The organism is ANME-2 cluster archaeon, assembly GCA_019429385.1.
Classification (GTDB): Archaea; Halobacteriota; Methanosarcinia; order Methanosarcinales; family Methanocomedenaceae; genus Methanocomedens_B.
In genome coordinates, this window is record JAHYIS010000003.1 from 1 (window position 1) to 57671 (window position 57671).

General features: G+C 45.9%; 59 protein-coding genes, 3 tRNA genes and 3 rRNA genes (1 of these 65 running past the window's edge). 39 read left to right on the top strand and 26 right to left on the bottom strand.

All coding sequences use genetic code 11. The features are described from left to right. From K0A89_01715 to K0A89_01730, 4 genes are all read left to right on the top strand, one after another. Positions 1-1208 (top strand): PGF-CTERM sorting domain-containing protein (locus K0A89_01715; protein MBW6517208.1); only part of this gene is annotated, 1208 nt, incomplete at its 5' end. Positions 1209-1308: 100 nt separating this feature from the next. Then, positions 1309-1884 carry a hypothetical protein gene (locus K0A89_01720; protein ID MBW6517209.1) on the top strand — a complete coding sequence of 192 codons (576 nt, stop codon included), beginning with the start codon at positions 1309-1311 and terminating at the stop codon, positions 1882-1884. Positions 1885-2004: 120 nt separating this feature from the next. Next, the gene (locus K0A89_01725; protein ID MBW6517210.1) at positions 2005-3552 is read left to right on the top strand and encodes a hypothetical protein; all 1548 of its coding nucleotides are present in this window, start codon (positions 2005-2007) and stop codon (positions 3550-3552) included. Positions 3553-3565: 13 nt separating this feature from the next. Then, positions 3566-4093, top strand: a complete 528-nt coding sequence (locus K0A89_01730) for a nitroreductase family protein (protein MBW6517211.1) — start codon at positions 3566-3568, stop codon at positions 4091-4093. Here K0A89_01730 and K0A89_01735 read toward each other — a convergent pair. After that, positions 4083-5702 (bottom strand): AarF/ABC1/UbiB kinase family protein, encoded by a 1620-nt coding sequence (locus tag K0A89_01735; GenBank protein ID MBW6517212.1) that lies wholly within the window; start codon positions 5700-5702, stop codon positions 4083-4085. The genes K0A89_01730 and K0A89_01735 overlap by 11 nt on opposite strands. A gap of 187 nt (positions 5703-5889) precedes the next feature. Between K0A89_01735 and K0A89_01740 the strand changes: the two genes are divergently transcribed. Then, the gene (locus K0A89_01740; GenBank protein MBW6517213.1) at positions 5890-6351 is read left to right on the top strand and encodes a universal stress protein; all 462 of its coding nucleotides are present in this window, start codon (positions 5890-5892) and stop codon (positions 6349-6351) included. Here K0A89_01740 and purQ read toward each other — a convergent pair. From purQ to K0A89_01760, 4 genes are all read right to left on the bottom strand, one after another. Next, positions 6322-7014, bottom strand: a complete 693-nt coding sequence (gene purQ, locus K0A89_01745; GenBank protein ID MBW6517214.1) for a phosphoribosylformylglycinamidine synthase I — start codon at positions 7012-7014, stop codon at positions 6322-6324. The two genes, K0A89_01740 and purQ, sit on opposite strands and share 30 nt — an antisense overlap. A gap of 2 nt (positions 7015-7016) precedes the next feature. Next, positions 7017-7262, bottom strand: coding sequence for a phosphoribosylformylglycinamidine synthase subunit PurS (purS, locus tag K0A89_01750; GenBank protein MBW6517215.1), 246 nt, complete (start codon positions 7260-7262; stop codon positions 7017-7019). Positions 7263-7331: 69 nt separating this feature from the next. Further along, entirely contained in the window at positions 7332-9032 is a 1701-nt protein-coding gene (gene argS / locus K0A89_01755; protein MBW6517216.1) for an arginine--tRNA ligase, read from the bottom strand. 72 nt (positions 9033-9104) lie between these two features. Beyond that, the gene (locus tag K0A89_01760) at positions 9105-9629 is read right to left on the bottom strand and encodes a hypothetical protein (protein MBW6517217.1); all 525 of its coding nucleotides are present in this window, start codon (positions 9627-9629) and stop codon (positions 9105-9107) included. Between the two features lie 175 nt (positions 9630-9804). Between K0A89_01760 and arsB the strand changes: the two genes are divergently transcribed. Then, entirely contained in the window at positions 9805-10884 is a 1080-nt protein-coding gene (gene arsB, locus K0A89_01765; protein MBW6517218.1) for an ACR3 family arsenite efflux transporter, read from the top strand. Between the two features lie 540 nt (positions 10885-11424). Further along, complete coding sequence (pscS, locus tag K0A89_01770) at positions 11425-12570, top strand: O-phospho-L-seryl-tRNA:Cys-tRNA synthase (GenBank protein MBW6517219.1); 1146 nt, start codon at positions 11425-11427, stop codon at positions 12568-12570. Positions 12571-12593: 23 nt separating this feature from the next. On the opposite strand, the gene K0A89_01775 is transcribed toward pscS, so the two are convergent. The 5 genes from K0A89_01775 to K0A89_01795 all read right to left on the bottom strand — a co-directional run bounded on the left by K0A89_01775 (position 12594) and on the right by K0A89_01795 (position 16707). Next, complete coding sequence (locus K0A89_01775; GenBank protein ID MBW6517220.1) at positions 12594-13007, bottom strand: rhodanese-like domain-containing protein; 414 nt, start codon at positions 13005-13007, stop codon at positions 12594-12596. Positions 13008-13013: 6 nt separating this feature from the next. Then, positions 13014-14201, bottom strand: coding sequence for a radical SAM protein (locus K0A89_01780; GenBank protein ID MBW6517221.1), 1188 nt, complete (start codon positions 14199-14201; stop codon positions 13014-13016). 30 nt (positions 14202-14231) lie between these two features. Continuing rightward, positions 14232-14606 (bottom strand): cytochrome c maturation protein CcmE, encoded by a 375-nt coding sequence (locus tag K0A89_01785; protein MBW6517222.1) that lies wholly within the window; start codon positions 14604-14606, stop codon positions 14232-14234. A gap of 25 nt (positions 14607-14631) precedes the next feature. Then, positions 14632-14790, bottom strand: a complete 159-nt coding sequence (locus K0A89_01790) for a CcmD family protein (protein ID MBW6517223.1) — start codon at positions 14788-14790, stop codon at positions 14632-14634. Positions 14791-14895: 105 nt separating this feature from the next. Further along, positions 14896-16707, bottom strand: coding sequence for an HD domain-containing protein (locus tag K0A89_01795; protein MBW6517224.1), 1812 nt, complete (start codon positions 16705-16707; stop codon positions 14896-14898). Between the two features lie 122 nt (positions 16708-16829). Here K0A89_01795 and K0A89_01800 point away from each other — a divergent pair. Next, positions 16830-16937: transfer RNA gene (locus K0A89_01800), tRNA-Arg, on the top strand. Between the two features lie 16 nt (positions 16938-16953). Here the strand turns inward: K0A89_01800 and K0A89_01805 are convergent. Beyond that, positions 16954-17349: a DUF1699 family protein gene (locus tag K0A89_01805; protein ID MBW6517225.1), complete on the bottom strand. Its 396-nt coding sequence runs from the start codon at positions 17347-17349 to the stop codon at positions 16954-16956. A gap of 171 nt (positions 17350-17520) precedes the next feature. Between K0A89_01805 and K0A89_01810 the strand changes: the two genes are divergently transcribed. The 11 genes from K0A89_01810 to K0A89_01860 all read left to right on the top strand — a co-directional run bounded on the left by K0A89_01810 (position 17521) and on the right by K0A89_01860 (position 28338). Then, positions 17521-18978 (top strand): aminotransferase class I/II-fold pyridoxal phosphate-dependent enzyme, encoded by a 1458-nt coding sequence (locus K0A89_01810; protein ID MBW6517226.1) that lies wholly within the window; start codon positions 17521-17523, stop codon positions 18976-18978. Between the two features lie 5 nt (positions 18979-18983). Next, on the top strand, positions 18984-19922 hold the full coding sequence (locus tag K0A89_01815; protein MBW6517227.1) for a cobalamin biosynthesis protein: 939 nt from the start codon (positions 18984-18986) through the stop codon (positions 19920-19922). 18 nt (positions 19923-19940) lie between these two features. Continuing rightward, positions 19941-20468, top strand: coding sequence for an alpha-ribazole phosphatase CobZ (gene cobZ / locus K0A89_01820; protein ID MBW6517228.1), 528 nt, complete (start codon positions 19941-19943; stop codon positions 20466-20468). Next, positions 20465-21259 (top strand): adenosylcobinamide-GDP ribazoletransferase, encoded by a 795-nt coding sequence (gene cobS, locus K0A89_01825; protein MBW6517229.1) that lies wholly within the window; start codon positions 20465-20467, stop codon positions 21257-21259. Before cobZ ends, cobS begins: the two co-directional genes overlap by 4 nt. Then, a complete protein-coding gene (locus K0A89_01830; GenBank protein ID MBW6517230.1) occupies positions 21244-21852 on the top strand; it encodes an NTP transferase domain-containing protein in 609 nt (202 codons plus the stop codon). Before cobS ends, K0A89_01830 begins: the two co-directional genes overlap by 16 nt. A gap of 48 nt (positions 21853-21900) precedes the next feature. Beyond that, positions 21901-22194, top strand: coding sequence for a hypothetical protein (locus tag K0A89_01835; protein ID MBW6517231.1), 294 nt, complete (start codon positions 21901-21903; stop codon positions 22192-22194). A 618-nt stretch (positions 22195-22812) separates the two neighbouring features. Continuing rightward, positions 22813-24284, top strand: a 16S ribosomal RNA gene (locus tag K0A89_01840). A gap of 170 nt (positions 24285-24454) precedes the next feature. Next, a tRNA-Ala gene (locus tag K0A89_01845) sits at positions 24455-24558 on the top strand. Positions 24559-24723: 165 nt separating this feature from the next. After that, positions 24724-27657 (top strand): 23S ribosomal RNA (locus K0A89_01850). Between the two features lie 97 nt (positions 27658-27754). Continuing rightward, positions 27755-27876 (top strand): 5S ribosomal RNA (gene rrf, locus K0A89_01855). Together the 16S, 23S and 5S rRNA genes with 1 tRNA gene alongside form the textbook arrangement of a ribosomal RNA operon. A gap of 90 nt (positions 27877-27966) precedes the next feature. Further along, positions 27967-28338 carry a VOC family protein gene (locus K0A89_01860; protein ID MBW6517232.1) on the top strand — a complete coding sequence of 124 codons (372 nt, stop codon included), beginning with the start codon at positions 27967-27969 and terminating at the stop codon, positions 28336-28338. Between the two features lie 143 nt (positions 28339-28481). On the opposite strand, the gene K0A89_01865 is transcribed toward K0A89_01860, so the two are convergent. Continuing rightward, entirely contained in the window at positions 28482-29540 is a 1059-nt protein-coding gene (locus K0A89_01865; GenBank protein ID MBW6517233.1) for a hypothetical protein, read from the bottom strand. Positions 29541-29572: 32 nt separating this feature from the next. Next, the gene (locus K0A89_01870) at positions 29573-30337 is read right to left on the bottom strand and encodes a UPF0280 family protein (protein MBW6517234.1); all 765 of its coding nucleotides are present in this window, start codon (positions 30335-30337) and stop codon (positions 29573-29575) included. Between the two features lie 33 nt (positions 30338-30370). On the opposite strand from K0A89_01870, the gene K0A89_01875 reads away from it, so the two are divergent. Next, positions 30371-31570, top strand: coding sequence for an HD domain-containing protein (locus K0A89_01875; protein MBW6517235.1), 1200 nt, complete (start codon positions 30371-30373; stop codon positions 31568-31570). Positions 31571-31763: 193 nt separating this feature from the next. After that, the gene (locus tag K0A89_01880) at positions 31764-32129 is read left to right on the top strand and encodes a DUF356 domain-containing protein (protein ID MBW6517236.1); all 366 of its coding nucleotides are present in this window, start codon (positions 31764-31766) and stop codon (positions 32127-32129) included. Between the two features lie 80 nt (positions 32130-32209). On the opposite strand, the gene K0A89_01885 is transcribed toward K0A89_01880, so the two are convergent. Continuing rightward, positions 32210-32695 carry a multiprotein bridging factor aMBF1 gene (locus K0A89_01885; GenBank protein ID MBW6517237.1) on the bottom strand — a complete coding sequence of 162 codons (486 nt, stop codon included), beginning with the start codon at positions 32693-32695 and terminating at the stop codon, positions 32210-32212. Between the two features lie 66 nt (positions 32696-32761). On the opposite strand from K0A89_01885, the gene K0A89_01890 reads away from it, so the two are divergent. The 7 genes from K0A89_01890 (at position 32762) to K0A89_01920 (ending at position 38561) form a co-directional block, all read left to right on the top strand. Then, positions 32762-34021: a proteasome-activating nucleotidase gene (locus K0A89_01890; GenBank protein ID MBW6517238.1), complete on the top strand. Its 1260-nt coding sequence runs from the start codon at positions 32762-32764 to the stop codon at positions 34019-34021. Positions 34022-34146: 125 nt separating this feature from the next. After that, positions 34147-34500, top strand: coding sequence for a hypothetical protein (locus K0A89_01895; GenBank protein MBW6517239.1), 354 nt, complete (start codon positions 34147-34149; stop codon positions 34498-34500). A gap of 34 nt (positions 34501-34534) precedes the next feature. Further along, positions 34535-34867 (top strand): roadblock/LC7 domain-containing protein, encoded by a 333-nt coding sequence (locus tag K0A89_01900; protein ID MBW6517240.1) that lies wholly within the window; start codon positions 34535-34537, stop codon positions 34865-34867. A gap of 217 nt (positions 34868-35084) precedes the next feature. Beyond that, entirely contained in the window at positions 35085-36260 is a 1176-nt protein-coding gene (locus K0A89_01905; GenBank protein MBW6517241.1) for an acetylornithine transaminase, read from the top strand. Further along, positions 36257-37354: a histidinol-phosphate transaminase gene (gene hisC / locus K0A89_01910; protein MBW6517242.1), complete on the top strand. Its 1098-nt coding sequence runs from the start codon at positions 36257-36259 to the stop codon at positions 37352-37354. Before K0A89_01905 ends, hisC begins: the two co-directional genes overlap by 4 nt. Further along, positions 37351-37899 (top strand): adenylate kinase family protein, encoded by a 549-nt coding sequence (locus K0A89_01915; GenBank protein MBW6517243.1) that lies wholly within the window; start codon positions 37351-37353, stop codon positions 37897-37899. The genes hisC and K0A89_01915 overlap by 4 nt, the downstream gene beginning before the upstream one ends. After that, positions 37896-38561, top strand: a complete 666-nt coding sequence (locus K0A89_01920) for a CDP-alcohol phosphatidyltransferase family protein (GenBank protein ID MBW6517244.1) — start codon at positions 37896-37898, stop codon at positions 38559-38561. Before K0A89_01915 ends, K0A89_01920 begins: the two co-directional genes overlap by 4 nt. 7 nt (positions 38562-38568) lie before the next feature. Here the strand turns inward: K0A89_01920 and K0A89_01925 are convergent, their stop codons facing one another. Next, positions 38569-39090, bottom strand: coding sequence for a nitroreductase family protein (locus tag K0A89_01925; GenBank protein MBW6517245.1), 522 nt, complete (start codon positions 39088-39090; stop codon positions 38569-38571). A 172-nt stretch (positions 39091-39262) separates the two neighbouring features. Between K0A89_01925 and K0A89_01930 the strand changes: the two genes are divergently transcribed. Beyond that, positions 39263-39814: a TATA-box-binding protein gene (locus K0A89_01930; GenBank protein ID MBW6517246.1), complete on the top strand. Its 552-nt coding sequence runs from the start codon at positions 39263-39265 to the stop codon at positions 39812-39814. Positions 39815-39838: 24 nt separating this feature from the next. After that, on the top strand, positions 39839-40129 hold the full coding sequence (locus tag K0A89_01935; protein ID MBW6517247.1) for a hypothetical protein: 291 nt from the start codon (positions 39839-39841) through the stop codon (positions 40127-40129). 215 nt (positions 40130-40344) lie between these two features. Here the strand turns inward: K0A89_01935 and K0A89_01940 are convergent, their stop codons facing one another. Further along, positions 40345-41031, bottom strand: a complete 687-nt coding sequence (locus K0A89_01940) for a hypothetical protein (protein MBW6517248.1) — start codon at positions 41029-41031, stop codon at positions 40345-40347. Between the two features lie 454 nt (positions 41032-41485). Between K0A89_01940 and K0A89_01945 the strand changes: the two genes are divergently transcribed. From K0A89_01945 to K0A89_01960, 4 genes are all read left to right on the top strand, one after another. Next, a complete protein-coding gene (locus tag K0A89_01945) occupies positions 41486-42589 on the top strand; it encodes an amidohydrolase family protein (GenBank protein MBW6517249.1) in 1104 nt (367 codons plus the stop codon). Between the two features lie 15 nt (positions 42590-42604). Further along, positions 42605-43057 carry a universal stress protein gene (locus K0A89_01950; GenBank protein MBW6517250.1) on the top strand — a complete coding sequence of 151 codons (453 nt, stop codon included), beginning with the start codon at positions 42605-42607 and terminating at the stop codon, positions 43055-43057. 40 nt (positions 43058-43097) lie between these two features. Then, complete coding sequence (locus K0A89_01955; protein MBW6517251.1) at positions 43098-43949, top strand: CBS domain-containing protein; 852 nt, start codon at positions 43098-43100, stop codon at positions 43947-43949. A 61-nt stretch (positions 43950-44010) separates the two neighbouring features. After that, positions 44011-44184, top strand: a complete 174-nt coding sequence (locus K0A89_01960) for a preprotein translocase subunit Sec61beta (protein ID MBW6517252.1) — start codon at positions 44011-44013, stop codon at positions 44182-44184. Between the two features lie 38 nt (positions 44185-44222). Here the strand turns inward: K0A89_01960 and K0A89_01965 are convergent, their stop codons facing one another. Together K0A89_01965 and K0A89_01970 are read right to left on the bottom strand one after the other, a co-directional pair. Then, complete coding sequence (locus K0A89_01965) at positions 44223-44780, bottom strand: XTP/dITP diphosphatase (GenBank protein MBW6517253.1); 558 nt, start codon at positions 44778-44780, stop codon at positions 44223-44225. Beyond that, complete coding sequence (locus K0A89_01970; protein ID MBW6517254.1) at positions 44773-45345, bottom strand: Kae1-associated kinase Bud32; 573 nt, start codon at positions 45343-45345, stop codon at positions 44773-44775. Before K0A89_01970 ends, K0A89_01965 begins: the two co-directional genes overlap by 8 nt. A gap of 103 nt (positions 45346-45448) precedes the next feature. On the opposite strand from K0A89_01970, the gene K0A89_01975 reads away from it, so the two are divergent. Next, on the top strand, positions 45449-45763 hold the full coding sequence (locus tag K0A89_01975; protein ID MBW6517255.1) for a hypothetical protein: 315 nt from the start codon (positions 45449-45451) through the stop codon (positions 45761-45763). Between the two features lie 157 nt (positions 45764-45920). Here K0A89_01975 and ruvB read toward each other — a convergent pair whose 3' ends face one another. The 5 genes from ruvB to K0A89_02000 form a co-directional block, all read right to left on the bottom strand. Further along, entirely contained in the window at positions 45921-46907 is a 987-nt protein-coding gene (gene ruvB, locus K0A89_01980; GenBank protein MBW6517256.1) for a Holliday junction branch migration DNA helicase RuvB, read from the bottom strand. 2 nt (positions 46908-46909) lie between these two features. Further along, a complete protein-coding gene (ruvA, locus tag K0A89_01985) occupies positions 46910-47500 on the bottom strand; it encodes a Holliday junction branch migration protein RuvA (GenBank protein ID MBW6517257.1) in 591 nt (196 codons plus the stop codon). 4 nt (positions 47501-47504) lie between these two features. Continuing rightward, a complete protein-coding gene (gene ruvC, locus K0A89_01990) occupies positions 47505-47975 on the bottom strand; it encodes a crossover junction endodeoxyribonuclease RuvC (GenBank protein MBW6517258.1) in 471 nt (156 codons plus the stop codon). Positions 47976-47995: 20 nt separating this feature from the next. Then, positions 47996-48460 (bottom strand): hypothetical protein, encoded by a 465-nt coding sequence (locus K0A89_01995; protein ID MBW6517259.1) that lies wholly within the window; start codon positions 48458-48460, stop codon positions 47996-47998. A gap of 192 nt (positions 48461-48652) precedes the next feature. Next, the gene (locus K0A89_02000) at positions 48653-49222 is read right to left on the bottom strand and encodes a plasmid pRiA4b ORF-3 family protein (GenBank protein MBW6517260.1); all 570 of its coding nucleotides are present in this window, start codon (positions 49220-49222) and stop codon (positions 48653-48655) included. Between the two features lie 143 nt (positions 49223-49365). Here K0A89_02000 and K0A89_02005 point away from each other — a divergent pair, with 143 nt between their 5' ends. Together K0A89_02005 and K0A89_02010 are read left to right on the top strand one after the other, a co-directional pair. Further along, entirely contained in the window at positions 49366-52479 is a 3114-nt protein-coding gene (locus K0A89_02005; GenBank protein ID MBW6517261.1) for a DEAD/DEAH box helicase, read from the top strand. 23 nt (positions 52480-52502) lie between these two features. After that, positions 52503-53387, top strand: coding sequence for an SWIM zinc finger family protein (locus K0A89_02010; GenBank protein ID MBW6517262.1), 885 nt, complete (start codon positions 52503-52505; stop codon positions 53385-53387). 82 nt (positions 53388-53469) lie between these two features. Here K0A89_02010 and K0A89_02015 read toward each other — a convergent pair whose 3' ends face one another. From K0A89_02015 to K0A89_02025, 3 genes are all read right to left on the bottom strand, one after another. Next, the gene (locus tag K0A89_02015; protein ID MBW6517263.1) at positions 53470-53748 is read right to left on the bottom strand and encodes a hypothetical protein; all 279 of its coding nucleotides are present in this window, start codon (positions 53746-53748) and stop codon (positions 53470-53472) included. Between the two features lie 382 nt (positions 53749-54130). Beyond that, positions 54131-54215, bottom strand: a tRNA-Leu gene (locus tag K0A89_02020). Between the two features lie 16 nt (positions 54216-54231). Then, positions 54232-54522: a DUF211 domain-containing protein gene (locus K0A89_02025; protein MBW6517264.1), complete on the bottom strand. Its 291-nt coding sequence runs from the start codon at positions 54520-54522 to the stop codon at positions 54232-54234. A 137-nt stretch (positions 54523-54659) separates the two neighbouring features. Here K0A89_02025 and K0A89_02030 point away from each other — a divergent pair, with 137 nt between their 5' ends. Next, positions 54660-54866: a hypothetical protein gene (locus K0A89_02030; GenBank protein ID MBW6517265.1), complete on the top strand. Its 207-nt coding sequence runs from the start codon at positions 54660-54662 to the stop codon at positions 54864-54866. A gap of 363 nt (positions 54867-55229) precedes the next feature. Continuing rightward, a protein-coding gene (locus K0A89_02035; protein ID MBW6517266.1) for a DNA-directed DNA polymerase crosses the window boundary here: on the top strand, positions 55230-57671 show its 5' portion. It continues 303 nt past the right edge of the window; only the first 2442 of its 2745 coding nucleotides appear in the window; it begins with the start codon at positions 55230-55232; its stop codon lies beyond the right edge, outside the window.

A 57671-nucleotide genomic window follows, 5' to 3' on the forward strand; every position in this document is an offset into this window, starting at 1 on the left:
CATCCGAGCGGGTGGATATATCCAAAAATGGAGGAAAAGAAATGAATAAGAAAATATCAGCAGTATTAATATCTGCGCTCATGGTGCTGACCATGTTTACAGCTTTGGTGCCTTCTGCATCAGCTGCAAGAACAGTACAGGCACCTTATGAGTTTATGGGTGTTGTAAATCAAACCCCAATAGACTCGGAATATTTCAATGTATCCGCAGAATCACGAACGAGTCCAAGTATTTTATACTATGACCTGGACGATCAAGCAGGTTATGAGACACTATCATTCTATACCTATATAGATGAAGAATTGACGATTAAGGAAGGTCACCTGACTTATACCACCAGTGCCTGGGATGATGAAGATGGCAATACATTTGTTGCCTGGCTTGGCGAGAAATATTATGTCGTCGAGAACTCTTCAAGCAAGTGGATCATCAGCGACCTTATCGTGGATGAAGATGATTCAGATGACCATCTCCTGAGAGTTGGCGAAACCCTTACTCTTGCTGAAGGCTGGTCTATCACCGCTCTTGAAATAGATGTGGATGGTAAGAAAGCATGGATGTCTCTGTCTAAAGACGGCGAAGAAGTTTCCAACAAGGTTGTCAAGGAATTTGGTTCTGATGATGCAGCCGGCACAGGGTACTTTGTTTATGAAGATGACCTTGGTGCAAACGATGATTCAGAAGTCATGAACTTTACTGTTGAGACCGTGTTCGCAGGTATGAATACCAATCTGGTGAAGATCAATGATATCGATTTGATTTCACTTGATGTCCTTGAGATCAAGAGTTCAACAAATGATGTTGTTAAAGACTTTGATGTTAAGAATATGAGCCAATACACGATAACCGTCGATAACGCCGATGATATATCACTGGCAGAAGATGGTGTCGTTGAAATCATGGATGACAGGTTCGCTATCAGAGTCACTGACGGTAAATCCATGGCAGGTCTTGGTAAAATCATTATCATCGAAGGCGATGGTACACACACAGCAACCAGGACAGCCACACCAACTCCAACCGTGACCCAAGTAGGTACAGAACCTGGAACAGGTACTGAACCCGGTACCGCTACAGCAACAGCAACAGCAACCGCAACTGAAGTCGTGCCCACCCCAACTCCCACAAAGGAGCCTGGATTTGAGGCAGTGTTCGCAGTAGCAGGTCTGCTCGCAGTAGCCTATCTGGTACTCAGACAGCGTGATTAAAGAGAACAAATATATTTGAATGAAGGGATTTTTTTATCCCTTCTTCTTTCTTTTTTAGGTCAAATTGATTACAGTATTATTCGTCGTAGGGGAATAGATTATGTTTTTTCACAAGAATATTCTAATCATTGGTTTTTTAATTTCAATCATTGTATTATCAGGTTGTACAGACAATACCGGCAATGAAGATCTGGCAGATATTCCGGAAGATACTTCAAGTTCTGATAACACATCGATAATTCCAGGAAATCTCAGCCTCATGGTCATAGTGGACCCATTACCAGATGGTTATGAGATTCTGGGGACACTCCCGATATCAGATGATTATGCTCAATATTCAGAAAATATTATCGATGCAAGAGAAGGAGCCTACAGGGATACAGAGAATACTGATGTTTTTCTGGATATAATAGAGTTAGATTCAAAGCAAGCAGCACTGGACTTCATTTCACGTTACAAATCACAGTATATACCTCTTGAGACTATAGAAAGATTTACTTCCATTTCATTTAACGGACATGAGGCCACCAGAATCGTCCAGTACAGGAATTCCGGGGGCAGTCAAATACCCAAATACCAGATTATCTGGAATAAAGAAAACCTGGTTTTTTTAGTAAGAAGCAACTCCCACCTTGAAAGTTCTTCACTGGAGCTGGCAAAGGCAACAGGGCAGTAATAATTAACAATACCTTCTTTTTTTTACCAACAACAACAAAGGATATGTAATAGTAGTGCCCACATTGATAGTAAACGAGGTGTTATTATTACCTTAAAAAATGGATTTCAATTAAAATATTTGCTCATAATTGCCCTTGTGATTTCAATTTTTTGCTCAACTGCACAGGCATGGGAAGATGCGGATCTCGAGCATTGGGCCAGTGGAAAATCCGGCAAGTTATACTGGGGAGATACCCTTGAAAATGGTGTCTATAAGGTTGAAGCCTATGACTTTCCAAGAACCGATAGAAAAGGCCAGATAAATACGCCCTATGTCGGAATAAATCTGTACAAGGACGGCGAACTGGTTGCCAGCGACAGTATGCTGATATGGGATTCGTTCATGTATGAAGGTGAAGTAAGAGTAACGGTCAAAAGTATTATGTCAGCCAGTGATATTAACTGGCAGGACGATACCTATAAACCCTGGGCAGAAGTGAGCGTAGAACTGCGCGGACTTCCTGATGTGGCCATCTCTATTGGGACAGACAAGGATACCTACAAAGTTACCGACAAAAAGATATCTGTTACACTTACGGCAAAGAACAGTGGCACTGCTCCTCTGGAGGATGTAAAAATGTACGTGGATTTCGGGAAATTGGAATTTGACCCCACAAGCCCAAATAAAAAGACCGATTTCACGTACAAGGATATCCACCACGCTGCTTCGGTAACCGAAACCTTCATCCTGAAAGTTCCTTCTGATATGAAGGATACTGACTACGAGATAACAGCCAATGTTACCGGCATAGATGAAAAAGATGAAAGTCATGAATTTAATGGTAGCGGTGACCTTACAGTCGAAAATATGATCACTATCATAAAGAACACAAGGGAAGATATCTTCATGACCGATACGGCATTTGTGCAACTAATAATCAGTAACAATGGCGCTTATGCAGTGAAAAGTATCGAACTGGAAGATACCCTTGGAGATTACTTTGAGTTGATCGGCAGTTCTTCCCTTGTGTGGAATTTTGACCTTGGAGCAGGTGAGTTCAAAGACTACAAATATACTATCAAACCCGTAAAACCAAACAAGAATGGATATACCCTTCCTGAAGCAAAAGCCAGCTGGATGGTGAATGGGATCGAGTATAACCAGACATCCGAATCACCTAAGATCATTGTACACGGCTCAAAAATACTTCTTGAGAAAACCGTTAGTCCTACCAAGGCTAATCCTAATACGAACCTGACAGTTACCGTCACTGCAACAAATGTTGGTGACGTTAAGGCCAGTGTAGAGATCTTTGACCAATCGCCATTACCTGAGAATGTAATTTTAGTAAGCGGTGAAATGTACACGAAAAAAGTAATCGGTGAAGAGGACAGTGTCAGTTTGAGCTATGTTATCAAGGCAGAAACGAATGGGTTTTATGAATTGCCCAAAGCAACAGCCAAATTCTTTGACCTCCAGTTATACCGCAGCGAAGAATTATCCAACTCCCCGATATTCACTTCAGGAAATCCACCACCTGCAGGTCAAACCCCTCGTCCTGGTGAGACCTATACACCCAAACCCACACCAGTTCCCACAGCAACCCCGGAAGAACCCGGTTTTGGGATTCTTACAGCCATAATGGGCGTATGTTTGGCCATGTTCATATCCATGCATCGGCATTAACCGGGAGATAACAATGGAGCCGATAATTGATGTGATCAAATCCCGCAGGAGTGTCAGGCAGTTTTTAGACCGGCCTGTTGAAGATGATCTTATCGCAGAGATCCTTGAAGCTGGCCGGTGGGCGCCGTCCGGCCTGAACAACCAGCCCTGGCGTTTTGTAGTGGTCAGAGACAGACGACTTATAGCCGCACTGGCAGAATGTACCCGGTACGGCGCGATTATTCTGGGGACATCCCTTTTGATCGCAGTATTCCTTGATGAAGATGTGATGTATGACCACACCAAGGATACCTTAGCCTGCGGTGCAGCCATACAGAACATGTTACTTGCAACCCACGGTACCGGACTGGGTGCCGTTTGGCTGGGCGAGATATTGAACCGAAAAGCTGAAGTGTGCCGCATTCTTGAAGCACCGGGCTCAATGGAACTGATGGCAGTTATTGCAGTTGGTTATCCCGCTCCGGGTGGCAGCAATCCAGGGGTGCGTCGCGATATTTCGGAGATTGCTTTTGCAGAGCGGTTCAACAAGCCTATTTCTTAAATAGTACCATTGTACCCAGAAAGATGCTTATAACAAACCCGCCAATACCTGCAATCTGAAGTACAATTTCTCCTCGTGCAAATACCAGTAACGCGGCTGATGATGCCAGCAAAACAATAATGTAAAGACGCTGCAAAATATTGTTGATGAAACGTCTTTTTTTAGCAGCAGTTTCCTGTTTGGTGATGTTTAGCGTTTTTATGATCCTCAAAGTTTCAAATATATCATTGATACCAGCAGGTATGCTTTTAAAAGCTTCATAGATATTGTCCCATTCCATCTGGAAGTCTTCAACCATTTTTGTGGGCGAATACTTTTTCCTGGCAATTTCCCTGGACAGGGCTTTCACTTCATCCATAAGATTAAAATCCGGGTCAAGGTCAAGACAGGTACTCTCAACCAGGACAAGAGCCCTCTCAAGCAGCGAAAATGTGCGAGGCAATGACAGGTCATATTTCAATGCAAGCTTGACAAAATCATCACTGTGCCGTTCACCCCTTCCATAATGCTGCCTGGATATAAGTTCGTCAATATCCCATTTGAAAGCATGAATGTCGATCTCATCAACAGGTTTGTGGGCCATTTTTAACATTGAGTTCGCAACCATGTCAACATCTTTTATGTAGACAGCATAGAACACAGAGTACATATCTTTCATGATACCAGAATCAAGCTTTCCGATAGCGCCGAAGTCAAGATATGCAATATTACCGTTCTTCATAACGAATATGTTGCCTGGATGCGGGTCTGCGTGGAAGAATCCGTCTATATAAACCATTTTGAGGAAACTGGTTGAAATGAGCTTTGCGACCCTTTTTTTCTCAGCAGAATTGAATGTCCTGTATTCCCTTAGCGTTACACCGTAAATATGTTCCATTACAATAATATTGTCATTGGTCAACTCCCAGTAGACCTTGGGAATATGTACCTGGTTGAAATCTTTGAAATTCTCCCTGAAGCGTTCCATATTGAAAGCTTCATTGCGGTAATCCAGTTCACGGTTCAACATGGTCTTGAATTCTTCAAGAAAACCGTCAACGTCAATCTTATCATTGATCTTTAGCAATTTCAGGAAAATGAATTTCAGATCATATAATATATCCAGGTCAAGATTGATCACATCCATCATACCCGGCCTTGCAATCTTGACCGCTACATCCTCCCCGTTCAGTACGGCTTCGTATACCTGGGCAATGGAGGCACTGGCAATCGGTTCTGTGTTAAAATCATCAAAGAGTGCAGTAAAATCGCTATGTACTCCGGTGTCATTTGATGTAGTACCACATATAACGCTAAATGCTTCCTGCATCCTTTCAAAATCGTACGGTTGTACTCTTTCCTGAAGTTTTTCCAGTTCTGCGCCATATTCAACAGGAACAATATCAGGCCGTTTACTCATGGCCTGACCAAGTTTGATAAAACTGGGCCCAAGCTCTTCTAAAGCCATACGGAGTTTTACTGAATTGGACCTGCGCTCAAAATCTATCGGACAGGTACACAGGTCTACCGGTTCCGCTCTTTGCCTGGATTCTTTAGATAAGATACTGAATAGTCGGTATTTGTAAAAAACCCGTGTAATTTTCATGTACCGTTTGATCTTGCTGAACATCCTGTTTTATATCAGCGTGTTATATGTTTATAAAGATAACTTTTTTTACCACGCGTATGGTTCACGGTTAAAGGCCGACCTTTTGAGGTTAATTATTTCACTGAAGAAAATCCGAATGTAAAGGAGGATTTTATGGTATTGTGCAACATCAAAAATTTTAAGTAATGAAACAATAATGAGTATCATAATGATAAAACGGATTCTTGTACCAGTTAAATCCACCCGAGGGTCGGATAGGGCAATAGATTTCGCCTGTGAGCTGGCTGGCCAGCTTAATGCATCCATTCATCTAATTACCGTTGATTTTATTGACATGGCAGAAAAGAGCAGGATGAACCATCAATTAATGGAAGAAACGATCCGTAGATGCAAGGGACGTGAAATTGCCGCAACGTATTCAGTAGTATCTGCCGAGACCCTGGAAGACGTTGCCATAGTGATCTCAAGGTTTGCAGAGGACTATGACCTTATTATAATGGGGCATTGCAAGTATAAGAAAATATACAAGTTCCTGCGCGATAGTGTTGCCGAGAATCTCATAAAATTATCTCCCTGCCCGGTAGTGGTGGCTGCGGTTGAATGTGAGGATGACGACCGAAATACTCCTTCATTTAAAAGTTCAGATCGAGGAAATGTAAGCAACCATTGAATCGAATATCTTTTTTCCATCTTCCGAACCCAGGATCAGCTCTGAAGCCCGCTCAGGATGTGGCATCATTCCGAGGACATTACCTTGCTCATTAATGATCCCTGCAATGTTTTCAATGGAGCCGTTAGGGTTTGCTTCATCAGTAGCATTACCTGTTCCGTCCACGTACCTGAATGCCACTTTTTTGCTTGAATCGAGTTCTGATAATGTGTGCTCGTCTGCAAAATAATTCCCTTCCATGTGTGCAATGGGTATCCTGATGACCTCGCCCCTTTTGAAGGAATTGGTGAACGGGGATGTATTATTCTCCACTCTCAGATTGACCCACTCACACCTGAACTTCGGGTAGCGGTTGGTCATAAGCGCACCGGGCAGCAGTCCCGATTCCACCAGTATCTGGAACCCGTTGCAGATGCCCAGTACGGGCAGTCCCTTATCCGCCATCTTCCTGACGGTATTCATAACAGGCGCCCTGGCAGCTATGGCACCCGCACGCAGGTAATCGCCATAGGAGAATCCGCCTGGTATTACTACACCATCATATCCTTCCAGTTCATCCTTATACCATACCAGGTCGGTATCCACACCGAGTACTTCTGAGAGGACGTAGTGCACGTCATGGTCGCAGTTACTGCCGCCGAACTGAAGGACTGCAATTTTCATCCTTATTCCTCGATAACGATATCGTAATTATGGATAACAGGATTTGCCAGCAGGCGCATGCACATATCATTCACCCTGGCTCGGGCCTCATCTATGGACGGTGCATCAAGGTCAATAATGAACCGTTTTTGCATCTGCAGGGAATTGGTGGTAAAACTAAGATGTTCGAGTGCCCTTTTTATTGTGGATGCTTCAGGGTCTAACATTCCGCTTTTAAGTCCAATGGTAACTTCGGCGTGGTATTGCATTTTATATAAACCTCAGAATCTGACAACGTATTTTAGGAGCAGGACAATAATTACCTTTTCGGTATTGCATTACATGCTCTTTGGTGCATATATGCCCAGCGTGTCCAGTACAATAGCAAGTACAATCCTTGCACAGTCTACCAGCACCAGTCTCGAGTCCCTGAGTGGCGCTTCGGCGGTCAGCACAGGAACGTACCTGTAGAACTGGTTGAAGGAGTCGGCCAGTTCCCGGGCATAGGTAGCTAGATGGTGTGGTTTCAGGTCCGTAGCTGCCGAATCAATGACAGCAGAGTACCTGGACAGGTATTTTATCAGTTCGATTTCCTGGTCTTCCACCAGCACTGATATGTCATGTTCAAGGGCAGCCGGGTCTATTCCTGCTTCTTCTGCATTGGCCATGATACTGCACGCCCTGGCATGACTATACTGGATGAACGGAGCGCCCTGTTTTTCAAAATCCAGCGCTTCCCGCCAGTCAAAGACCGTGGATTTTTCAGGTGATACCTTGACTACATCGTACCTGACAGCGCCTATCCCCACGAATTGAGCCACATTCCGCTTGAAATCATCTCCCGTATCCGGTCGCCGCTTCTCCACTTCTATCAATGCCTGTACATCTATCTGGTCAAGCAGTTCGTCGGTACTGATAAACTTGCCCCGCCTGGTACTCATGCTACCTTCGGGCAGGGAGACGAACTCAAATATCACAATCTCAGGTTCTTTCTCGCCCAATGCCCTCAACACGGCTTTCAACTGACCTGATATCAGTTTGTGGTCTGCCCCCAGCACATCTATCATCCTGTCACAGTGTCCGGCTTTCCACAGATGGTATGCCAGGTCCCTTGTAGTGTAAAGGGATGTGCCGTCGCTGCGCTGGATGACCAGTTTCTTCTCAAAGCCATAATCGGTGAGGTCGACCATCAGGGCACCGTTATCAACAACAGCCCTGCCTGTATCCTTAATACGGTCAATTGTGGCACTCACATCATTATTGCGGACATAGGTTGACTCCCAGGCAAAGGAATCATGGTGGACGTTCATGCGCTCCAGGGTATGTTTAATGCCCTTCATGGCAAGGTCTACGGCATGTTTGAACCGCTCTGCCACATCAGGGTCACCCTGCTCGATACGCTGCATCAGTTCATCTATTTCGGCTACTTTCTCAGGTTCATCGTTCAATACCCTGTTCGCCTTGATATAGATGTCAGCAATGGCATGGTCTGATTTCTTTGAAGTGTCAAAATCAAAATGTTCCAGGGCCCACGAAACAATAGCTATCTGCCTGCCCATGTCATTGATATAATACTGCGTCTCCACCTCATATCCTGCTTTTGCAAGAATGCGGGCAAGGGTATCCCCGATAATGGAATTGCGGATATGTCCCACATGCAGGGGACCGTTAGGGTTGGCAGACGTGTGTTCCAGAATAACCTTGCCGCGCCCGGTCAGTCTGCCGTAGTCCAGCCCCTGTATGCGTATTGCAGACACGGTGCGGTCCAGGAACGCGGGGCTGGCAAAGAAATTAAGGTACGGGCCTGCAGTCTCCACCCTGTCAATGAGCCCGTTTTCTGGAAGTTCCATAGAGGATGCCAGCATTTCTGCTATGTCCTTCGGGCTTTTCCTGCATACCGGGGCCAGCCTGAATGCTACCGATGAGGCAATGTCGGCATGGATCGATTCTTCAAAGCTAAGGTCTGTCACTTCGAGACCGTTTGATTCAAGAGCGGATGTAAGGGCTTGTGAAACCTGTGATTTGAATTGTAGGAACATGGTCATCAGCGTATTGGTATTTAAGGAGGTGTAGATAGATGGCTATCTACATAATTGTTTCTTAGCGCTGATTTATTTTTTGTACCTAATAGTCAGGAAGGCAAGGACGAGCAGCATGTATGTAGCCAATATTCCCGGTGCTGGTAATTCACCCATACCGGGGAAGAATTCATCTTTTCCTGATATATCTGTTTTTCCATCCTGTGTTTCCTGAACTTCTGTACTTGTTCCATCACCAATCACTGTTATCTGCAATTTGACTGTGGGTTTATCAAGCAAATAGAAGTTGTAAATCCCTGGTTCATTGAGTTGCATATACGCACGATTTCTATATCTGAGATATTGTGTATTACTGGTCCCGTTATCAAAAATGTTCCTGTCACATACCACAGTGAAATATCGTCTGTTTCTGTCGTCATTGAAAATCGAGATATTTTCGCCCTGCTGGAAGGTGGTGCTGAGATGTTCCGGATTTAAATACAAACCTTTCGTTGGTTCTTCCTCCACAGGAACATTAATTGTTATGAAAGGGTCCAGAGCTGATACAGGATGGATAATTGAAAAAAGTATCAGGAATGCAATGATTTTTTTAAGCATAATAATTCTCGACGATGTATGATACTCATTATGATAAGTTTATATTTGTTATAGCATATAATACTATTCTCTTAAAATTACGCATTGTAGTATGTCCTATCGGGTTTAGAAAAGTATATACCTGAGTATTTCAATTATTATTGAAACTGCCAATCAATAATAGGGAATATTCACCATGGCCGACAAATTATCATTCGTTAGCAGATATTTGACACTCTGGATATTACTGGCAATGGGTGGCGGGATAATGCTGGGAACAATATATCCCGACATAGCCGACATACTGGATACCTACCGTATAGAACAGGTCTCATTGCCACTCGCTATCGGCCTTATCTGGATGATGTACCCGCCCCTTGCAGGAGTGAAATATGAAGAACTCCATAAAATGAGGGAGCAAAAAAAAGCGCTGGGAGTATCTATCATACAGAACTGGGTGATCGGCCCGGTACTCATGTTCTCACTGGCCTGGATATTCCTGCCAGACCTGCCTCATTACCGTATAGGGCTTATCATCATCGGCCTTGCCCGGTGCATTGCCATGGTGCTGGTGTGGAACCAGCTTGCCAGCGGGGATAACGACCTGGCCGCCGTGCTGGTAGCATTGAACTCGCTCTTCCAGGTCGCGTTATATTCAGTGCTGGCGTATGTGTTCGTAACCGTGCTATCCACATGGATCGGCGGGGCGTCGGCAGGTGCGGTGGTGGACATCTCTATCTATGAGGTTGCAAAAGCGGTCTTTATCTACCTGGGAATTCCCTTCATTGGTGGCATGCTGACCCGTTTCATACTGGTCAAAAGGCGGGGCAAAGAATGGTATGATGGTGAGTTCATGCGAAAACTGGGTCCTACTGCACTGGTAGGGTTACTGTTCACTATTATTGTGATGTTCTCGCTGAAGGGTGAGGTTATTGTAACTTTGCCATGGCACGTGTTCAGGATAGCGGTTCCGCTTCTTGTGTATTTTATCCTGATGTTCGGGATATCGTTCATCATGTCGTACAGGCTCGGGTTCACGTATGAAGAGAGCACGACGCTTGCATTCACTGCTGCCAGTAACAACTTCGAACTGGCCATTGCTGTGGCGGTAGCGGTGTTCGGCATCGGCTCTGGTGAGGCGTTTGCGGCTGTGGTTGGTCCACTCATTGAGGTGCCGGTGATGCTGGGGCTGGTGCATGTGGCCAGAAAGCTGGGCACAGTATGGTTTGACAGGGACGGCCGTCCGAAAAGCAGGACGGGTAGTATTGGTTCATAGACAAGTAAATCCTCCCTGCGGTCGGATTAACTTGAGTATAAAAAGTTATACTTTATGTACAATCAGAAAACACAAACTGCACAAACTAACATTGATGAATAAGACATTAGTCGCAATTTTTGTCTTTCATCTGAAAAGTTGATAAATGAAAATGAACAGGCCATCCAGATACGTCCCTGAATTCTCACTACCGACCTGTTCAACATCCAGAATAATATTGACTACTGCCAAGCCAATTTCTCACGATTAATAATACACAATGATGGTATATAACTTTTCCGGGGTTTTGGAGTAAATCTATTCATGTTAGGTCTGTTGGGCATTTCGATTCTATCCCTTCATCCACATTCCTCATACATTGCAACCGTCGTATTTTTATTCTATCCCTAATTTCAGTACTCAGTCCTGGTCGCAACAACAGGGAAACAATTGGCAGATTTTGCGAACGCCGGACTTCTTTTTCGAACAGATCAGCGCTCATAGAAAATAGACATTCATATAAAGCTGGATATCTATTATGCCACCCGGGATGTAATCACTGTGGCTCTTGAACAATATTTACAAAAATTCCAATGCATCGAACGCTCCACCCGGGGCACTATCAACATCGATCCCCTGCAGCGCGGGGGGATACTGACCGATGAGGCCAGGGCGGCCCTGGTGGAATGGGGGGATGGCTATTCGGTTTGCGATTTTTGTCCAGGGGTACTGGACAAGATCAAGACCCCTCCGATTTATGACTTTGTACACAAGGCCCTACCCGAGTTTTTGGGTATCGATGAGGCCAGGGTGACCAACGGTGCCAGGGAGTCCAAGTTCGCTATCATGCATTCCATGGCAAGTGATGGGGATTGGCTCGTTCTGGACCAGAGCGCACATTATACCTCATATGTAGCTGCCCAGCGTGCCAGGCTTAACATTAAGGTAGTGCCAAATTCAGGGTCACCGGATTACCGCATCACTCCTGAAGGATATGCCGATGCCATCCGGGAGGTTATCACAGAGACCGGTAAACCGCCGGCACTGGCACTGGTCACCTATCCTGACGGCAATTATGGCAATCTTCCGGATGCAAAGAAAATAGCTGCCGTATGTCACGAACATGATGTGCCCCTGATCTTGAACGGTGCGTATTCTGTGGGCAGGATGCCCGTGAATGCAAAGGACCTTGGTGCTGATTTCATCGTGGGCAGCGGGCACAAGTCCATGGCATCGTCAGGCCCCATCGGGGTGCTTGGAGTGGTAAAGGAATATAGTGGAAAACTGTTTGAAAAATCACCCTCACATAAGGTCAAGGAAATAGAGTTGCTGGGCTGTACTGCCAGGGGGGCCACTATCATGACCATGCTGGCATCGTTCCCTAAAGTCGTAGAAAGAATAGGTTACTGGGACCGTGAAGTAGAGAACGCCCGCTGGTTCTCAGCACAACTTGAATCCATGGGACTGGTCCAGCTGGGAGACAGACCCCACAACCACGACCTTATGTTCTTTGAGGCGCCTGTCCTGTACGAAAAATCCCAAACTGCCAAAGACGGCCGTTATTTCCTGTATAAAGAATTGAAAGCCCGGAACATTCACGGTATCAAAGCCGGACTGACCAGATTCTTCAAACTCAGCACATTCGGCGTACCCAGGGAAGAATTGAACGTAGTTGTTGATGCATTTAAAGAGATAATCGCTCAATAGCTAAGGAGAACAATAACCTGCCATCAGCTCTCAACAGGATATCCTGCATTCTCCCACGCTACGATACCGCCTGCCATGTTGTAGACTTCAGTATAACCGTTGTCCACAAGAACCTGCGCTGCAATAGCACTACGCCGTGCGGTCCTGCAATATATCAGCACAGGCATATCCGCAGGCACTTCATCCAGCCTGTTCTCCAGTTCATCGTAAGGTATCAGGACAGGACTGTCGATATGCCCTGCATCATATTCTTCCTGGGTGCGTACATCCAGTAAGAAGTATTCACCACCATCGATCATTGCTTTTGCCTGTGCTACAGAAACGTCTGTGTATTTGATATCATCGTTAGAATCAGTGATGCAGCCCAATGCTACAATATTGAGCAATACAATAAAAAAAAGAACAATCGTTCTCATCACGAGAATAGTATTTCCCATACACAACTATACTCTTGCATACATATTAAAAGGCATCGGGGCATCTTTTGGGATGGAACGAATATATTTCTCCCGGAAAGACACATCCCGCATCAGGCATGATGACGCGCTTTTTTTGTATGCGGCTGTTTTGCCCATACGCCTCCATATATCCTGCAATGGCTCTTCCCTGATATTCCCAAACGTAAGCGGCGTATAGGCACAGGGCAGCACATCTCCTGCCGAGGTTATGTGGACCCACCTGCGGCCCGCAAAACAGCCGAACATATCGGGTCCCATGAAATAGGGGAATGCTGTGACCCTTGGACCGTCAGTGAGCTTGTTCTTCTCCTTCTGGAACCTGCCCAGTCTGTCCACATCATTTTGACCGATGGTCTCATCTTCATGGTCCAGCCACCGCCCTACTGCGATGATCTCGTATAAGGACATTTCATGCATACCTTTGGATTCGGCAAGGGTATAGAAATCGTCCAGGTCGTCAATATTATTCGGTGATACCACTACGAACATATCGGTAAGCAGACCAGCATCAATGGCATTTGTGATACCTTTCATGGCATCCTCGTACGAGCCACTCCGGCCACGCACGCGGTCATGTTCGTCTTTGCGGGGACTGTCAATACTTACCCGTAAAGCGTACAATCCTGCCCCTTTCAGTTCCTTTGCTTTCTCAGGGGTAAGGCCGAAACCTGATGTGAATGTAGTTGCAATTGCCTTTGTCTTATCCACATGCCGTATCATATCGGGCAGATCTTTCCTGAGCAGGGGTTCTCCGCCGTCAAAAGAAATGAGGTATGAGCCAAGGTCGATGGATTCGTCCACTGCCCGGTTCACTTCTTCAAGTGAGAGTTCAGGGTCTGCTATGATATCAGCTGCACCGCAGTGGATGCACCTGTTGGGACATCGCATGGTAATACCGATAGATGACTGGTCTGGAACACGTCTTTTGAGTACGGCCGATACCTGTGCCGATATCAAACGATCGAAAGCGGTGCTGGGAACAGGAGGTGCCCATGATGAGAAAATGATCTTTTCATCATCAACCAATATGGGTTTCTCCTCAAGGAACATCTTATTGATACGTTTGATGATGGGTTTTGCCACAGGTGACAGCGTACCCTCAGGCACTATCTGCACCTTGTCATTCTCGGTAATGGCATTTAATTTAATGTATGATCTGTCGTATACTCTCATGGTTCCCCTCGTCCCTTAATTGCACATCGATTATTTCGTCCCGTATTTCGATGGGCAGCCCATCACCAGGAAATTTGCGTCCACTCTATCTGCTGATACTAATGTTCCCCTGACAGAAACCTGTGCACCATTAGCAAGCGCCTGAGGTCTTTCACCACGGTAAAACACCTCAATATCATAAATATCATCCGTAAGGACAAAATATGTTTCTTCGGTATCAATCTTCAGCGTATCCTGTTTGACATTGCCAGTGACCTCAACATCCTGTCCGATGTATTCTGAGGCGTTTAGTTTCACCTGGGATACAGTAAGATATTCTGATTGAAAATCCAGTCCCCACATACCTACTATAGCAACCAGTACGATGGCAATAACTGAAAGTATTATCTTATCCTTTTTTCTCATGGTATTGTACCAATAATATTATTTTTCAATGTTTTTTTAATAATTCCATCTGTGCACGGAGATTTTTTCTTGTTTGCAGGAGTCTTAGCACATAGAGTGAAAATACAACCCATACAATACTAAAAGCAGCCAGTGTAGACCTGGCATCTGTAATATTAGATATTAATAGTCCAAATGATTCCACAATTTCACTACCATGTATTTATTTGATTTAAATGAATTGCATATGCAATAATATTTACATATTAATATTTATTTGTTATGCCTTTATATTACCCCGGATTTTAATTCATCTGTAATACCTGATATTGTGAATGCTCACCATATCCCTCGGGATTCCATGTTTGTGCCTTGTCAGGTATTCGGTGATCTGCTGCATCTCCCTGTGATAATACTTCGCAATATTCTCCCCGTATTCCACACCTTCTGCTGTCAGCACATATTCATACCTTTGGGCCCAATGCCCGTTCTTGTCATAATAGCGCAGATCCTCATCCACCAGGCCCATTGCAACCAGTTTCTGGATATCCTCGAACAAACTGTCTGAATAGGGAAAACCATACCTGTCATGGAATTTGTAATCCAGCAGGTTCTCAAGTCGTTTATTTTTAGTAAATCCTTCAACCAGCTGGTACATGCAACTGATGTTCCTGATGCGTGGTATTAACACTTTCAGACTATCTTTTTGTGAGAACAGGGTGTGAAGACAATAGAATATCAGCATTACACCTTCAATGTTCAGGTATTTCTCGTTCCTGATATAACGTAACAGGTCCGGGGAGAGTTCTTCTATCTTTTTCAATATTTCTGAAACATCCATTTCCAGTTCTGCCTTACCTTTATTTGAGAATATGCACAGTGATATCTGGCGTGAAATAGAACGCACCAGGCCGTTGGCAAGCGCAGATTCATCATACAGGAAATGTTCATCGTTCCCTTTTATGATGCGGATGCTCTTCGGGACCCCTCTTGCCACTGAAAGGTCTATGAGCACCGGTATTTTGTAATGCTGTTCGAGACGCCTGGTAAGTTCCTGTTCGAACATCTTCTTGGCAGCTCCATATCGTGCAATGGTTGATAGTGCCATGCGAATACCAGGTTTTAGTGATTGGTGGTTGAACCGCAGTGCTGTACGGCATATCCTTCCTTCGCGGATGCGCCTGAGAAGGTTGCCGGAAGAAGCAGGACCATGCTGTTTGATGAAATCCAGCAGGTCCCCGTCATTGAAAATGGTAAAGAATTCAGTTATGGCAAGCATCACCTCATGTCTGTCTTCCATGGTATCCAGGGTATCTTCAAGTGCCCTGAGCAGCATGGCACGTACACTCTGGGTAACAGGATTGTGGATGATGGCAGAATAATGGTGCGAGCGGGCAATAAGTATTGATTCTGCTGCAGCCAGTGCCATATCTTCACTATAACTATCGTGGCCGCCAAGAACCACACGTCCATCCTTGAGGGTAAGGCTATCCACTATCTGTTCCACATCTATCAAACCAAGGGATACGCCTGTATGGTATGAATCGCGCACGAGAAAGTCTATGCGGTCCGCATCGATGTCTCCTGATATTATCTGCGCAAGATACGGTTTCTGGCATCCTTCGATATTTCCTGTGGCCATTGCAGATATCTCTAAAAAGAACTCGCTGGCATCTACACCGAAAACAGAAGTGACCTCATTGGCTATAGTATCATATCCGGGAAAATTATTCCTTATGATATAACTGGTAAACATTTCATGGCTGGAAAACCGCTCACCCCCTATCAAGGGCATAAAGCCTGGATTCCGCGCAAGTACCGATTCCACTGAATGGGAAAATGCAGAATGGCCCACATCATGCAGCAGCGCTGCAATTCTGACCTTCCGGATGTCCATTTCCTCCAGCTCCAGGGCATGTCCCATCATATTTGCCACGTGCATGGTGCCAATGCTGTGCTCATACCGGGTGTGGTTGGCTCCCGGAAATGCAATATCGGCCAGTCCTAATTGCTGGACGCGGCGCAAACGTTGCATCTCGCGTGTGGAGATAAGCATTGCTTCCAGCTGGTTGATATGTACGTGTCCGTGTAATGGGTCGTGAACTGTACCACCTGGTTGCATGTATGATTAAAAGTACATATTGCACATAAAAACTTGGATTTATTCAGTAAATACCTTTTTATAGGATTCCTTCGGTAAAGATGAATTACATCCTTTCAGGATGAAAAATGAATGTACATTGCGGACTCGTGGGGTAGCCAGGATATCCTAGCGGGCTTCGGAACTGCGCTGCCAATACAGGCAACCTGTGTAGATACCCGCGGACCCGTGTTCGAATCGCGGCGAGTCCGTCATATTTTGCCAAATCTATGTTTTCAGCATGAATTCCAGAAGGTCAGGACTCAGGCGCGTCTCTTTCATCATCTTTTTAAGAATGTCTTTTTCTGAGGTTCCACCATTCTTCAGTTCGCTTATCCTGTCAATGACGCTCTTTTTAATTTCATAGTATTCATTGATGTCCTTGCGGTGTCCCCACACGTCCCCTTCCAGAAGCTTTACATTTTGCATTTCCAGGAACATCCGGATTGACTTCGAGACCGTTTTCTTATATGAATTTGGTATATGGATCGCTCTTACCCCTGGACATGCTTTTACAAGAGAAAATATATCTTTGTTTGAAGGTCGAAATGCCAGGTGAATAATTTCTTCATCCTGCCCCAGGGACTCAATTTCATCTTTAGAACTTACTACTCGAATTTTCATATTACTCAACTCCGTCATATCTGAATTATGACTCCCATATGCAGATATTGATTTAGCCATATAAATCTCTTTCTAATTCAGTAAAAATAATGTGTATGTATAAATTAAATTGATTATATATCTAACTTGAATGCGAAATAGTTATGAGTGTAGTCCCACAATTGCACACGTGTGAGTAATATCGACCGTTTCATAAGAAAGTCTGTTGTTGATATCAATCCGTGTATACACGGGGGCAGGATAGCGGAAAATAGTGAACTTAGCGGACATGGATTATTGGATTTCAGTGCCAATCTCAACCCCATGGGTCCTTATGAGTTGGATACGACCAGGGAGATTATTGGAATAGCACTGGAAAATATTCATTTTTATCCTGATAACCGATACAAAGGATTTAAAAGTTCTGCAGCCACCTTTGCAGGTGCTGAACCTGAAAACATCATTCCCATGAACGGTTCTTCAGAACTTATCCGGCTTATTGCAGAGACTGTACTGGAGCAGGGAGACACAGTACTGCTCCCCCAGCCTACCTTTGACGAATACGAACTGAGTATCAAACTCATGGGGGCGATTCCTGAACATATTGAGTACAGGAAAGTATACCAGGGCAATGGGGAAATCGACGAGGGACTGCTTTCAAGGTCAAAGGCAGTGTTCATCTGCAACCCGAATAATCCCACAGGTACTCTTATTGCCGGGTCGGACCTGGAAAAACTGGCACGGAAATGCCAGCATAACGAGACATTCCTTGTGGTTGATGAAGCATTTATTGAATTATCAGACCCTGCACAGAGTATAGCATGGCTGGTGAATGAGAATCCATTTGTCATTGTAATGCGGTCGATGACCAAGGTATTTGCCATACCCGGGATGAGGATCGGATACGGAATCGCACACAGGGATTTGGCTGTAAGGATGGAAAATATCCGGATTCCCTGGAACCTGGGAACTATTCAGGATACGGTAGGCTCATGGTTGCTTGATACCCATACAAAGGACCCGTCATATCTTGAGCGAACAAGGAAGTTGATAACAGAGGAGCGTCTCTGGCTTACCGGCCGACTGTCCCTCATCAGAGGATTTTATCCTGTACCCAGCAGCACTAATTTTATATTGATCAACATACGGGAATTCGGAATGGATTCCGGAGAACTCACCGAGCGAATGCGGCATCAGGGTATCCTGGTAAGGGATTGTAATTCGTTCCGGCGGATGGGGCATGATTACATCAGGGTGGCAGTCCGGACCCATGAAGAGAACCAGCGTCTTGTGGATGCCCTTGGTGAATCAGTAGCCCAGTGGGGCAGGGAACTTGCCGAGAAGAATATTGATGAAGCGATACACCAGGGTACGATTGCAAGCAGGACAAATTGTGAATATTATCCATGCCATTTCGAGGGTCAGGATTGCACATTTTGTTTTTGCCCGTTCTATCCGTGCCTGGATGAGCGGACGGGTGGACATATGGTGGAACGGCGGACCGGAGGGGAAGTGTGGAGTTGTGCCGGTTGTGATACGGTTCACCGGCCCGAGGTAGCAAATCCCATACTTGAAGCACTGATGGCATGTGCAGACAGGCCCGGTGACCTCAGGCATATCTGGAAACAAGTGATAGAACCTTTGTTGTGACCATTATGATATCTCTTTTCTCTCCAGGTCTTGAAGTGCTGTTGCTGGCATTTATTATGGATATTTCGTTCGGGGAACCACCCGGTATTGTACATCCTGTGGTCTGGATGGGACGGTTCATAACAGTATTACAGGATCTGCCATTGAAAGATCGCAGGGTCCTGGGAATTCTCATAGTCGTGGTCATAACAGGAACTTCACTGCTTGTGGGAATGCTGGTGGTGCTTATAGCTTCCTCTATTCATGAAACTGCAGCGCTGCTGGTAATGGCATATTTTTTAAAATCTACCTTTTCTATTCGAATGCTGTTGAACACATCCCGCCACATCATGAATCTACTGCGTTCTGGGAATAAGGATGAAGCGCGTAAAGCACTTAAGGCGCTGGTCAGCCGTGACACTGCAAATCTGGATGAACACCAGATGGCTTCAGCTGTGGTCGAGTCCATTTCTGAGAACTTCGTTGACGGTGTACTTTCACCGGTGCTGTTCTACCTCATACTTGGACTACCAGGCGCACTGGCGTACAAAGCTGTCAATACCCTGGATTCCATGATAGGATACAGGAACAAGGAATTCATTGAAATGGGACGCCCATCAGCCAGGCTGGACGATGTTCTCAACTGGATACCTGCAAGGCTGTCCCTGGTGCTTATCAGTGCAGCCGCGCTGGTTACCGGTAGCTTTAGAGGTGCCGTGAAGATATGCCTGCGTGATAACAGCAGGACCTCTTCCCCGAATTCAGGCTGGCCCATGGCTGCAGCGGCCGGGGCACTGGGGGTCAGGCTGGAAAAACCAGGACATTATATACTTGGTGAAGAGTTGAGGTCACCTGAGGCGGTAGACATCGAACAGGCTGCCAGGTTAGTGGGTGCGGCTGTCATTCTGCTGTTTGCATGGAGCATGGGTGTATTATATTTATTGCATGTGAACAATGTAACATGACGAGTATGGCCCGGAGAGATTGATACGAAACTTTCAGACAGTCCATCAGCAGAAAAAAGTGACAGACCGACACAGATAGAAAGGCGATTTGAGTCTGATATCAGGGATATACTGGCAGAGATGGGACTATCTGAGGATGTGCTACTGGCTGCAGCTATGGAATTGTATATACCTCACCCGGGAATTGAAACGAAAGGGAAGGCAGAAGAGGTGTTCAAACGTGAACTGGATATTGCTCTTAGCGACCCCAACCTGTGCATCCTTATCTATGCGGGTATCCAGCTTGAGCAGGCAGGTGAGGCTGGAAAGCTGCCAAATCTGAGTAAAAGTTCATACGAGCGAGACCTGACATTCCTTGTATGTGACGAGGTGCTGGGTATGAGTATCTCCACCTACATCGCCGGTCACAAAGGTATGTTCGAGTATGTCAGGTTCGATAAACTAAAACCAGGGGTGATCAAGGAACTGGGACCGTTCATGGATGATGTGGTTGCCGGGCTCATTGGCGGTGTATCTTCAAGTATGTATACCAGAGGTGGGGTTTGAAATTGCTGGAAGGATTGCAGGGAGCGATTGGATTTTTGACCACGCTGCCTGCGGGCAAAGCATACAGACTGGAGCAATTCCAGCAGCGGACTTACCTGTCAAGTGTTGTTGGCATACTTCTAGGTCTTATATTACTTGTAGTGGCCACCGTACTGGGTGTCCTGTTGCCCGGCCAACCTGGTATTATTGCAGTGGTTGTGATTGTATCCATCTATATACTAACGGGTATTCATCATCTTGATGCCCTGTCTGATTTTGGGGATGGTATTGCTGCCCACGGGAGTGCACAGAAGAAGGTCAGTGCGATGAAAGACGTGGCACTGGGCACGGGAGGAGCGGCATTTGTGATAATTTATATTCTTTCGCTGTTCGTTGTCATACAGGCTATGGGGAGTATGCAGGGGACTGGATCCGGGTGGTTTGGCCTGGGCATGGCGTTGCTATGTGCAGAGGTCATATCCAAGCATTCCATGCTTACAGCGGCCAGGTTTGGAAAACCTTTGTACCAGGGAATGGGGTCAATGATTTCTGATTATACTGGTCAGAAGCAGTTTATCATTAGTCTGCTGATATCGGCAGTGGTTTGTACGGCTGCCGTGGGTATTGCAGGACTTGGTGCTTTGTTTATAGGGATTTTAGCTTCGGTTGGGGTGGTAGGAGTATCGAACCGGCATTTTGGCGGTATTAACGGGGATTGCCTTGGCGCAGCTCATGAGATGGGACGCCTGGCAGCCCTGGTCACATTGTTCTTATTTTATGCTGGGGGTCTGGTAGTCTGGATGCCCTATTGATGGCGGGAGGACGTGGTAGCAGGATGAAGCTGCCCGTTGAAAAGCCTTTACTGGAAATAAATGGCAAGAAATTGATAGAATATGCCCTGGACGCCCTTGAGGGCTCCAGGTATGTGGATACTATCTATATTGCCGCATCCAGGAATGGTCCTGATACGGTAAAATGGCTTGAGGGTTGTGCCCGGGATGTTATTGTAGTAAATACTGCAGGAGATGGGTATGTGTCTGATATGGTGGATGCTATTACAAAGGCCGGTATCAAAGGTCCGGTGCTTATCGTCATGGCTGACCTGCCTCTGATAACTCCTGAGTTGCTGGATGAGGTGATTGTATTATACCATGAGGTTCCCCAGCCCGCTCTTTCCGTTTATAACCTGCTGTCGGTATGCAGGACCAAGGGATTGCGTCCGGATACCGTGTTCAATAAGGATGGGCAGTTGATAGTACCTTCAGGTATAAACATCCTTGATGCGGATAATATTCATGAGGAGCAGGATGATTATAATTATATTCTGGACAATCACAAGATTGCTGTAAATGTAAATACGGTTGAGGATCTTAAAATATGCTCAAAATTGATGGGTAAGGAATGATGTTGGATGTTAAGAGATAATGTTTCTGTGGATACGCTCCGGTTGCTTATGGGGCAAACTGAAGTTGATACTGTCAGTGTCTCAGAGGAGATATTGTTACTGGCGAGGGCTATTGATGACCCGTATAGTCTTCCGTATCTTATTGAGGAATTAAATGCTCTTGAGATTACGGATGAGGAATTAGTCAGGTTCGCCTTGGTGCGTGTTCAGATCGACTCTGAATTGAGGATGAACGAAGACATCCAGATGCATCAACGTCGCAGGTTTGTTGCCCAGGTCATAGAAAAATTACTGTTTGGAGAGGTGTTGATAGAGATGGGAGCACCCCTGGAAGAGATATAATTTGGCTGTAGATGCGTATATCAAGTCTACTGTCTATGTTTTATCCTGTATCACCATGTTTTGGGTATGTGATAATGCCGTATTTTTTTTTTCAAACTGTAGACTTTTTGAACACAAATCACCGCAACAGTTATATACCAACCTGCTAATTGAAGGGAGCGCTCAAATGGGCAGGAACAACCTGCCTCAGAGTGATTATGTGTTGCCGACCCGAAAAAAAAACTCGGTTTCGGCAAGGTAGTAAACAACCTTAAATACTACCTGCAACATACATAGAAACTCCACAATCCGCGTGAAAACGCATGTGGAAGCTGGATGCAATATACATTGCATTCAATGTATCACCTCCTAATAATAATTAAACTAATGGCCGAGGTCATTACCCGGCGTCGACCCGGATTTTGGGAATAGTCCCGAAAGTGAAGGGTTGCTCTCCGACCTTGGCACAATCATAAATATGGAGACGAGAAGGCAATTTCTCGTCCGACGTTAGTATTGGCAGTTCGGTTAATTCTGATCGGTGGTGTATATCAATACATTATCGGGAATTAATTGGACAATATACCAAAACCCTAATAATTCCGATAACGAATACTTCCAATATGTGTGTGATTAACAATTCTGGTTGATCCTGCCAGAGGTTACTGCTATCGGGGTTCGACTAAGCCATGCGAGTCAAATGTTCTTCGTGAACATGGCGAACTGCTCAGTAACACGTGGACAATCTACCCTTAGGACTGGGATAACCCCGGGAAACTGGGGATAATACCGGATAAATCATAGATGCTGGAATGCACTATGGTTCAAAGCTCCGGCGCCTAAGGATGGGTCTGCGGTCTATCAGGTAGTAGTGGGTGTAACGTACCTACTAGCCGACGACGGATACGGGTTGTGAGAGCAAGAGCCCGGAGATGGATTCTGAGACACGAATCCAGGCCCTACGGGGTGCAGCAGGCGCGAACACTTTACAATGCGGGAAACCGCGATAAGGGAACCCCGAGTGCCAGCATCAAATGTTGGCTGTCCAGATGATTAACACTCATTTGTTAGCAAGGGCCGGGCAAGACCGGTGCCAGCCGCCGCGGTAACACCGGCGGCCCGAGTGGTAACCGTTTTTATTGGGTCTAAAGGGTCCGTAGCCGGCCTGAAAAGTCCTTTGGGAAATCTGACAGCTTAACTGTCAGGCTTCTAAGGGATACTGTCAGGCTTGGGACCGAGAGAGGTAAGGGGTACTTCAAGGGTAGGAGTGAAATCTTGTAATCCTTGGGGGACCATCTGTGGCGAAGGCGCCTTACCAGAACGGGTCCGACGGTGAGGGACGAAAGCTAGGGGAGCAAACCGGATTAGATACCCGGGTAGTCCTAGCCGTAAACGATGCTCGCTAGGTGTCAGGCACGGTGCGTCCGTGTCTGGTGCCGCAGGGAAGCCGTTAAGCGAGCCACCTGGGAAGTACGGTCGCAAGGCTGAAACTTAAAGGAATTGGCGGGGGAGCACTACAACGGGTGGAGCCTGCGGTTTAATTGGATTCAACGCCGGAAAACTCACCGGGTGCGACAGCAATATGTAGGTCAGGCTGAAGGTCTTACCTGAATCGCTGAGAGGAGGTGCATGGCCGTCGTCAGTTCGTACTGTGAAGCATCCTGTTAAGTCAGGCAACGAGCGAGACCCGCGCCCACAGTTGCCAGCATGTTCTCCGGAACGATGGGCACACTGTGGGGACCGCCGCTGCTAAAGCGGAGGAAGGAACGGGCTACGGTAGGTCAGTATGCCCCGAATCTCCCGGGCTACACGCGGGCTACAATGGTTGGCACAATGGGCACCTACCCCGAAAGGGGACGGTAATCTCCTAAAACCAACCGTAGTTCGGATTGAGGGCTGTAACTCGCCCTCATGAAGCTGGAATCCGTAGTAATCGCGTTTCAACATAGCGCGGTGAATACGTCCCTGCTCCTTGCACACACCGCCCGTCAAACCATGCGAGTGAGGTCTTGGTGAGGGCATGACACTATCATGCTCGAACCTGGGCTTCGCAAGTGGGGTTAAGTCGTAACAAGGTAGCCGTAGGGGAATCTGCGGCTGGATCACCTCCTAACGCAACGCCCAGACATTACGATCTGGACGCGCCGCCGGTCAGAAGCCGAAAAACTGCCAGTACAAGAGAAGAGATAACGATGATTCGAAGACCACGAGTCCAAATGATGTGAATTGACGTTGGTCGTCAACGGTGAAACACATGTTGGCAGACTTCAATTTCATCAAAGGGCTCGTAGATCAGTTGGAAGATCGCTGCCTTTGCAACTGAGGGTGCGCAAGTACTCTACGCAAAATAGGCAGAGGCCCTGGGTTCGAGTCCCAGCGGGTCCATTTACTCTGGTAACAGAGTAACAATTATATTAACAATCGAATGCACTTTTGGTCATAATGGCCTTAAGGAAGGGTTGAGGGCGGATTGGAATACCACTAATCATGCTATATGATGCCGTGTATAAGCGAATTGCAACCTGGACGCTCACTGAAATAAAGTGAAGCGGAAACTGGCAATTATACCATCCGGTGAATGGCTGGGCTCAAGAGCCGATGAAGGACGTGCCAAGCTGCGATAAGCCTCGGCGAGGTGCATGGAGCCGTTGAACCGAGGATATCCTAATGAGAACTCTTTACACTTCGGTGTAGATCAGTCATGATCGGGAACGCCCCGAACTGAAACATCTTAGTAGGGGCAGGAAAAGAAATCAAACGAGATGCCGTAAGTAACGGCGAGTGAAACCGGTAAAGTTCAAACTGAATCCCTGTTGGTAACAGCAGGGAGATGTGGTGTTACAAGCCCGACCAATTACAGTCCTAATCGTTGAAGTCGAATTTGTCTGGAACGTCAAACCATAGAGTGTGATAGTCACGTAGACGTAAATCGATGGATTGTGGTCGGAGTCTTGAGTACCGCGGGTCGGAAATCTCGCGGGAATTTGGGAGACATCAACTTCCAAAACTAAATACATCTTGAGACCGATAGCGCAATAGTAGGATGACCGAAAGCTGAAAAGTACCCCAAAAAGGGAGGTGCAAAGTGCCTGAAATCGGATGGTGATGGAGCGATACGGCGTGAAAGGAACTGCATTACGAAGGAATCAGTCGCGAGGCTGTAGTACGAGTAATGTTGCCGGCGTCGTATCATACGTTTTGAAGAACGGGCCAGGGAGTGTATTCAAGTGGCGAGGTTAACAAATTAAATTTGGTTAGCCAAAGCGAAAGCAACAAGCACGCAGCCTTCGGGCAAGGTGCGGCGTATATAAGTGCGTGGAGTCACTGGGATACGACCCGAATCCTAGCGATCTAGGCGTGGGCAGGCTGAAGCGTGGCGAAAGCTACGTGGAGGGCCGCAAGCGGTATTGATCTGCAAATCATTCGCGTGACCTGTGTCTAGGGGTGAAAGGCCAATCGAGCTAGGTTATAGCTGGTTCCTTCCGAAACATGTCGCAGCATGACCTGACCGGAGATTGTCGGCGGAGTAGAGCACTGAATTGGGAATCCGGGAGAGAAATCTCTCGCTCCCATCTCAAACTCCAAAACCGCCGTCGTCGTAGAAGGTTGGAGTCCGGGCTACGGGGTAAGCTTGTAGTCCGTGAGGGAGACAACCCAGACCATGGTTAAGGTCCCCAAGTGTCGGCTAAGTGTCAACACTAAAGGGTGTCCCAGGCCCTAAACAACTGGAAGGTGAGCTTAGAAGCAGCTATCCTTTAAGGAGTGCGTAACAGCCCACCAGTCGAGGTTTGGGGCCCCGAAGATGGACGGGGCTCAAGCCGACCACCGATACCATGGAACACCGAAAGGTGATTTTGTAGGAAGGCAATCCGTTTGGGTAGAAGTAGGGCCGTGAGGTCCTGTGGACCATTCGGATAAGAAAATCCTGGCAGTAGTAACAGCAAAGTCGGGTGAGAATCCCGATCGCCGTAGGGGCTAGGTTTCCTCGGCAATGATTATCAGCCGAGGGTTAGTCGATCCTAAGATATACCGTAATTCGAGTATGTCAAAAGGGAAACAGGTTAATATTCCTGTACCACTTTAGCATTTAAACTGACGCATCCGGGTAGGTTGAACAGTCATATGTCAGGCTGTCTAAGCACCGAAATCTGTGGAGAGCCGTAATGGCGAGAAGCGGATGAATGTGTGATGGCGAAAGTCAACTTATCCCAGGTGACCGTGAAAAGGGAGCTATAGTGATCGTACCGAGAACTGACACAGGTGCCCCTAGTTGAGAAGACTAAGGCGTGTCGGAATTACACTGGCTAAGGGAATTCGGCAAATTAGCTCCGTAACTTCGGAAGAAGGAGTGCCTGCCGTGCAAACGGCAGGTCGCAGTGACCAGGGAGCTCTAACTGTCTAATAACAACATAGCTGACCGCAACTCCGAAAGGACTAGTACGGTCAGTGAATCCTGCCCAGTGCAGGTACCTGAAACCCCGGTTCAACGGGACTAAGGGCCTGTAAACGGCGGGGGTAACTATGACCCTCTTAAGGTAGCGTAGTACCTTGCCGCTTAATTGGCGGCTCGCATGAATGGACCAATGAGAGCTCTACTGTCCCTAGCCAGAATCCGGTGAACTTTACATTCTAGTGCAGAGTCTAGAGACCTCTAGGGGGAAGTGAAGACCCCGTAGAGCTTTACTGCAGCCTGCAGCTGTGTTGTGATCTTAGATGTACAGTATAGGTAGGAGGCATCGAAGCCATGGCGCCAGCCATGGTGGAGCCACAAATGGGATACTACCCTTTTGGGATTACGACCCTAACTCAGAGATGAGGACCCCTGTAGGTGGGCAGTTTGGGTGGGGCGCCACGCCCTTGAAAAGATATCAAGGGCGCCCAATGGTTGACTCAAGTGGGTCGGAAACCCACTGAAGAGTGCAAGAGCATAAGTCAGCCTTACGTGATTTCGCAAAGCAAGGGATCGCGAGACGAAAGTCGGGTCTAGCGAACCAATGTACCTTCTTGATGGGGGTCATTGACTACAGAAAAGCTACCTCAGGGATAACAGAGTCGTTTCCGGCAAGAGCACATATCGACCCGGAAGCTTGCTACCTCGATGTCGGTTCTTTCCATCCTGGCCGTGCAGCAGCGGCCAAGGGTGAGGTTGTTCGCCTATTAAAGGAGATCGTGAGCTGGGTTTAGACCGTCGTGAGACAGGTCGGTTACTATCTACTAGAGGTGTAGGTTGTCTGAAGGAAAGCTGCATTTAGTACGAGAGGAACTATGCAGCGGTGCCACTGGTGGATCGGTTGTCTGACAAGGCATTGCCGAGCAGCTACGCACCAAGGGATAAGGGCTGAAAGCATCTAAGCCCGAAACCCGTCCTAAAAAGAGACAACATTAAGGACACTCATAAAAGATGAGGTTGATAGAGTCGGGATGTACGCACCAAGGCAACGAGGTGTTCAGTCCGTCGGCCACTAACTGTCCGTGTCACTTTGCTGATCTTTAAAGTAAGATTTCTAGAATGCAAGTCCTTCGGGGCTTGTTTCAGGCGATATCCAGGTTGTAATTCGTAAATACACATTTCATATGTGAGTATAGCGGCCATAGCGGAGGGGATACTCCTGTACCCATCCCGAACACAGTAGAAAAGCCTTCCCACGTTCCTTATTGTACTGAGGTGCGAGAGCCCTTGGGAACTCTGGATCGCTGCTATGCTCACTCTAACTTTATTTTTCTTTATTTTTTTTAAGAGATAGCACTAATTTTATATAACTTCCAGGTTAAATAATCTCATGGAGTGATATTATGCCAACAATTGTTCATTTTGATATTGCAGCAGATGATCCTGAGCGGGCAAAAAAATTCTATACCAAATTATTTGGCTGGAAGATAGAAAAGCCTCCAGGTCCAATGGAATACTACCTTATCGAGACCACAGCATTGGATGGTGAAGAAGGGATCAGAGGTGGATTGGGAAAAAGGGGAGCACCTGAACAGAGAATTTCCAACTATATCGGAGTCCCTTCTGTAGATGAATATTTCGCAAAGGTAGAAAAACTCGGCGGCAAAATCGTAGCACCAAAGATGACCGTACCAGGGTGGGGATATCTGGCGACCTGCATGGATACCGAGAATAACCTATTCGGCCTCTGGGAAGAGGATGAGAACGCAAAGTAGGGAATAAAAAGAGGCTCAAAGCCCAGAGGGTAACTAATAATTATGAAACCGTAGTATTTGCAGCCTTGCTTCAACAACACAAGGATATCCAACAAACCACTTTATTCACGGCGTTCCTGTGATTGTTGTTGCAGTGGCCATTACTATCCTTCATACGTGGCATACCCGATACAAAACGTTCCCTGTTCAAGATAATCATCCCCGGCAAACCACATCTTCAATCGGCCTTCATCAACAATCACCGTTGGGGCACGTACCTCTCTCTTGCTCCAGCTAAAGCTGTCTCTGGTGAAGATAGGATCCTCATCTTCTACCCAATTCTTTATTCCATCCGGGGACACCGCATGGTGTAATGCTACCTGAACATATGCAGGTACCTCATTATCAGACTTCATGAAAACATCATAAAATAAATGGACCTCCCCTTCATATATTACTGCTGCCGGAGTCGAATAACCCAGATATCCTTCATGTGGAGGGTACAAAGGACCCTGTTCCAGTACTTTGATCGGAGACCCGAAATAATAGCCATCATCTGATATGGCCAGCCCAATAGTGCGTTTGGTATTGGATAAATTTCCATCATCCTGCAGTCCTACAGCGCTGAAATACAGGTAAACCTTATCATTAAATACCAACACTCCCGGTTCTGCAACCTGTGAGGCGTTCCAGCCAAAAAAGTTTCCTGAAGGAGTTAGCATTGGATTATCTTTTACTTTTGACCATTTTATTCCGTCGGTGGACGTCGCATGCCCAATTGACCTCTCACCCATGAGAAGAGAATTGACCCCTGTGTAATACATGTGGTACATCCCCTTGAAAAAAACCACTGAAGGTGATTCCAACCTTGCAAAATCGAAATCATTACCTGTGTTACCCTTTGACAACAACGGAACAGGATTGATTTCCCAATTCATGCCATCATTTGATGTGGCACGGTAGGGAACCACATCTTGCCCCACCGATCCCATGTTACCGGTCAGATACATCACATATGCAGAGTTCTCTTTAATTACACAGGGGTCGTCGAGCAAAGCATCCCTCATGAACGGACCTTTATCTATCGAGAGACAATATTTATGTGCCGTCCAATTATTTTGTGTCTCCAGATATGTATTTGAAGAATCAATACATCCAGGTGAAGCCGTAGTGAGAAAAATACATGCTATTGCGAAAAGATAGACCGTTTTTGATACTTTCATACATGTTTTATTTTTTTGTTAAGGTATAAGTTCTATCCTCTGGTAATGAGGTCGTGATTCATTCGCGCACTTACCAGTCGTGGAGGTGTGCCCCACACCGCAAACCTGTCACCTTTAACAACCAGAGCACCCTGGATACCGTTTATCCCTCTTACCACATCAAACGCCTCTTCCATGTTTCCTTCATCCATTACTGCATTTCCCAACGCAGTGGCCGCAGCGTCTGCCAGCGATACATTTCCGGATACTACCAGTGCGGCGTCAGCACTCCCGAAACTTATGGAAGGACCCACAGTACCCGAAGAGGTACAGATGCCCAGGATCCTATCTGTAGGCTGGACTTCCAGTGCCAGGTCTTTGATAGAAGCCTCACCTGCATATATCCCCAATACCAGGGGCCTATCAGTGACCAGTGCGATATCGCCGCCATTGTCTACGAATGCATATCCGGCGCCAGCCTCCATCATGGCTTCCACAGCATATGATGCAATGGTTCCCGCCACCGCACTCATGGGTCCTATACCCATGACACCGGCCGCATCTGCCATCCTGCGGACAATACCGGGAGCAGATTCCGGGACTTCATACAGTTCAAGGGTGACCTTAAAGAACGGATCTTTAATAATATACGCCTCAAGTAACATACGCTGGTTTCGGATCGATTTTTTTGCGACCTCGATATACTCATTGCTGTCTGCTCCTATGGTCACAATAGTCTCTTTGACCTGGTAATGAACACGTAATCCTGTTTTATTTCCTTGAGTGAAGGTCATATGACGACATCTCGAACACTGCATACGTTTATCTGCTTTAAACGTAATCCTTTTTCCATGAAAGTGGTGAGAGATCCGGTACACGGCTATATAGAACTGGATGAACTTGCACAGGCCTTGCTTGATACTCCCCAGATGCAGCGTTTGCGGCGCATCCGTCAGTTAGGCTTATCTCACCTTGTCTATCCTGGGGCCAACCATACCCGGTTTGAACATTCACTGGGTACTTATCATCTTACCTGCCAGTTGCTGGAACAAATAGATGTCCCCCAACCAGAAGAAATTAAAGCTGCTGCTTTGCTGCACGACGTGGGGCACGGTCCTTTCTCCCACGTAACAGAAGAACTCATCCGCTGTTATACCAGGCATGGGCATGATGATATCCTGCATATCCTGAGGCAACCCGAAATATCGATTGTATTGGACAAATATTCGATAAAGCCTTCCTCTATCATGGCTCATGTGAAAGGAGATACTACGTTAGGTAACATACTGAACAGTGAAATAGATATGGATCGAATGGACTATCTGGTACGTGATGCCCATTATACAGGAGTGGCATATGGTGTCATCGACCTGGAAAGGTTGATACATTCATTGAATTTTCATGAAGGGCGTTTTGTGATAGGTTCAGGAGGATTACAGGCGGCTGAGAGCCTTTTGGTTTCCCGGTTCTTTATGCACCCTACAGTATATTACCATCATGTGAGCAGGATAGCAGAGACCATGTTACTACGAGCATGCGAGCATGCAATATCTGATGGTACATTGGACCCGACTGGATTGCAGTCTATGGATGATGGAATTCTGGAAACAGCATTAATGCAGGCAGGGGGGTATGCTGGCGAATTGATTGACCGGATACGGAACAGAAAACTATTCAAACGTTCACTTTATACAAGTTTGTCGTCGATTTCAGGTGATATGGTTGAACGGTATCGTAGCAATCCTCAAAGACTGGAAAAAGAACTGGCAGAGGAAGCAGGTATACCTGAAGGATATGTACTGGTGGATATTCCTGATATGCCTGATATGACTGAAATGAAAGCCATGATTGTTGTCAACGATAGGCTTGTAAGCCTTGAACTGGTTTCTCCTATCGTGAACAACCTTGAACAGGCTCATATGGACAACTGGAGGATGGGTGTATACACCCTCCCTGAATACAGGGACCACGTGACAATCATTGCACGGCAATTATTCCAGGTAAGAAAGGACACAAGACAACTGGATTTCAGTGAAATGCTGGGAAATTGACAGCATTGGACATTTGTATTAAAAGTTACTCTCCTGAATAATCAATGTAGTGCAATCCAGACAAAAATTAATATCAAAGAGTTTAAGTACTTACAGAGAATATACATTATTATAAATTAGCTTTAATGTATATCTGGACATAGAAAGCTAATATATAATTTAAGTTAAAAAAACTATTAAGTGGGTGCATAAAATGAAATCGTTTGCTGTAATAAGGGCTGATAGCAGCTCAAAAGTAAATATCGCGCTAAGAGACCTTGTAAGGTATGGTCACATGTCTTTTGATGACAGTCCAAAGCAAATGGACCCTCGAAAGGCTGACAATGTACTTGTAGATGTCATGCATACTAATCTTAAGAGTCCTTGTGGTAGTGCAGCTGTAGTCCCATTGGGAGATCATGCCAGTTCGGCCATTGGCAGACTGAAGAAAATACATCCCCCTGCTCATGTAATTATCGTGAGCCCTCAACATTCGATATTTTCAAAACTTGCCTCAGATATAGACAAACTTCCTGAGATGGACCTTCATTCACAAGACGACGACGAAGACTTTGACTAACACACGAACTTAAGTAAAATAATTGAGACATAAGAGAGTTCAGGTGTACGTTTTCACGTTTGTCTTTTTTTTATTTCCCTTTACTGTCTTTTAATTTTAACAATGTCACCTAATGTGGTACCTTTAAACATACCTCCTTCCTCCATCAGGTCACTGCTTACGCGCTCGGTAAGTTTAATGTCAAGGGTTTTTTCTAATATTTTACGAAGCGAGTCTTCAGGCATTATCTCTTCCCGCTCGACTTTCTTGATAAGGGATACTTTGACCTTGGTCCTGAGAGCAAGTTCTTCCTGGCTCCATCCTTTTTCGTCTCTGGCCTCTCTAATAACCTGACTATAGTTAGAGACTATTTCTTCACCCATATTATTGAATGGATTGGGTTTGGGCTTTTTTGTACGTAGCAATGGTGCTTTGCTTATAGGGGCCATCTTTTTTGAGACAGGTGACCATGACTGGGGTGCTGTACCATATTGGGCACATTTTCCACAAACTTCAACTTCAGTTCCTTCAACGACTACATTTCTGGGTTTCCCAATTATTTCAACACCGCAAATTTCACATTGCATTAAAAACCATTCCTTCGAAAAGGCTATATATCGTTTGGACTTAAATAATATTCGGAGATTAATTAAATGGCAGAGATTTTAGAGGACAAACCTGCAAAAGGATTATCGATAAAAGTTCCACCTGAACTTGGAAATGATGATTTTTCCAGATATATGGCTGACAGGATGAGTCAACTTGAAGAACGAAATCATCTGTTACGTGAGCAGAATCATAAAATTGAAGCTGAAAAACGTTATGCTGAATCTCAAAAGTTGAAATTCGAGCGCGAATTGAGACAGCTTAAGAGTGAACTTGAACGGCTGAAGACCTCACCATTGATTGTCGGAACAATTATGGATGTACTTGAAAATGGTAAACTCATTGTACGAAGTAGCACAGGCCCACAATTTGTGGTCGGGCTATCTAAATTCATAAAAGAATCCGAACTGGAAGCGGGTATACAGGTTGCTATGAACCAGCAGACACTGGCTGTGATCGGTGTGCTCCCTACATCAAGAAGTCACCTCATTAGGGGTGTGGAAGTTATTGAATCACCTGAAGTGGAATATTCACAAATTGGAGGTCTGGATGACCAGATAAGGGAACTCAGGGAAGCAGTGGAATTGCCACTCACGAAACCTGAAGCGTTTGAAAAAATCGGGATTGATCCTCCAAATGGAGTGTTGCTATACGGCCCTCCAGGCACCGGGAAGACCATGCTTGCAAAAGCGGTAGCCCACCATACAAGTGCCAATTTTCTCAGGGTGGTCGGGTCTGAATTGGTCCAGAAATATATTGGTGAGGGTTCCAGGATGGTACGTGAACTGTTCAAACTGGCCAAAGATAAATCGCCAAGCATTATTTTCATTGACGAGCTTGATTCCATTGCAGCAAAACGCTATGACGGCGCTACGGCCGGAGATAGGGAAGTGCAGCGTACGTTGATGCAATTACTTGCAGAGATGGACGGTTTCAATCCCAGGGGTGATGTCAGGCTCCTTGCCGCGACGAACAGACTGGATATACTCGACTCAGCAATGCTACGCCCCGGGCGGTTTGACAGGTTCATTGAAGTATCGCTGCCCACTGAAGAAGCCAGGAAGAGCATTCTTAAGATCCATACACGTAATATGGCTTTATCACAAGACATTGATTTTGATAAATTGGCTAAGAACACGCAGGGTTCCAGCGGCTCTGAATTGAAGGCCATAGCCACTGAGGCCGGTATGTTTGCCATACGTAATGATGAAGAATGTGTAACGAACGCTCATCTGCAAAGTGCTGTGGCAAAAGTATTGATGCATAAAGATAGATCCGTCAATGTATCTGAGACCATGTTCGTGTGATGCATATCTCATTTACTTTGATTGAAAATGTACTTATGATAGACAATTAAGGAAGTAATAAATAGTATTATACAATTAATAGACCGTTGAAATCACGATGGCAGATTTAGTTTTGAGGATGATTAATGGCAGATATTGATGTATATTTTGTGTTCAGTGCTGTGGATTTTATTGTCCGCTTAATCATAGTTGTCATATTTTTCCTCATAGCATCCACACTTAAAAATTCAGACCCGGACGTTATACGTTCCAGGCTTTTTCTTGAGTACGATCGAATAATCATTTCATTTCATTTAATGTTCGTTGGTTCGATCTTTTTTTTCATTGCAGCGGTAATAGAGTATATGCTTCATCCAGTCATGGGAGATAAAATATTTCTATTAATGAAAGTATCAATCACCATTTTTCAGGCGGTGGTTATTTATTTTATTGCAACCTTAAACAAATCTATTAGCCCGACCGAAAAGGGAGGAATGTGATATCGCAACCTTAAAAGAAAGGCTTGAAGACGTTTTGATTACTCTGGAGGGCATAGGCGATATCAAGCTATCTGCTATAATCTCACGTCACGGGCTTTTAATGGTTTCAAGAGCCACGCAGGAATCAGATAGTGAAGCTTTCGCGGCTTTGACCGCTACACTTCACATGTCTGCTGAATCCACTACCATGCGGCTCAGTAAAGAAATACCGAAATCAATCATTGTGGAAACAGATGAGAACAGTCTTATAACATATGCTGCGGGTCCGAATGCGCTTATTGTGGTAATGGCGAGCAACGAAAGCGGGCTTGGATTAATATTGAATGAATTGAAGAAAGCGGCTGAAAAAGTCAAAGAAATAGTGTAGCTTCTCTTTTGTATTCCCACTTTTTTATCGATTTTTTTATATTCTTACTCTTCTATCGTTTCTCATTTTTTTGTGCATCTGCTATTGCATCTCAGGTATCAATCTGCTCCCCCCATCCCTCTATTGTGGTGTCAACCTCACCCATGTATCACTCCATGGTTACTCCGGTATCAAAGATTTTATCACTTTAGACCTCTATCAAGGGAAGGAAGTACAAATGACAGACATATATCAAAATATCGTTGACAGGGACCAGAAGTACGTTTTCCAGAACTATACCCGCCAGCCAATAGCAATTTCTCGTGGTGCGGGGGCTGTAGTATGGGATACAGGAGGACGGGAATATATAGATTGCGTGGCAGGCATAGCGGTCAATAATCTGGGACACTGTCATCCTGCTGTGGTTGAGGCTGTTAGCCGGCAGGCTGCAGAACTTATACATGTATCAAACCTGTATTATACCCGTCAGCAGGCCGACCTGGCAGAACAACTGGTGCCCCGGACAGGCATGGACCGGATATTCTTCTGCAATTCAGGGACCGAAGCCGTTGAGGGCGCATTGAAACTGGCGCGCCGGGCTACAGGACGAACCGATTTTGTAGCTGCAGAGCACAGTTTCCATGGTCGTACCATGGGTGCGCTCAGTGTAACCCACAAGTCACAGTACCGTGAACCATTCCAACCGCTATTGCAGCATGTAGAATTCGTCGTTTATAACAATGTAGAATCATTAAAGGGCAGCGTGAACCGTGATACTGCAGCGGTCATAATCGAGCCCATCCAGGGCGAGGGAGGGGTACGGGTACCTTCTGATGAATATTTGCGTTCAGCCCGGGACCTTTGTGATGATTCCGGCGCGTTATTGATATTTGATGAAGTCCAGACAGGGTTTGGCAGGACGGGAAAGTGGTTTGCAAAGGAGCATTCAGGGGTGGAGCCCGACATAATGACACTGGCCAAAGCACTGGCTGGCGGTCTCCCCATGGGTGCCATGCTTGCAAAGGAAAACACGGCTACAAAGATGCAAAAAGGTGACCATGCTGCTACATTTGGCGGCAGTCCGCTGGTATGTGCTGCTGCACTGGCATCATTGAAGGTATTGGAAGATGAGAAACTGGTCGAACGTTCGGCCCGGATGGGTGATTACCTGATGCAGGGATTGAAAACCCTTGAACTTGACCGGGTTACTGAAATCCGGGGAAAAGGGCTTATGGTTGGCGTTGAACTGGATATGAAATGTGGCTCCGTAGTTGATCATGCAAGGAATAACGGGGTGCTGTTGAACTGCACATCAGAATCCGTGCTCAGGTTCGTACCTCCTCTTACTATCACAAAAGAGCAGATTGACCGCGTAATAGAAGTGGTTGCCAGGGGCATAAAGGAAGCACAATGACTGACTCGAAAGACCTGCTCAAGAGTTCCATCAAAGGTATAGCCGAGTATGTACCGGGCAAATCTACAGAAGATATTGTCGCAGGTTATGGATTAAGACCAGGGGATATAATCAAGCTTGGTTCAAATGAGAATCCACTCGGCCCGTCCGCCAGAGCAGTAGAGGCCGTTCGCACAATGGCGGACAGCATTAGTGTGTATCCTTCAGTTGATGCAGGAGAACTGCGCAGGGCACTTGCAGCCTACACAGGCTACCCGGATGATATGGTGGTCATGGGAGCAGGTATGGATGGTGTGGTCGATACTCTTATGAGGTTGTTCGTCCAGCCCGGTAATAGTGCCATTATACCCACTCCAACCTTTTCCTATTTTGAGATTGCATTGAGGGCAGCGGGAGGTACACCTGTGTTTGTTAAGCGGCAGAATGATTATAGTGTGCCGGTCCAGGCAATAATCTCCTCTCTCGAGGATTCCACCCGTATGATATATTTATGCTCACCGAACAACCCGTCAGGTAATACCATATCTGAGGAGGGTGTAAGGGCCATAGTCGAGTCAACAAACGCCATTGTTTTTCTGGACGAGGCTTATGTTGAATTCGCCACAAAAAGCCTGGTATGTCTTGTATCAGAGTACGACAATCTCGTAGTGGGCCGGACCATGTCCAAGGCCATGGGCCTGGCAGGACTCAGGATAGGGTATGCTGTTGTACCCAACTGGATATTCAGGGAATACATGAAAGCAACAACTCCCTTTGCAATTAGCAGAATTGCCGTGGCAGCCGGACTGGCTGCACTTGATGATGTCGATTACCGGAGGAAGACCATTGATAATGTTCATGAGGGCAGGAAATTCCTTACCGAGCACCTGTCCGGTCATTGCAGGGTATATCCGTCAGAAGGGAACTTTATTCTCATAGATGTATCACCGAAGAAAAGCAAGGATGTGGTGGAAGTGCTGGTGAAGATAGGCATCATTGTGCGCGACTGCACTTCGTTTCGTGATGCAGGTGATGGGCTCATAAGAATAACCGTGGGCACTCCAGACCAGAACAAACGGGTAGCAGGTGCTCTGCAGGATGCATTAACCTCATGATAATTGCACTGACCGGTACACCGGGCACAGGGAAGACTTCTATTTGCGCTTTGCTGGAGCAGCATTACAGGATAATCGACCTCAATGCTTTGATAATAGGTGAGGGCCTGCACGCGGGTAAAGATGAACAGCGCGGTTCATTTGAGGCGGACATGGAAGCTCTCCAGGCCCGGGTGGATGAACTGGTAGCAGATAGGACCGCAACCGTGATTTTCGAAGGACACCTATCCCACCTGTTAACGGGCATTGATGGGCTTATTGTGCTTCGCACCCGTCCGTGTGTGCTGGCACAGAGACTTGAGAACAGGGGGTACCCACCCCAAAAGGTTCAGGAAAATATGGAAGCAGAAGCTTTAGACGTGATACTGGTGGAAGCGGTGGAACGGTATGAAAGGGTTTATGAACTGGAGACTACCATGACCATACCCGAGGATGCTGTACGGGGGGTAATCTCAATGATACAGTGGCTTGAGTCAGGTGATCACGAGCAATTACGGGGATTTCTGCCAGGACGTTTTGACTGGAGCGAAGAGGTATTCGGATGACACTGAATAATTACAGGCCTTATGTGAGTTTTATTTTGGAACCCTGTGCTTCTGTCCTTGTACGCATAGGTCTTACTCCCAACCGGGTATCAGTATTATCTCTTGTCTTTGCAATACTGGCCGGTGTGTCGTATTATTATTCATATGACAACAGGATATACCTGGTTGCAGCACTGGTGTTTGTGATATTGAACTCGTTCACTGATGCTGTTGACGGTGTCATGGCACGATTGTTCAACATGCAATCTGATAGGGGTGATTTCCTTGACCATGTTATCGACCGGTATGCAGATACATTCATCATTTGCGGCATATTCTTTGCAGGATATGTCCACTGGATGGCAGGGGTTGCTGCCATCACCGGCGTGCTGATAACCAGTTATATGGGCACTCAGGCCCAGGCAGTGGGAGGTACCCGGCATTACGGTGGCATCATGGGTCGGGCAGACAGACTGGCCCTGATAATTATGGTGAGTGCTGCTAATATCTTCTACACTGGACAAATGTATTCTATGCAACTGCTTGGCTGGACAATAGTGGTGATTGCAGTGACGTCCCATTTTACGGCTGTGCAGAGATTTTTGCACACCTGGGGTGAAATAGAAGGTACCAAGGGCAACAGGGACATTAAGGACAATAAGCGAATCAAGGACAATAAGTAGTACTTTTTTACCAGGATTCCCAATGTACCAGTTTTGAGGCGTCCATGCGTACAGGTGCGTCCGGAGTATCTGCCGGGTAGCCCAGGGCCAGCATACAGACTGGCCTGATGTTGTGGGGGATCATGAGTATCTCTGCTACATCCGCATCATTGAACGCCCCCACCCAGCAGGTGGCCAGGCCCCTATCATGGGCGGCCAACGTCATTACCATTGCACTTATGCTGGCATCCTGGATGGCATAGAGTTCTCCCCGGGCGCTGTATATGCGACTTGAACGGGGCGTGTTGGCACAGAACACTATTATCACAGGCGCCTGCACAATGAATTTCTGGTCAAGCGCAGCCTCTTTCAGTTTTTTCTTGACAGCTGTGTTTGTTACCACAATAAAGTCCCTTGCCTGGAGATTGCCGGCAGAGGGTGCCATCTGGGCATCATGGATGAGTTTTTCAATGGTCTGGCGGTCCACCGGGTCTGGTGTAAATGTACGTACGCTTCGCCGTTGGTATATGGCATCCAGGCATTCTGTCATATTCCATAAAGTGTTGATGAATGTATAAAACATTAGCTAACCATCATCCTGGAAAAAATATGGGAAAAAAAACATGGATTTACGTTCCGTAGGTTTTATCGTTCATGCCACGGTTTATATGTACTATTCTAACCAATGATTGAATACATTGAGATAATACATCGGTGAAAAAATGCCAGGATCGGAAATAAAGATACAGAACGTGGTTGCTTCAACTAAATTAGCTGATAGTTTTGATTTAGTAAGCATTGAATCAGTCCTTGAAGGTGCAGAATATAATAAAGCTAAATTTCCAGGTATGGTCTACCGGGTTACCAATCCGAAAGCAGCCTTTCTGATTTTTACTTCAGGTAAGGTAGTATGCACCGGCGCAAAGAATGTGGAAGATGTGGCAATTGTCATTAACAATGTTGCCAGGAAGATTGAATCTCTTGGCATGAAAGTGTTGATGGATCCTGAGATAACCATACAGAACATCGTTGCTTCAGCTGACCTTGGTACGAACCTGAATCTCAATGCAATTGCGGTAGGCCTGGGTTTCGAGAACATTGAATATGAACCTGAGCAGTTCCCCGGACTAGTGTACCGTATTAAATCACCCAAGATAGTAGTTCTCATATTCAGTTCCGGTAAACTGGTAGTAACCGGAGGAAAATCTCCGGCAGATTGTCAGCGTGGAGTCGAGATCGTACGTGAGCAACTCGAAAGTATGTCGTTGCTCTGAACATTGTTCCATGGGGTGAATACCATGTCTTACCGTGAAGCTGTGGCCAAGAGTTTTATCGTGGATGAGGAGGTCAGGGAGTTCATAATCCAGGAGGACCGCGACTTTCGTATCTGCACATCCTGCAGCGGTCCAGTGCTGGTTCCGACTGACCTTGTTCCTGCCAAACCTACTGACGTAGAGGTTAAAGTAGGTGAAAATTCACTGTTCGTTTCTATACTTCAGGCCCGGTTCACAAGACGAATCCATAGTTCCATGCTGGAACAATACCAGTATATGATGTCAGCGGACCTGAGCCGTTGTGAACTGGATTAAGTGAACTGGATTAAGTGAACTGGATTAAGTGAACTGGATTAAGTGAACTGGATTAAGTGAACTGGATTAAGTGAACTGGATTAAGTGAACTGGATTAAGTGAACTGGATACTATCGTTTTTTTTTGTATCAGGAACTGATTTACCGTTATCTGGTTTACCATTGCTGGATCTACCATTACCGAATCAACTTTTTTCTGATCTGCAGTTTCCCTATCTACTTTTGCCTGATTGCCTGGAACTGGGCTGTCTCATAAGGATATTCGGGCATTTCTGATAGTTCCTTTATACAGTATCTCCGCTGGTTGCGGTTACCGGTACGTTCAAGTTTATCCTCCCGGTATAATCGGGAGAGGTAGGTGGACACCGTGCTCAGGTTGATGGGGCCATATATCCGGTCATAGTCACTTTTTACTTCAAGTGATGTGAACCAGTGTCCCTTGTATTCAAAATTGAGGAAAAGTTCCAATCGTTCTTTAATGGTAAGGGACTCGTTCTTTAGCTGGCTGTATTCTTCAACAGCAATGCCAAAGTTACGAGTCCTTGGGGTTTTGGGTGGTGTGGTTTGAGATGTTTGAAAAGCAGGTTGATTGAATTGAGCTGTCTGTACTGGTTGGGGCGGCATGGCAGGAGTGTTAACCATTTGAGGTGCAGCAAAACCAGTCTGTTGTGAAGTTGTTTGTATAGAATTGTACAGGTTGGTGAACTTGTTCATGAGATTCAATAACGTTTCAGAAGTAAAATTGCCGATTATCTCAGTCCTGTCAATAGAACCGTTATCCATTTTTATTTCGACACGTATTTCCATTTCATTGTCCTCAATAGTGGCAATATATACCGAAGGAAGGCAGCCGCAAATCCCCTCAGATTGCGGCAGGCATCCCTCGTTTCGGAAGTATTCCATCCCCTCCGATGATTGTCCACTTTTACGTTGTGAATGTGTAATTCACACGCAGTGTTGTAGTTAACATGTGAATATACATCACTACTTGTATTTATAGTACACAGTGGAAATAGGGGTAAATAGCAGTCTTTACAATAAAAAAACCATTTAACACATTTTTAAAGTAAAAATACTGTAATTTAAGCTGTTTTTCATATTCACACCATCACAATACCTATTCACGCAAAATATTTACTATTTTAATTCTATTTATTTTTCCATAGGAAACAAGGGGGTTGACCTATTACAGTTGAATACGTCAAATAACTCTTTAAAACCTTAAAAGTGAGATTAACACAGTTATATTCTATTCACACCAGTACACATTGCAGTGAAACCAGTCAATGTGTGAGTGTGATAATATACCTCCCCCTTTACACAATCAATATCAATCAAAAGGAATATTATAACGAAGATGTCTGATGAGCATGTTATTTCGGGGACCATTCTTTATGGTGATGAGCCCATGCTTATCGAAGGATACCTGTGCGTGAAAGATGGCATAATCACAGAAGTGGGGACTGATCCGTGTGTAGACGCCACACTGGATGGATTGGTGACTCCGTGTTTTGTCAATGCGCATACTCATATCGGTGATTCTATAATCAAGGACCCGCCACTGTCTGACCTGGATAGCCTGGTGCGACCTCCCCGTGGCCTGAAACATCGTGTACTCGGTGAATCGCTGGATGTCGACCTGAAGCGTGCCATGGACCGGACATTACGTGATATGATGCGCACAGGCACCTGTGCATTTTGCGATTTCAGGGAAGGCGGTAGAGAAGGTGCATCCATGCTGGCAGATATCCTTGCCACATCCGCATACTCATCCTCAGGGCTCCAAGGGATGATTATGGGCCGGCCTTATCAACCAGACAGGCCGGACAAGGATGAATTAAATGACCTGGTCAAGGTCTGCGATGGAATCGGTATGAGCGGGGTCAATGATGTTCCATTCGAAGTGTTACAGGTTGCATCCAGTGTGGCCCGCAGGGAAGGAAAGCCTTTTGCCATACACGGAGGTGAAAAGGATATGTCAGATATCTCAAGGTCAATTGAACTGGAGCCTGATTTTATTGTGCACATGACCCATGCTTCTCAGGCACATGTTAAACAGCTGGCAGATGCTGATATACCTGTAGTGGTCTGTCCCAGGTCGAATCTCGTGACGCGTGTGGGTTCTCCTACCCGCCCTCCGATCGCCAGGATGCTTGACATGGGCGTCACGGTTGCAGCGGGCACAGACAATGTTATGTTGAATTCGGTCAATATGTTCTCTGAAATGGAATTCCTTTCAAAGGTATATGGGCTGGAGGACAGACAGGTATTTAATATTTGTACACTAAATGGTGCTCGGGTACTTGGACTGGCCGAACAATTCGGTTCAATACAGGAAGGAAAAAAGGCAAAGATAATGGTACTGGATAAAAGGTCTTCCAACTTATCTAACTGCCATAATATGCTTGCCAGTTTTGTCAGGCGAGGCAGACCTGATGATATCAAGACCATCATCACTTAATCGGAGGGAGATTTCATGAAAAGCGAGATATTTAAGAAAATAGTAATTGCAACGGACGGTTCAGCAAACTCAGAGAATGCCGTTAAGCACGCTATTGAATTAGCACGGATATCGGAAGCCAGCCTTTCTGCTGTGTATGTTGTGGACACGGGAGCTTTTGCTTCCATTCCTGTTGATATGGCAATGGGCAACATGTATGAGATTTTGAAAACGGAAGGTGACAATGCCGTCAAACAGGTGGAAGACCTGGCCCAGGCTGCGGGTATTGAAACAGAACGCTTTACTATTGAAGGTCATCCTGCTGAGGAAATAATTAAATTCTCTGAGAATATTTCAGCTGACCTCATTGTTATGGGTACTCTTGGAAAAAGCGGTCTTGACAGGTTCTTGCTGGGAAGTGTCGCAGAAAAGGTATCAAGGAACTCACATACACCTGTTATGGTCGTACGAGGGGAAAACCCCAAATAGTACAAACTCCATCAACAGCCCAAATAGGAGTTTTACAAAAATGCCTGGTTTTACAACAGTTGAAGACATTATGGTACGGGATGTTGCATATGCTTCATTGCCTGGTTCCAGGGACGAGGTACTTGAAATCCTGAAAAATAAACATGTTTCCGGCGTACCTGTGGTAAAGAAGGATGAGCTTGTTGGTATCGTCACCAGGACTGACCTTTTAAAGTATCCTGAAGAAGAGCAGCTAGCTATCCTGATGCGGAGAGACCCTATTACCATCAAACCCGGTGAGTCTATTGTGGATGCTGCCAGGACAATACTCGAACATAAGGTCCGGCGGCTACCCGTTGTTGAAAACAGCACCTTGGTAGGTCTGATCACCATCGCTGATATTGTAGGTGCTATTGCAGGTTTGAGTATTTCAGAGCCTATTGGTGATATTATCAGCGACCAGACAATCGTTATCTGGGACAAGACCCCGGTTTCAGTTGTGGGAATGATCATGGAGATGGCAGAGGTAAAAGCTGCACCTGTAGTGAATGTGAACCGTGAAGTCCTGGGTGTAATAAATGATAAGGACCTGATAAATATAAGCGTCATTGAAGATTCGCTTGGGCATTCGGATATGTCTGCGGGTTCGGATGACGATGCATGGACCTGGGAATCAATGCGTGATACAATGAGCCTGTATTACAGTGTGTCAAGGATAAAACTTCCGGATTCTACAGTGAGCGAAGTAATAAACCTAAAAAGGGAACCTGTGACCGTTGTACCCAATACTACCGTGAGTGATGCTGCAAGGAAAATGAAACGCAACAATATCGACCAGATGCCTGTCCTGTCCGGACGCAATAAACTTATTGGTATGTTGCACGACTTTGACCTGCTTAAGGCACTGGTATGAGGACACTGTTCGATACATTCATTAGTGATGATAATACATACAGATTTGGAGGTAATCAATCTTGACAAAGAAGAAACAGACAGGTAGCGGTCTGCAGTCATCAGCTGGACTTATGCGGTATTATGAAGCTGATGAAACCACATTTCACATGGACCCGAAATATATCCTGATAGGTGGAGTGCTGACAGGATTGCTATTATTGCTGCTCAATTACCGGTTTGGCCTCTGGCCCTGAAATCCTTTTTGAGTAATATGACCTTGAAATGACCGGTGTCAGCGAGATTCCGGGTCCAGCCAATCAGCAAATTTTCGCATAGCATTACCCCTATGCGATACCCTGTTCTTTTTGATATCTTCAAGTTCGCCAAACGTCTGGCCTTCATACAGGAAGATGGGATCGTATCCAAAACCATGCGTCCCGCGTTCTTCAAATGATATGGTCCCTGCAACTTCACCTGTGAATGTACGGGGCTCGTCGCCGGGCCGGCAGAATCCCACGACTGTCCTGAACACAGCCCTGCGGTTGGTCTCATTTTCCATGAGCTTCAGGACTTTCCTGTTGCCCAGGCGGTCTTCCACATATCGTGAGTAGGGCCCGGGGAAACCGTTCAGGACATCGATGAAAATGCCGCTGTCGTCCACCATGACATCCCTGTCCAGCCTGTCAGCACACCAGCGCGCACCATAGGCTGATATGGTCTCAAGGTCATCGGCCTGCAGTTCAGGATATTCGCAATCGAGCTGTTCTACTTCATATCCCACCTCTCCCAGGATGTTCTTTGCTTCCCTGAGTTTATGGGCATTGCCGGTGGCGAAATATATCTTATGCATACCGTCCTCTCCTTTCTATCTGTGTTACCCGCTCGAGTACAGCGTCAGCGCCTGGAAACGTCATGCGATAGGCAGCGGAGAATGCGGATATGAGTTCTTCATGGTCATTGTGCGTGCTTTCGTAGGTCTGGAACAATACATGGATGTCCACGCCCTGCGCCTCTACAGAGCTGTCATAATAGGCCAGCCCGAAGTCGATGAGGTATATCCTGCCATTGTGCAGTATCATGTTGGAGGTGGTGAGGTCGCCGTGTATAATATTGGCAGTGTGGAGCTTACCCACGACGATCCCGATGTCGCCACTCAAGTGGGGTGTGATGATGTCTTTTATTTTCGGGCCTTCGATGTATTGCATGGTGATTTCGAAGTCCTCGATGTCGTAGATTATGGGCGTTGACACGCCGCTGCGCCTGGACTCGGAGGTAAGCCGGGCTTCATTCCGGGTGCGCTCTCTGCGGATAAGGTTATCCAGGGCTTCCAGGCGGTATCCTTTCGGCAGGCGTTTCTTGATGACCATGCCGTCCCTGAGTTCTATGGTGGCTTCTGCGCCCATGCTGAGGAACATAGGTGAGGAAAATGACCTGTTGTGATATAAAACTGGCTGTTACCTTTTGCTGTGTATCTTTTCCAGCTCAGGGTCCTGGAAAAGATCCTGTACGAGGAATGATATGGCAATAGTATGGGACGATACGTCAAAGCGAAACCTCCTGGATATCGGATCAGCCCTCAATCCCAGATGGGGCAGGCCACTGAGTGCCGGTGTGGACCTGTTCGAGAACATGTTCCTGGATACTGACCCGGGTTCAGGTGGACAGATCAACACAGGCTGCTCAAAAAAGTGGTTCCAGCGGTTTCGCAGGGATCCCAGCGGTATCCATCTGGTGATCGGCAAACAGCGGGGTGGTATAAATCTGCCATGTGCTTCTTCCTGGCCCGGGCCACCCTCAGGCGGCCCATCTATGTCATCACTGCAGCACCATTAATTCAAACTGGTGGTTCGGTTGGACCAGCCATCCACCTTCAGGCGGCCAATCTATGCCATCACGGCAGCAGATGGGGTCATGCCAGAAGTTGAGGTGTTCGAGGATATCCTACAGGTCCCAAAATGAAGCGTCAAAGTGATTGATTCTCCTTGCCAAACTACTGAACTTTCAAATGCTCTTTTCCTGCCTGTGTCGTCTTCCTACCCTGGGGAGTACGTTGAATAAAACCGATCTGGATCAGATACGGTTCATATACATCTTCAATAGTCCTGACCTCTTCCCCCACTGAAATGGCAATGGTTTTCAGGCCCACGGGTCCACCTTCGAAATCATCTGTTATTATACTAAGTATACGCCTGTCAAGTTCATCCAGGCCCAGCTTGTCTATACCCAGCATAGTCAGCGCATCATCAGCAACTTCCTGAGTTATCGTTCCATCAGCCCTAACAAGTGCAAAATCCCTTGCACGCCTCAGTAACCTGTTAACAATTCTGGGCGTTCCACGGCCGCGTTTAGCAATTTCTACAGTCCCATCTCGGGTTATGGGGATACGCAGGATCGAAGCACTTCGATGCACTACCTCCACAAGTTCCCTAATAGTGTAATGATTTAGCCTGAAAGTAATGCCAAATCGATCCCTGAGCGGTGAACTCAGCAGTCCTATCTTTGTGGTTGCACCAATAAGAGTAAAATGTTCCAGGTTGAGCTTTATTGACCTGGCACTTGCCCCCTCCCCTATCATCACATCTATTTCCATATCCTCCATAGCAGGATACAAAATCTCTTCAATAATTGAATTCATGCGATGGATCTCATCAATAAAGAGTACATCTCCTTTTTTAAGTGAAGTAAGTATTGCGGCAAGGTCTCCGGCCTTTTCCAGGATAGGTCCTGAAGTACTTTTTATACTGACTCCCATTTCATGTGCGATAATATTTGCCAGAGTGGTTTTTCCAAGACCAGGTGGTCCTGAAAATAAGATGTGGTCAAGTGGTTCACCCCGCTTTTTTGAGGCTTCAATAGCTATTTTTATTGATTCCTTTATGATATTTTGACCTATGAACTCATCAAGTTTTATGGGGCGGATGGTTGAATCTTCTGTTTCATGATCCTGCTCTGAAGGAGAGACTATTCTTTCTTCCATATTTACTCTTTAACTTCTTTTAATTTCAACAGTGCTGCCTTAATTAATACTTCGATCGATGGTGCTTCAAAATCCGCAGATACAGCATCTACAGCTTCCCTGGACTCTCTTTGTTGAAAACCCAATGATACAAGAGCACTTACTGCATCATAATTGATATTACTGGTGCTGGTGGGAACAAATCCTTTCATTTTCTTTTTCATCTTATCCTTTAATTCCAGTATCAATCTCTTAGCATTTTTCTTGCCAATTCCTGAAATATTTGTAAGGACTTTTTCATCCTCATTGAGGATCGCACTGGCAAAATCTTCTAATGTAATTTCAGAAAGGATCTTCAAAGCTATCTGGGGCCCGACTCCTGAAACGCTAATTATTAATTTGAACATCTCAAGTTCGGTTGAGTTCATGAACCCGTAGAGATTGAGCGCATCCTCCCTGACATTCAGATGCGTATAAAGTGTTACGTGTGATTGTTTCGTAAGTTCCTGTAATGCCGGTTGCGGAACATTTACATGATATCCTATTCCTCCGACATCAATAACAACAAAACCTTCACCACATTGCGCAATTTCGCCACGTAAATGTGAAATCATATCATTATCTCATTATATGTATATGACATAAAGCAATCGAAAGACCATCAGCCGCATCATCAGGTCTGGGAAGTTCATCCAGACCCAGAAGCCTTGTTATCATCTCCTGCATCTGTCGTTTATCAGCACGTCCTGTACCTGTTATCGCCTGCTTGATTTGAGCCGGTGTATATTCGAATAAAGGTATTTGTTTTTGTTGTGCAGCAAGTAATATCACCCCTCTTGCTTCACTTACCCTCATTGCAGACGTGACATTTTTATTGAAAAAGAGTTTTTCAATAGCGACAATTTGAGGATTGTACTTTTCAAAAAGCGTTTTGATCTCATTATAGATCTCCAGTAGGCGCTCTGATGTTTGTTTTTCAGCAGAAGTTCGAATACATCCATAGCTTACAGGAATGATCTTTTCTTCTGATTTTTGTATTACTCCAAAACCAACGGTTGCAAGTCCCGGATCGATTCCGATAATGATCATGGTATTTTTCTCGGCGATTATTAGCTTTCGTATTTTTCTATATAATCCCAAATTTCTTGATCGGTTTTTGGCATATTACCTTCAAAAAATGTCTTTATCCATTGTAAATACCCAATTCCACTTGGACTTCTGTGTTGCTTCACAAGTTTGATTAAAAGTCTAACACATGAAATAATCTCCCCATAAGTAAAACTCCTTTCTCCCTCAATTCTGTTAAGCATCAATTGACCTTTCACAGATTGTGAGATGTTATACGCAAGCGAACCTTTCTTTTGACCATCGAAATCTTTTTTGAGCTTATTGTACGCAGATAACACTGTTTTATCTTTAAGAGCGGGATTTTCCTGCCACATAAATAAAACTACGGATTCTATACTGACAAATATTTCATGATAATCGGCTATATCCTCAATAGCCACTTTTCCGTTACCGTTTTCGACCAATTCTGCCAATTGTTGATTTACATGAACCCTTGTGTTCTCCATATATTTTCACCGCCCTTGTGTTCTATAAATAGATTTGTACTTACGCCGCCACTTACCGATGCATTGCGCCTTCCATCAATTTATCGCCTCGGTCTGATTTCTTGAAGCTATCATTTTTCTGATGAGCTCTCAGGTATGCATATTGGAAGAATTTCATATGCATACATTATTTTCCGGATAATCGTCCCATTTTCACTTTATGTGGGCTAACCTCTGATTAATTTCATCAAGGTCAAAGTATTCAGGATCAAAATCATAATCCAGCCAATCCACCATTTCTTCATGCTCGGGATGTTGCGGATCTTTGAGGATTTCAAGGAGTTCATCATATCCATAAGGACCGCCACAATCTTCCGGAGGACAGTCACGTTTACCCTTAAGGCAGACCGGATAGTGTTTATCTACTTCCAGAGGGAGGATTTTTTCAACCAGGATTATGTGATACCAGGAATCCCCAAAATCGTATTCGTAGATGAATTTAGTATTTTCTTCAAAGACCACCTGGCTTAATGTTATTGTTCTTTCATCAATCACATCAAACATATCAGCCGGGTCAGGTTCACCATATATCATTCCATCTATGATAAACTGATGAAGGTGATAACCGTCCCACCCCATCAATTCCTGAATAATGACATGAAGTTTAGATAATGTAATATCGCTTTTAACCTGTATTCGTCTCCAGATGGGTGGTTTTATCTCATCAAGTGTTACTTTTATCTGATAGATATGAATATCTTCATTCCGTTTCTTTTTAGGCATGACAATCACCAATTTCTTATGGAATAATGTCCTGTTAATCGGTTATTAGATTTTCGATTAATTTGAGGAGATTGACTGCATACGAAACCTGAATAAGAAATGTTTATGTTGTAAAAAATTAATTAATTTCCACTCTCATAAATATGATCGCACTACATGGAACCTGGAAACCGTCAGAAAGAATAGACACACTGGGAGATTTCTTCATATGGGGTGAGTTATCCACAGCTTCCACCATCAAACGCAGAGGGCGCCCTCCAAAGATCTCTGCCAGTACACCCCGGCCTCATCCATTTCAGGCCCCAAACGAGGACCTGAACCGGGTGATAGCATTCCTGGAAAATGGCAATGACAGCATAATCACTAACAGGACATATCAGGATAATGTATTGTTATCGCTTCCTTCATTTTCAAAATCTCCCCAGGCATCACCTGATTTACTAAGAGATGATGGCAGTGAGGAGACAGATGAGCCAGTGGGTCTAATACCATGGAAAGTACATGGTTTAAGCATTCTTCCCCAGGACGCAGTAACATTACTCAACTCACTCTCAGGAGCATGGATCGAATATGACAACACTGTCATTGGAACCGATCTGAGGTTCTGGAGTAATGTCTCAAAATTTGCACTTGAACTGTTATCAAACCAGCATTTTTTTCCTGGCATGGTTATTTCTGAAGAAAGTAAGATATTTTCCAGATGGCAGTATATGCTCAATGATGAGGAAGACAGGATGCGCTTTTCAATCCTTGCAAACTCAATGCCTCCTGTTTGCAGATCACTCCTCCAGAATACTATTCCAAATACCCGGGAAGCTCTCATATCGGATTTTCTCAATAGTAGCATTAACGGATGTATCAAAAACTGGATGTCAATCTCAGAGATCAAATCAAAAAAGCCCGGTCTCTCTGAAATATGGTTACGATCCCTGACAACCGGAGAACCGATACAAGTCAATAAGTCAGTTCTTAACAACCTTTCAAAAGGTTTACAATCATGGGAAGCCCCGATACATGAAATTGAAAAATCCGGATTTCGCACATCGTTCCGGCTTGAACCCCCCATTGAGGAGGAAACAGACATCTGGAATATGCGCTATTTTCTTCAGGCTTCGGATGACCCAAGCCTGCTTGTGCCTGCTGAAAAAGTCTGGAAAGAATCAAAAGACACACTTAATTTCCTTAACCGTAAATTCGACCAACCCCAGGAAAAACTTCTTGCCGATCTTGGGAAAGCCTCCAGGCTATACCCTCCTATCGAGGCCAGTCTCCATTTAGCAAGACCCACTGCCGCCCGGCTTAGCACGCAGCAGGCTTATTCATTTTTAAAAGAAGTTGTGCCCTTATTTTCAGAGAGCGGATTCGGGGTCCTTATTCCACCATGGTGGAAAAAAGGGGGATCAAGTTCGAAGCTTGGTGTAACATTAAATGTGAAACAAAAGAAAGACCCTAAAACCAGCAAAGGATTGTTCGGTTTTAACTCAATTATCCAGTACGACTGGCAGATCGCCATTGGCGGTGAGCAGTTAAGTGAAGAGGAATTTGAGAATCTTGTAAACCTGAAAGAGCCGCTTGTACGCATCAGGGGAGAATGGGTAGAGGTCAAAAATGAAGATATTGCAGCTGCTATTAAATTCTTCAAATCCGGAAAATCAGGTGAGATGAAACTGGACGAAGCCCTCAGGCTGAGCGCCGGACTTGGAGAATCGGAAACAGGCCTCCCAGTTGGCGGATTTAATGCAACCGGAGTGCTATCCGAGCTATTTGAGCGTTTATCAGGGAGAACCGGAATAGAAGATTTAACACAGCCCGGTGATTTTGTTGGTGAGCTTCGACCTTATCAGGTCAGGGGCTTCTCGTGGCTTGCGTTTTTGCGGGAGTACGGACTGGGAGCATGCCTTGCAGATGATATGGGACTTGGTAAGACGATCCAGCTTCTTGCCCTGCTCATAAAGGATAAAGAAGAAGGCATCAATAAACCAACCCTCCTGATATGTCCCACTTCCGTAGTTGCTAACTGGTATCGGGAAGCGCAAAAATTTGCACCATCCCTCAAGGTTATGATACATCACGGCACAGCCCGGCTGAAGAAAAATGAATTCCATTCCGAAGCTGTCAAATTCGACCTGGTCATCAGCACCTATGCCCTTGCTTACCGGGATGAGGATATGTTCGAAAATGTGGATTGGAGCGGGGTTGTGCTGGATGAAGCGCAGAACATTAAGAACCGGTTCACAAAGCAATCCCAGGCTGTCCGTAAAATCAAATCAGACTATCGAGTGGCCCTTACAGGCACACCTGTTGAGAACCGTTTATCAGAACTCTGGTCTATTATGGAGTTTTTAAATCCGGGCTACCTCGGCTCGGCAGAAGGTTTCAGGAGAGGTTTTGCGATGCCTATTGAACGCTATAATGACAAAGAAGCAGGCATGAAGCTTCGAAGTATTGTTTCACCATTCATCCTTCGCCGCCTCAAGACAGACCCTGCCATCATAACAGACCTGCCTGATAAAATTGAGACAAAGGTATACTGCAACCTTACAAAAGAGCAGGCTACACTCTACAAGGCTGTTGTTAAAGATGTGCTTGAGAGAATCGAAAGCTCAGAAGGAATTGAAAGAAAAGGGATCGTGTTATCAGCACTTACAAGATTAAAACAGGTATGCAATCACCCGGCGCAGTACCTGGATGACGGTTCGGTACTCCCGGGACGCTCAGGCAAGTTGAATCGTATCACTGAGATGATGGAAGAGGTGATAGCTGAAGATGATGCTGCGCTTGTCTTCACCCAGTTTTCCGTGATGGGAAACATGCTTAAAACGCATCTCCAGCATGTCTTTGGCCAGGAGGTACTCTTTTTGCATGGCGGAGTGTCCCAGAAACAGCGGGACCATATGGTTATGAGATTTTCAGAAAAGGGCGGACCCCGGATATTCATTCTTTCACTCAAAGCTGGCGGGGTGGGTCTGAACCTCACCCGTGCCAGTCACGTGTTCCACTTTGACCGGTGGTGGAACCCGGCCGTTGAGAACCAGGCAACAGACCGTGCTTTCAGGATCGGGCAAACCAAAAATGTGCAGGTTCACAAGTTTGTGTGCGAAGGGACTCTTGAAGAGAGGATAGATGAGATGATAGAGGATAAGAAAGCACTTGCCGAGAATGTTGTTGGGACGGGCGAGGGCTGGCTGACAGAGATGTCGACCGAGCAGTTGAAGGGTTTATTTGCATTGAGGCAAGAATCAGTGATGGATGAATAATGGAATATACGGATAGTTGAATCATGGGCAGGTATGAAGACTTCTGGGGCGGCTATACTCCTTCAAAGCCAATACAGGTGGAAGGCGGTATCAAAGCCAAAAGCAAGAAGGGCAGTATCGGAGATACCTGGTGGTCAAAACGTTGGGTGAGTGTCCTGGAATCCTTTGGCTGGAGCAACCGGCTTGAGCGGGGAAGACGATATGCCAGAAAAGGCCAGGTGCTTGATTTTGAACTTTCGGCCGGAAAAGTCGAAGCAAAAGTCCAGGGCTCGGTCCGGAAACCTTATTCAGTTACTATTGAGATTAAACCGATTACTGAAAAATCATGGGATTATGTCATAGAAGAGATGTCTCAAAAGGCAATATTCGCAGCAAAACTACTTGCAGGCGAGATGCCACATGATATTGAAGAAGCCTTTGAAGCAGAAGATATATCGCTGTTCCCTGAAAAATCGAAAGATATAAAGACGCACTGTTCATGTCCGGATAGTGCAAATCCCTGTAAACATATTGCTGCACTGTATTATATTTTGGCTGAAGAGTTTGACCGTGACCCTTTCATGATCTTTGAATTGCGTGGCCGGACAAAGGATGAAATTATTTCATCTCTTCGCCAGAAGCGCACTGACGAAAGCCATCCTGAACCAGAAGAAATTTTTGATGTTGCGCAAGTAAAGGAAGTTGCTTTGTCCATGGATGATTTCTGGGAAGGGGGGGATAGCGAATCATTTTCAGTTAATATCTCGCTACCTGATGTATCGGCAGCAATTATCAAACGGCTGGGAACACCGGAATTCTGGGATAGCAAGGTCGATTTTGTAGAGAAAATGGGCGGGTATTATGAAGAGATTAGCAGGCGCGCTATTGTGACTGCTTATTGTGAACAGACAAAAACGAAAAAGAAATGAAACAATGAGTCTGATCAATACTCCAGGATAAGCCTGGGAGACTATGAACTGGAGGGTGTAGACGATATCGGTATTGATGACTTTAGCCAGGAAGAGTTCCTGGGTGACGAGGACGACCTGCGGGGTGACTTCCCGGGAGATGCAGATGGGCTGCTGGGAGCCTATGCCGGCAATGTGGACCGCTACGTGTTCTGAAGCGGCGAAGTGATGAACTGGGTGGCCATTCTTCAAGCGCGACTCCATGCTGGTCAAACTTCACATGCTTGATCGTCAGGTTTCCAATCTCGCTGATCCTGGCGCCGTTCACATATAAACTGGCTATCAATGCTCTGTCTCTGGGATGTTCGCAGGCATTGATCATATTCTCGATCTCTTCCCCACTCTGCAGGTCTTCAGGAAGCTTATGTGAATGATTTCAAGACGATATTTTTATCCACTCTATAGTTTCATCCATATCCAGCCATCTCAGTTAATATCTTCAATTCAATCAAGTGTTTCAATACTCTTGCTATCTTCAAACCTTCTGAAAAACAAAAACTCTCAAACTAAAAAATCAGTTGTTTATTTTCCTCAGTGATGCTGGAATTTCTGATTCTCCCTTCAACAGATTTAAGATTCTGTTCAAGGTTGTACAACATGTGTTATCACATTCCATTCTAATCTCTTAACCACTCAGGAAGCGAAGTGAAAGTATTCGAAGTGAAAGTATTCGAAAAAAGGTGAGAATCGAACGTGAAATTTTATGCGGGGGAAGGGATTCGAACCCTTGAACTCCTTCGAGAATAGATCTTGAGTCTATCACCTTTGGCCTGGCTTGGTTACCCCCGCACAGGGGAAATGGGAATTACCTGTCCTGGAGCGTCTCAACCTCTTCAACGATCCTGCGACCGGCCGCAATCTCATCGATACTGTGAATAACAGCGCCCATATCCTCTATGATCTCTTTGATCTGTTCATAGTTCAGGTCATCGCCTTCAATGGTCACCTTAATATTCTCGGTCTGCTGGTCAACTTCATACAGGCTCAGGTTTACGCCGCTTATGTTTTCCAGTTCACTCAATGCCGTAGCATATTCAAGTATCAATGGATGATGAGGTTTCAAAACATCCAGAACCAATCGTCTAATTCCTACCACGTGATTTATCCATCCTGATGTGTGTACTCTCAATACAAACAATAACTTATAACTCTTACTACATTCAAATCATATCATCATATACCTCATAAATACGTATATATGGTGAAAAACAAAAGAATATCTGGAGTGGTACTATGAATACTTCACGATATATTTTCTTATTAACAATAGGTATTGCCGTGATCAGCATTGGAACGGCAGATGCCCTGACAAGATCAGGGGAATGGGAAGCCGCTTCTCTGGTATCCGACAATCGAATACCTGCCGGGTCTAATATCACTGAAGACCATGAGATCAGGCTGCCGCAGGGAAATGCCGGTCCAGTGAGAGTGATCGTCTGACTGCTGTACAGAACAGCTCCCCAGGCTTTTATCGATGAAACTTTTGGCAGTGCAGCCGAGAACGTACCTCTGGTGGAAATGGAAAAAGGAGAATTTACCGTTCATGAAGAAGCCACAGGCATACCCGGATTTGGAATGGTACCATCTTTCATCATGACAGGAATTGTGTTTATTCTGTTCGGTAGACGGGATTGATTTCAATTCCTCCTCCCTATTTTTCAGGATACAGAGTTTAACGCTACCTGTTCAGGTTAATCCGAACGATATTCCGGCTTTGCTTAATGAGGTCAATTTTATTGGAAAGAGCACCATCACCATCCGTTTCAGAAACCCTTAAGTCAATATCAACTCAACTGATTGCTAATGAAATTCCAGATACTGGATGCCGATTATACCTACGACGACCTTGAAAACCCGGTCATCCGCCTCTTCGGCCGTGATGATGCAGGCCAAAGTGTTTGTTGCTTCGTGCCCGGATTCAAACCCTACTTCTTCCTGAAACCACACCCCAAACACAATCCTGATGAACTGGCAGAAAAGATCAAAACCACCTTCAATGAGCATGTCACAAACGTGCAGGTCACCCCGCGATTTGAACCTGTAGGTTACTTTAAAGCACCTATTCCCATGCTCAAGGTCATTCTCAACGACCCGAAAGGCGTGCCTGCCATACGGGACGATGTGCTTCAATTACCCGGCGTTGCCAGCATATATGAGACCGACATACTGTTCCGCAACCGCTTCCTTATCGATTCAGGTATCGGTGGCATGTCCTGGGTAGAGACCGGCTCCGAACCACTGCAGGGGGACAAGTTCAAAGGTATCAGCCTGATCGGCGTGGATTGCCAGGTCAGGACCGTGTCAGATACCATAACCCCGCAGGATGTCATCACCAACGCGCCCCTGCGGTACATGGCATTCGACATAGAATGCCTGCCAATGGACGGCGCCATGCCCACACCGGACCATAGCCCGATAATCATGATAAGCTGCGCTTTTGAGCCAGCATATAATGGTAAGAGCACCACGGTCCTGGTGGGTAAGGACGCTGACGGGCTTGAGAGTGATTCCGAGGCGTTCGCTGACGAGATCGGAATGCTTGAACGGTTCTTCGAGATAATCAGGGAATTCGACCCGGATGTATTTGTCGGGTACAACTCGAACAGCTTCGACATACCCTATATCGTGGACAGGATCAGTACCCTTGAGAAAGAACGCAAAGTGAAACTACGGCCGGTCATGGGTCGGGACGGCCGTTCGGTCTACTACCGCAGGATAGGCACCATGACCAGCATAAACATCACCGGTCGGGTAGTGGTTGACGCGCTTCCCATCATAAGGCGGGATTTCAGCCTGAAGCGCTACACCCTCAGGAACTCTGCGCAGGAATTGCTGGGCAGGGAAAAACTGGATGTCAAACCCTCGGAGATGGAAGAATACTGGCACGACACCGGTGATAAGTTCCATTCTTTCGTAGATTATGCCAGGCGCGACTCTGAACTGGCACTGGAACTGGTACTCAGGCTGAGCCTGCTGGACAGGTTCTGGGCACTGTCCAGGGTCAGCGGTACCCTGGTGCAGGATATCCTCGACGGCGGCCAGACCAATATGGTAGAGAACATTCTCATGAAAGAGTACCGCGCCCATAACAGGGTAATGCCCCCAAAACCTGACAACGATATTTCCCAGCAGCGGCACATGATCACCGAAGAACTGAAGGGCGGCGAAGTACTGGACCCGAAAAAGGGGCTACTGGAAGATGTGGTGATACTGGACTACAAGTCACTCTACCCCACCATCATGATGGCCCATAACCTGTGCTATACCACCGAGATAGTCGACGGGGACCAGGTGCCGGACGGGGACTTTGAGACTACTCCCTCGGGCGGCAGGTTCGTATCTGCGCAGGTGCAAAAGGGCATTGTCCCCTCCATCCTGGCAGGACTGCTGCAGCGCAGGGTCGAGACCAAACAAATGATGAAACATGCATCCGGGGACGAAGCCCGTGCCCTGGATGCCACACAGCTGGCTCTCAAGATATTGCTGAACAGTTACTATGGTTATTCAGGTTATACCAGGGCACGACTGTACAGTCTCACAATGGCGAATTCGGTGACCAGTTTTGGCAGGGAGAATATCCTCAATACCAGGGACCTGGTAGAAAAGCGCATCGATAGCATCTATCTCTCCAACGGTGATGCGTATGTCCAGGAAGAACTCCCCGGGGCAGGACTCAAAACCGATGAGCTGCAAAGGTTCAACCTGTCCGTGGTCTATGGGGATACGGACAGCGTGTTCGTAAAACTATCCCCTGAAGGCATCTCCCTGGAGGATGCCGGTGCTGTGGGGCAGAAAATTGCCAGGATCGTATCTGCAAAACTACCTGACCCCATGGAACTGGAATTCGAAAGTTTTGCCAGGCGCTCAATATTCATTGCCAAGAAACGCTATGCAGTATGGGTATTTGAACCATCTGCCAGTGGCTGGTCTGACAGTATAAAGGTCAAAGGCATGGAAACGGTCAGGCGGGACTGGTGTGAACTTACCAGCAAGACCCTGAACAGGGTACTCGAACTGGTATTGAAGGAAGGGAGGGTCGAGGATGCGGTAAGCTATGTACGAGGAGTTATCAACAGTGTGCGCAACATTGACTTTGAAAAAGACCCTTCGGTCCTGGAAGACCTGACACTCACCCGCAGGTACACCAAGAAGAGCGAGAATTACCAGAACAAACAACCTCATGTCATGGTTATCGAGAAAATGAAAAAACGGTCCGGTTTTGTGCCGCCCATCGGGGACAGGATC

Excerpts from the sequence above, each read along its gene's own strand:
- K0A89_01950 (MBW6517250.1), top strand. The coding sequence starts at position 42,605 with ATGAAAAGCGAGATATTTAAGAAAATAGTAATTGCAACGGACGGTTCA.
- ruvC (MBW6517258.1), bottom strand. The coding sequence starts at position 47,975 with ATGATCATTATCGGAATCGATCCGGGACTTGCAACCGTTGGTTTTGGA.
- arsB (MBW6517218.1), top strand. The coding sequence starts at position 9,805 with ATGGCCGACAAATTATCATTCGTTAGCAGATATTTGACACTCTGGATA.
- K0A89_01925 (MBW6517245.1), bottom strand. The coding sequence starts at position 39,090 with ATGACAGAATGCCTGGATGCCATATACCAACGGCGAAGCGTACGTACA.
- K0A89_01860 (MBW6517232.1), top strand. The coding sequence starts at position 27,967 with ATGCCAACAATTGTTCATTTTGATATTGCAGCAGATGATCCTGAGCGG.
- purS (MBW6517215.1), bottom strand. The coding sequence starts at position 7,262 with ATGCAATACCACGCCGAAGTTACCATTGGACTTAAAAGCGGAATGTTA.
- K0A89_01970 (MBW6517254.1), bottom strand. The coding sequence starts at position 45,345 with ATGTTCCTCAGCATGGGCGCAGAAGCCACCATAGAACTCAGGGACGGC.
- K0A89_01880 (MBW6517236.1), top strand. The coding sequence starts at position 31,764 with ATGAAATCGTTTGCTGTAATAAGGGCTGATAGCAGCTCAAAAGTAAAT.
- K0A89_01735 (MBW6517212.1), bottom strand. The coding sequence starts at position 5,702 with ATGTTCAGCAAGATCAAACGGTACATGAAAATTACACGGGTTTTTTAC.
- K0A89_01760 (MBW6517217.1), bottom strand. The coding sequence starts at position 9,629 with ATGCTTAAAAAAATCATTGCATTCCTGATACTTTTTTCAATTATCCAT.
- K0A89_02000 (MBW6517260.1), bottom strand. The coding sequence starts at position 49,222 with ATGCCTAAAAAGAAACGGAATGAAGATATTCATATCTATCAGATAAAA.
- K0A89_01835 (MBW6517231.1), top strand. The coding sequence starts at position 21,901 with ATGGGGCAAACTGAAGTTGATACTGTCAGTGTCTCAGAGGAGATATTG.
- K0A89_01815 (MBW6517227.1), top strand. The coding sequence starts at position 18,984 with ATGATATCTCTTTTCTCTCCAGGTCTTGAAGTGCTGTTGCTGGCATTT.
- K0A89_02010 (MBW6517262.1), top strand. The coding sequence starts at position 52,503 with ATGGGCAGGTATGAAGACTTCTGGGGCGGCTATACTCCTTCAAAGCCA.
- K0A89_02030 (MBW6517265.1), top strand. The coding sequence starts at position 54,660 with ATGAATACTTCACGATATATTTTCTTATTAACAATAGGTATTGCCGTG.
- K0A89_01865 (MBW6517233.1), bottom strand. The coding sequence starts at position 29,540 with ATGAAAGTATCAAAAACGGTCTATCTTTTCGCAATAGCATGTATTTTT.
- K0A89_01890 (MBW6517238.1), top strand. The coding sequence starts at position 32,762 with ATGGCAGAGATTTTAGAGGACAAACCTGCAAAAGGATTATCGATAAAA.
- K0A89_01805 (MBW6517225.1), bottom strand. The coding sequence starts at position 17,349 with ATGAAAATTCGAGTAGTAAGTTCTAAAGATGAAATTGAGTCCCTGGGG.
- K0A89_01955 (MBW6517251.1), top strand. The coding sequence starts at position 43,098 with ATGCCTGGTTTTACAACAGTTGAAGACATTATGGTACGGGATGTTGCA.
- K0A89_01940 (MBW6517248.1), bottom strand. The coding sequence starts at position 41,031 with ATGGAATACTTCCGAAACGAGGGATGCCTGCCGCAATCTGAGGGGATT.
- K0A89_01995 (MBW6517259.1), bottom strand. The coding sequence starts at position 48,460 with ATGGAGAACACAAGGGTTCATGTAAATCAACAATTGGCAGAATTGGTC.
- K0A89_01885 (MBW6517237.1), bottom strand. The coding sequence starts at position 32,695 with ATGCAATGTGAAATTTGCGGTGTTGAAATAATTGGGAAACCCAGAAAT.
- K0A89_01975 (MBW6517255.1), top strand. The coding sequence starts at position 45,449 with ATGGCAATAGTATGGGACGATACGTCAAAGCGAAACCTCCTGGATATC.
- K0A89_02005 (MBW6517261.1), top strand. The coding sequence starts at position 49,366 with ATGATCGCACTACATGGAACCTGGAAACCGTCAGAAAGAATAGACACA.
- K0A89_01730 (MBW6517211.1), top strand. The coding sequence starts at position 3,566 with ATGGAGCCGATAATTGATGTGATCAAATCCCGCAGGAGTGTCAGGCAG.
- K0A89_01785 (MBW6517222.1), bottom strand. The coding sequence starts at position 14,606 with ATGAGAAAAAAGGATAAGATAATACTTTCAGTTATTGCCATCGTACTG.
- K0A89_01915 (MBW6517243.1), top strand. The coding sequence starts at position 37,351 with ATGATAATTGCACTGACCGGTACACCGGGCACAGGGAAGACTTCTATT.
- ruvA (MBW6517257.1), bottom strand. The coding sequence starts at position 47,500 with ATGATTTCACATTTACGTGGCGAAATTGCGCAATGTGGTGAAGGTTTT.
- K0A89_01740 (MBW6517213.1), top strand. The coding sequence starts at position 5,890 with ATGATAAAACGGATTCTTGTACCAGTTAAATCCACCCGAGGGTCGGAT.
- K0A89_02015 (MBW6517263.1), bottom strand. The coding sequence starts at position 53,748 with ATGATCAATGCCTGCGAACATCCCAGAGACAGAGCATTGATAGCCAGT.
- K0A89_01795 (MBW6517224.1), bottom strand. The coding sequence starts at position 16,707 with ATGCAACCAGGTGGTACAGTTCACGACCCATTACACGGACACGTACAT.
- purQ (MBW6517214.1), bottom strand. The coding sequence starts at position 7,014 with ATGAAAATTGCAGTCCTTCAGTTCGGCGGCAGTAACTGCGACCATGAC.
- K0A89_01870 (MBW6517234.1), bottom strand. The coding sequence starts at position 30,337 with ATGCAGTGTTCGAGATGTCGTCATATGACCTTCACTCAAGGAAATAAA.
- K0A89_01930 (MBW6517246.1), top strand. The coding sequence starts at position 39,263 with ATGCCAGGATCGGAAATAAAGATACAGAACGTGGTTGCTTCAACTAAA.
- K0A89_01905 (MBW6517241.1), top strand. The coding sequence starts at position 35,085 with ATGACAGACATATATCAAAATATCGTTGACAGGGACCAGAAGTACGTT.
- hisC (MBW6517242.1), top strand. The coding sequence starts at position 36,257 with ATGACTGACTCGAAAGACCTGCTCAAGAGTTCCATCAAAGGTATAGCC.
- K0A89_01935 (MBW6517247.1), top strand. The coding sequence starts at position 39,839 with ATGTCTTACCGTGAAGCTGTGGCCAAGAGTTTTATCGTGGATGAGGAG.
- K0A89_01875 (MBW6517235.1), top strand. The coding sequence starts at position 30,371 with ATGAAAGTGGTGAGAGATCCGGTACACGGCTATATAGAACTGGATGAA.
- K0A89_01720 (MBW6517209.1), top strand. The coding sequence starts at position 1,309 with ATGTTTTTTCACAAGAATATTCTAATCATTGGTTTTTTAATTTCAATC.
- K0A89_01895 (MBW6517239.1), top strand. The coding sequence starts at position 34,147 with ATGGCAGATATTGATGTATATTTTGTGTTCAGTGCTGTGGATTTTATT.
- argS (MBW6517216.1), bottom strand. The coding sequence starts at position 9,032 with ATGTTCCTACAATTCAAATCACAGGTTTCACAAGCCCTTACATCCGCT.
- K0A89_01920 (MBW6517244.1), top strand. The coding sequence starts at position 37,896 with ATGACACTGAATAATTACAGGCCTTATGTGAGTTTTATTTTGGAACCC.
- ruvB (MBW6517256.1), bottom strand. The coding sequence starts at position 46,907 with ATGGAAGAAAGAATAGTCTCTCCTTCAGAGCAGGATCATGAAACAGAA.
- K0A89_01965 (MBW6517253.1), bottom strand. The coding sequence starts at position 44,780 with ATGCATAAGATATATTTCGCCACCGGCAATGCCCATAAACTCAGGGAA.
- K0A89_01945 (MBW6517249.1), top strand. The coding sequence starts at position 41,486 with ATGTCTGATGAGCATGTTATTTCGGGGACCATTCTTTATGGTGATGAG.
- K0A89_01775 (MBW6517220.1), bottom strand. The coding sequence starts at position 13,007 with ATGGGAAATACTATTCTCGTGATGAGAACGATTGTTCTTTTTTTTATT.
- K0A89_01780 (MBW6517221.1), bottom strand. The coding sequence starts at position 14,201 with ATGAGAGTATACGACAGATCATACATTAAATTAAATGCCATTACCGAG.